Origin of the sequence: Marinobacter arenosus, assembly GCF_019264345.1 — a bacterium.
Lineage (GTDB): Bacteria > Pseudomonadota > Gammaproteobacteria > Pseudomonadales > Oleiphilaceae > Marinobacter > Marinobacter arenosus.
In genome coordinates this window covers 172131-229801 of the sequence record NZ_JAHVAO010000001.1, presented here as the reverse complement: position 1 = coordinate 229801, position 57671 = coordinate 172131, and the positions used below count along the sequence as shown (strand labels likewise).

The following is a 57671-nucleotide window of genomic DNA, read 5'->3' as shown; positions in this document are numbered from 1 at the left end:
CTTTTTCTTTCCCGATATCTTCTCGAGACGAATCGATTATACAGTATCCGGAAAATTGAATGCAGGCACTTACACGGGGTCTCCCTTTTTTGTCTAGGGGTCAACTTAAAAAACTCAAAAACTCCTCTCTCAAATCCTATTCAATTCTGCTCACACAAAACGCAATGAACCTTACCCATGCACCTACTGTAGCTCTCAGGTTGGTGGCGTTATATTGGCGATACCATTCAGAAATAAGGGCGTAAGATGACCAACGTTCCACGAACAGTCGCCCAAAACATAATCGAAAAATTATTGCGACGCCGCGTGGTAGAAAGCCTCGGATGCCAGAAGAAGTTTCTGAGCGGCTGGACAGCTTGGTTAGAGTTGTGACCCAGAAGGCACAAAGATCTCCAAGGAACAAGAGGGTAACGATCAAGGGATGATCAATCGAAGGGTGCTGGAAAAGGCTAACGTGAAGAGCCAGTTGGCTGACTTAGAAGAGAACGTGAAATTCTTGGCCAACGCTTACCAAATTGCTCTAAATGAGCGGGCACAACTGGGATCTATCGAAAACGATCAGGGCTTCCGTCGAATGATATGGCGAGCTGCATCGACTGCGAGCGTCGCGGTCGTTGTTCTGGCTGCCTGGTGGGCCGCTCATAAGTTTGGAATCCCCCTGCCCCTCATGCGAATACCGGTGAGCGGCTGGTGAGCATCACGGGAGAAATGCTCCAAGCAGTTGGGACACACTGACACCATCATTGTCGCAAAACACTATGGCCGGTGGATCCATACTGACACACCAAATATGGCAGATCAGATGTCTTAAATGCTCGGCTACAACACGGACAACGGCAGACAAAATCCTCGGATTCGGCCCTAAATTTGCCCAAAAATAAAAAGCCCCGACTTTCTATAATAAAGTCAGGGCTCTAGTATGGCGGAGAGGGAGGGATTCGAACCCTCGATACGCTATTAACGTATACACACTTTCCAGGCGTGCGCCTTCAGCCACTCGGCCACCTCTCCAATAAACTGTTTCAAATCAGCGATTTTGTCGCTCATTTGAGGGCGCAAACTCTAATGGTTTTTCTGGCGTTTGGCAACTCCCTTTCACAAAATCCCCGAAAATTTTCCAGGTACAGCACCGGATCGATGACTGGCTGATCAGTTTGAATGCCCTTGCCAAAAAGAATGATAATGGAGGGTAATTCAGCACCACCAAAACAAATACGCGATGGTGTTCCACACGTACAACGACGGGTAAGCCGGGCGTGTCCGGCAGGCCAAAGGAGCGACCGCATGCTGATGAAAGCTGATCAATGCACATTGGTGCTGATTGATGTGCAGGAAAAGCTGATGCCGGCCATCAGTCATGGCGAGGAGGTCGTGGAACAGTGTGTCACGCTCGCAACGATTGCCGGGTTGCTGGATGTTCCGGTTCTTGCCACCGAGCAGTTGCCGGACAAGCTTGGGCACAACGTGGAGGCTGTCCGGGAGCTTTGTAACCAGGTTATCCCAAAGCATCACTTCGACGCCTGCCCCGACGGGCTGATCGACAGCCTGCCGGAAGGTCGGCAACAGGTTGTTATTGGTGGCTGCGAAACCCACGTCTGCATGATCCAGACCGCCCTGAGTCTGTTGGATGCCGGGTTCAAGGTATGGGTGGTGGCGGACGCGACCGGCTCTCGCAATGAATTCGACCGCGATGTCGCCCTCGACCGGCTTTACCAGAGCGGGGCCAGAATCGTCACCGTGGAGATGGCGGCGTTCGAGTGGATGCGAGACTGTCAGCATCCGAAATTTCGAGACATCCAGAAGCTCATCAAGTAACGGTACGACGCGAGGTATTCCGTGCTGAACATGGACTTTTCCAAGCGAGTGGTCATCCGCTCCGACGACGAAGACTGGATTCCCAGCCCGGCCGGTGGCGTACTCAGAAAACCGCTGGCCCGAGAAGAGGCGGAGCGTGGCCACGCCACCAGTGTCGTCCGTTACGAGCCGGGCGCGTCTTTCAATCGCCACGAGCACCCGCTGGGAGAAGAAATTCTGGTGCTCAGCGGCGTGTTTTCTGACGAGACCGGGGACTACCCTGCCGGATCCTATCTTCGAAACCCACCGGGAAGCGGGCATGCGCCATTCAGCAAAGAAGGCTGCACACTGCTGGTAAAGTTACATCAATTCGATCCGAGGGATCTGGACACCGTGAGAGTTGATACAACGTCGACGCCCTGGCTACCGGGCATTGGCGGACTGGAGGTCATGCCCCTCCATGATTTTGAGCACGAACACGTTGCGCTGGTGAAATGGCCAGCCCAGGAACGGTTCCAGCCTCATCGTCACTTCGGTGGCGAAGAAATCTTCGTGCTATCCGGGGAATTCTGCGATGAACATGGCCGATACCCCCCTGGTACCTGGATACGGAGCCCGCACCTGAGCGAGCATCACCCCTTCGTTGAGCAGGAAACCATCATCTGGGTAAAAACCGGCCACCTTCCACTCTGACGCGCCCGCTTACGGGTCTGGCAAGGGACTCTGATCGACCACAATCAGGTCTCTGAGATCAAAACCCTCTTCCCGTGCGCGCTCACGGAATGCGCTCATTTCGGCCTCGGACACATTGGGGCTGCGCGAGAGAAACCAGAGGTAGTCACGGTTGTAGCCAGTGATGTAAGCGTGTTGATACCCGGCTTTATCCAGCTCAAACACGACGTAGGAACTGTAGAACGGGCCGAAGAACGACACCTTCAGGTGGCCGGTTTCCCGGTCATCAACGAAAACCGCCCTGCCTTCGGCAACGCTCCACTCCCCCTCCTCGTCGTCATAACCCCGGTTGACGACCTCAACACTGCCGTCGTCCATTAGCGAATACTCGGCGGTTACCCTGCTCAGACCCTCTTCAAAGGAGTGGTCGAGGCGCGCTACCTCGTACCAGGTACCTAGGTAGCGATCCACATCCAGGCCGGTAACTGGCCGAATGCCGTCGGGCACCCCGGTGCAGGACGCGATAAAGACACACCCAACGACAAGTAACGTGCGCATCATGATCAACTGCCGCCTCTCTGAACACTGACTACCAATGTACGCAGGCTCCAGGAAAAGAGGGCAAAAAAAAGGGCCCCGGCAGGGCCCATCAGATCGTCAGGATAATGCTGTTTGACGCCAGTCCGAGCCGGAGATGACACCGGCTCCGCTCATCCCGAGTTCGCGTTCTGCGGTCGGGAGTGCGAACACGTGGTAGGCTTCGGGGCCGAACGGATCGAGCGCTGTTCCGAGATATTCATAATTATCAGGAACCGGCTCACCCGAATACGCCACCCGGAATTGCCTCTCAAGAGTGCGGGCCCCAACACTCAGCGGCTGCTCAACCCACAGGTACACCGATTTATCGGGAACCAGGTACTCACAGCGAACCACCCGGAACCCTTCGCGAAGCAGGAGTGTCGTCGGCTCTTTACCCGCCTCCAGTCGAAATTTATGGATAGTCTTCATGGCTAGTGCTCCTCTGTCATCGTGCCCAACACAGTTTCATCATGGACAGATTCTGAGGTCGACTAAATAGGCTTTTCTAAGCGCATTAGTTCGATTTTTTCGAGGTTTTCTGGATCGGCTGAAAACTCACGTCGCCCTGACAGATCGCTCGCACGCCCTCGTGGGCCGGATTCTTTCCACGAGTGATCGCAAAGAGTTCATCTTTCACTTCCGCAATAGAAGCGATCTGTTCGACCTCATACTGCCGACAAACTTCTTTGCTGATGGCCGTTGGCGCAGCGAATACGCCAAGCCCCTGGCGGCCAAAAACCTTGATCAGCGCGCTGTCGTCAATTCTGGCCACGAGATTCATTCGAACCCCCTGGAGCGAAAACCAGTTCATGAGTTTTTCGAAATACGGAGCATCAGTGGCATTCGCCAACAGCGGCTCACCATTCAGGGAGGCTGGAAAGCCCTTTCGCAGTCGCCTTGCCAGGACCGGAGAAGCAAACAGGCTGATGGTGGAGCCGGCCAGCGCGTGCACGGCGAAACCTCCACGCTCATCCACACTCGGCATACGGTCAATCAGAACGACATCCAGTTCTTTGCGCTTCAACCTTAAGAGCAAATCTTCAGGGCCGCCGGTCTGGCAGTTCAATTGCACCGGTCTTGGCAGAACCATCGCCGGTTGCAGGAGGTAGTAGGCGATCAGCTTGTGAATGGAGGCCGAGACACCGGCGGACAGGGTCAGAGGGCGATCCGACGGGGCAAGGCGGAGGGTTTCATTGAGCTCCCCGGCGAGCGCAAAGATCTCCTCGGCATACCCGAGGACCGTGCGTCCGAGGTCTGTCAGGATCAGCTTGCGACGCTCCCGCTGAAACAAGAGTCCACCAACGGACGATTCGAACGTCGCCAATTGCCCGCTCAGGGTCTGGGGCGCCAGCTCCAGTACCTCGCTGGCCCGGGCAATGGAGCCTTCCCGGCTGATCATCCAGAAATAGTAAAGGTGCCTGAGATTGAGTTGATCCACAGAAGCCACCATCGCATTGTTGTCAGGAAGGACGCGGCACCTTGACGATATCACCGAAGGTCACGTATTCACTGCCGCCCAGGCGGCCGATCGGATCAATGGCGGCACCATCTATTCTGAGCCGATTCTGGTCATCGTAATCGACGGCCTGATCCGAAACATAGGCCCCCTTCACAAGCCCGAAGACCAGGCTCTGGGGCGCAGCGCCAATCTCCTTGATGTCATACAACTCACAGGCCAGCGCAACGTGACAATCCTTCAAACGGGGCAATCTCGACCCCTCGAACGGCACAAGCTCCAGCCCGAGCGTGGCCAGCTCAGACTCTCCATGCGGCAGGGTGCGCGAGGTTTCGGTCATTGCTGAGGCCAGCTCCCGGTGAGCAATGTGGACCACGAAATCCTTTCGCTGCTCAATGTTGACCCGGGTGTCCTTGAACGCGTTGTCGGTTGGTTTTCGCCCTACCGAGAACATCAGCAGCGGAGGATTGCTGGTGATCGGCGTGAAAAACGAAAACGGCGCAAGGTTGTAATCACCGTCCGGATTTTCACTGAGAACCCAGGCTACCGGTCTGGGGATTACGGTTTGGGTCAGCGTGTGGTAGATATCCGCGGCGTTCATTCCGTCAAAGTCGATAAACATCAGTCTCTCCTGTGAGCGTCCTGAACCTGTGAAGGGGTTCGGAACAACCAGACGGCCATCAGTATTCCGTGAAGCACCAGGAACGGTACCGCCACCAGTACCAGTCCGCCCCACCCCATCCAGCTCAGTACGGCGCCGGCCGTGAGAGCGGCAGTCGCCTGGGAACCAAACACCATCATATCGTTGAGGCCCTGCACCCGGAAACGCTCGGCATCGTGATAGCCCTCCGGAAGCAGAGACGTGCCACCAACGAAGAGGAAGTTCCAGCCGATCCCAAGCAAGAGCAGCGCGCCAAGGTAATGGTGAAAGGTGATGCCGCTGGCTGCGAGGACAACACACCCCAGATACGCAATCAGTCCCGTTGCCATCAGTAGCGGAATTCCGACCCGCCGGGTCAGCCAGCCACTGATCAGCGAAGGCAGGTACATGGCCATGATATGCAACTGGATTACCCGTTTGGCGTCATCAAGATCGTGGCCGGCAACTTCGGTCATACTCAACGGCGTCGCCGTCATGATGAAGCTCATGACCGCATAGCCCACCGCGGCGGCGCTGATCGCCGCCCATACCAGGGGATTGCGGAGAATCTCGGACAACGGCCGCCCGCCGCCGGCGGGCGTTTCCCGGACGAGTTCCCCTCCCGCCCGGTAACCGGCGCCGAGAATGAGGAAAGCGGAGCCCTGGACCACCCCGAGCGCCACCCAACTGGTCAGGAACGGATAGGCTTCCTCGGTCCCGCTACCAATGGCCGCGATTTCCGGGCCCAACCACGCTGCCACCAGACCGCCGAGCAAAACCCGGGCAGCGGCAGACCCGGCCATGCCGGCCGGCACCGACTCCATCGCAGCAAACCGGTACTGATGGACCACCGCAAGCCCGGTACCACCAACGACAGACGCGACGCAGAGGAGTGAAAAATTTGCCTGCCAGCTGGACACGGCGCCCAGAGCAGCGGCGAGGATGCCCATGAAAGCACCCAGCAGCATCACTTGCTTCCGCCCGACCTTTTCCATCAGCCAGGTCGCGGGCTTGATGGCAAGCACGGTTCCCACCACAACCAATCCAACCGGGAGGGTCGCGAATTCGGGAGCCGGCGCGAGCAGCCGCCCCTGAATGCTGCCGATGAATACAATAAACGGCGCCGTACACATGGCCAGCGCCTGGGCCGCAACCAGAACCCATACATTAAGGGGCATAGGGCTATTTTTTCCGGTAGATGATGCCCGGGTGGCACTGCACCATTTCGTACAGGTCGGGCAGACCATTAAGCGATTCGGACGCGCCGAGAATCAGATAGCCGCCGGGATTCAGGGCGGCGTGAATCCGGGTCAGGATGTCCTTCTTGAGGTCGGCCGAAAAGTAGATCAATACGTTCCGGCACAGGACAATGTCAAACTTGCCAAGCATGTAGCGCTCCAGAAGGTTTAACTCCTTGAACTCCACCATACTTCTCAGCTGGGGCTTGATCTGCCAGCCGCCATTCAATGACGGCGTGAAAAACTGGCGTTGGCGTTCCGGTGACAGTCCCCGGCCAATGGCGATCATCTCGTACTCACCGCGGCGCGCAACCTCCAGCACACTCTTGGAAATGTCGGTGGCCGTGATCTTCACATCGCGAAGCCGGCCGGGCCGCTGGCGCCGAAACTCCTCCACGACCATGCCCACCGAATAGGGTTCCTGGCCGGTGGAACAAGCCGCGGACCAGACACGCAGAGGCTGGGTGGTTTTTCGTTCGGCGAACTCCGGGAGCAGCTTTTCCTGAAGAATCCGGAAGGGGTGGTTATCCCGGAACCACAGAGTCTCGTTGGTTGTCATCGCGTCGATGACAGTCTCACGAAGGTTCGCCCTGCCCGGGCGCCTCAAACGCTCTAGGAGTTTACCCAGGGAATCGAGCTCGTTCTCTTCCAGAATTCGGCGAAGGCGGCTCTTCACCAGGTACTGTTTATTCTCACCCAGCAAAATACCACAGGCATCCTGCAGGAATGTCTTGAAGGCTTCGTATTCCTGTGGCGTTATTTCCGCTTTCATTGGATCTCTGTTCTGCGTGATTCGCTCTGCGGTGACATCAGGCCTGATCGATGACCTCCATGACCCGTTCAGCCAACTCATCCGGACTGAACTTGGCCAGGAAGTCGTCTGCACCAACCTTCTCAACCATCGCCCTGTTGAACACACCGCTCAACGATGTATGAAGCATAATGAACAGATCCCGGAGTGCGGGATCGCTCTTGCATCGGGACACCAGCGTGTACCCGTCCATTTCCGGCATTTCAACATCTGAAATCACCAGCGCCAGGTGATCCCGTCCGCTTGAGCCATCTTCCGTAACCTTCTTGAGATACTCAAGGGCCTGCTTGCCATCGTTTCGAGTGACAACGGTCATCCCGATTGCCGTCAGACAGCGTTCGATCTGGCGGCGCGCAACGGCCGAATCATCCACCACAAGGATCGGGAGAAGGCCGGGGGCGCGCTCCGAGCTCTTGCTGAGCACAGTCTCTGTGACATCTTCCCTCAGCGGAGAAACTTCTGCAAGAATCTTCTCTACATCAATGATTTCTACAAGTTTATCTTCAATTTTGGTCACTGCCGTCAGGTAAACGTCCTTACCCGCACCCTTGGGCGGCGGAAGGATGTCTTCCCAGTTCATGTTCATGATCCGGTCAACCCCGGTGACCAAAAAGCCCTGAGTTTTGCGGTTGTACTCGGTAATGATGACGAAACTCGTTGGCAGGCTTTCCTGGGGGATCCCCGGAAGACCAATCGCCATACTCAAATCGATGATCGGAATGGTTTCACCCCGGATGTGGGCAACGCCCCGAACAACCGTGCGACTGTTGGGAATGGAAGACAGCTTCGGGCACTGAAGCACTTCCTTCACTTTGAACACGTTGATACCGTAGACCTGCCGCCCCCGCAGACGGAACAGCAGCAGCTCAAGGCGGTTCTGCCCCACCAGCTGCGTGCGCTGGTTCACACTATCCAGTACCCCTGCCATCCTCTTTCTCCCGTCTCACCGGACGACTACCGGCATGTATTTTGCTGATCTACTTTTACACGAAGAAGACGACAAATTTCTGTCGTTACTTCCGTCATCAGTCTGTTTAACGGCTGCCCGCCCCGAATCCTTAGTCAAGGCCGGGCGTTATGGACGGTTCATGACAGCATAGGACAAAGTGACACATATGCGCATCACCATTTTCGCCCTCCTCCTGCTCCTGGCCGGCATGTGCGGGGCCAACGCCAAGACCACCGCAAACGACATCGAACAGGCCGCGAGCCGTTTCCTTGAGGAATTCTCCGAGCAGCAGGCAGAGGAAGGCTATGAGGTCACCTTCGAAGCCGGAACAGTGGACGACCGGCTGTCGTTGGCTCGTTGCGATACGCCCCTCAGCGTCAAGTTCACTGGCGACCCCTGGAAGAGTACGCACCCCTCCCTTCAGGTCGCCTGTGATGGCAACAAACCCTGGCGGATGTTTGTCACCGCCTCCGTCTCCATCCACGGGCCGGCCTTGATCGCAGCCCGCCCCCTCGCGCGAGGCGAACGATTGACAGCCGACATGGTCACGACACAGCAGGTGGTGGTTAATGCCAGTCGTCGCGGCGTGATGCGTAATGCCGATGACGTAACCGGCATGGAAGTGCGCCGTCCCGTCAACAGCGGATCGGTACTGACGCCCGATTTGCTTGACGCCCCGGATGCCGTCGAGCGCGGCGACCATGTTATGATTACCGCCAGAAGTGGTGGGTTCTCGGTGACGTCCCGGGGCAAAGCCCTCGCCAACGCCTCCATCGGCGAACAGGTGATGGTGGAGAACCTGAGAACCGCACGCACCATCCGGGCCAATGTTGTTGCCCCCGGGCGGGTCGAAATTCCGATGTAATGGCCTGAAACGGCAAAGATCTGCCAGGCGGCAAACGGCTGCCACCCGGCTTCCGACCGCCGCACGCAAAATGAACGAGACGTAATAAAATTCTGAAAAATTTCGTTAAAGATCTGTTCGGCGAGGCCGTTACATAGATACACACTCGAGTACGTCATGCTCCAGCGTGACACCACAAGGTAAGCAGGTAACGATATGTCAGTTGACTTTAATGGAATTGGCCCAGGCCAGGTCAACACCCAGAGGACCACGGCCGACAAGTCCACCGGCAGCCAGAACACACAGCCGGCCCCCAGTGATCCGGCAAAAGCTCAGGCCCAGGGGGCTCGTGGCGACAATGTCAGTCTCAGCAGCCAGGCCAAAGACCTGAAGCAGCTTGAGCAGAAGCTGGGTGATTATCCCGAGATGGATGATGACCGGATTGCAGAAATCCGTTCAGCGCTGGAAAACGGAACCTATAAGATCGATGCTGAGAAGCTGGCCCAGAAAATGCTTGAGATGGATGAAAGCATTTTCGGGTGAATGAATCATGGCCACAATCGATGATCTGAAAGACCTGCTGTCGCAGGATGTTGATCAACTGCGGGTATTGGCAGAACTTTTAAAGAAAGAGAAAGACTGTCTCTCTGCCTCAGATGTGCGGGCATTGCAGGGCCTGACATCAGAGAAAAACCAGCTTCTGGAACAGGTTCGGGGACGTGCCCGGCAGAAAATTCATTGCCTGGTCGCCATGGGCTACAAGCCAGACAGTGGAGAACCCTCCGGATTCATACGCAGCGCCGGACTCACGGAGCTGTACGACCTCTGGAAGCAGGCAGATACTCAAATGCGCGAGTGCCAGTCCCTGAATCAGCACAATGGGCGGGTCGTGGCCCACTTGCAGAAACGCCTTTCACGCCTGACCGATATCTTCCGGGGCGCGACCGGCCAGCAGAAGCTTTACGGCCAGAAAGGCGAGCATACAACGGTGTCAAGCCGAACCATCCTTGCCAGCGCCTGATAGGCGCCATGAAAAAAACGCCCGGATCTCCGGGCGTTTTTTTATCGGGTGTAGATCGTCATCTGCGAATCGGCGTGAAAGCGGATGTCGTGGATGCTGACGTTACCCATCGATGGCCCCCGGCTGCCACTGACCCGGATATTATCCATCCGTATCTCTTCGATTCGCTCCGGAAAGGCCATTGTCAGTGCCCCATCCGCCCGGACGACATAGCGCTGCTCTCCGTCCCGGTAATGGACGCCCGAGATGGTCAGGTCAGAATCCAGAAAGTTCAGCACGGGAACAAAGGTGTTGGCAGTGAGCTTCAATCCCTCAATAACATCGACAGAAATGCCACCGCCCTCCTCTGACGCGGCATCCGCCATCCTGGAAACTGTTTTGATCCGATCCAGCAACGTCGGATCCCCCTGACCCATGACAAGGTCCAGCTCCGAGTCTGGCATGGGCATCAGGGTACCGCGTTCGTATAGCTCTCCGGCCTCGTCAGCGCTCTGTGCGGCGCTGGCATTACCGCTTGCCGCGAAACTGACCAAAGGCTGAAGTGGCAGGGTGACCACGGTCACCAGGGCCGCTGCATTGCGGTAGCGTGACTGGTGCTTGAGAACCCGATGCAGCTCCCGCTCGGTGATCCAGCCAGACTGGATGAACACTTCCCCCAGTCTTTGACCGGTTTCCCGCTGCAAACGTAGCCCATCCTCAAGCTGGGCTTCGGACAAATACCCACGGTTGATCAGTAGCCGACCAAGCCGCGATTTCTCTTCAAATCCCTGACGGATTCTCACTCGATTCTCCTTTTCCATAGTGAAAACCGTACAACTCGGCCCGGTATGGATTGTTGTTATAACCGACACCCACTGAGCGTAGTCTATTTGCCATTGACCGCGCCCATGCAATCGCCGAAATAACGCTGCATTCTGCTAAGATCGTGCTCCAGAAAGCAGATACCTTGAATTATTGCAGGAAACATCTCTGCAGCTAACCACGAGAGCACCGTAACAATGCCAAATTCCGTAAAACCGTCCCGATCTGTGATCCCTGCCCTGATTCTGTCTGTCGTTGCGCTGTTTCCACTTCAGACCCTTGCCCAAAGCGCCACGCAGGACAACGTCGAACCGCTCCCCAAAGTGAAGATCGTCACCAACAAAGGTCCGCTCACTCTGCAATTGCGCCCGGACGTCGCGCCAGAAACGGTAGAGAACTTTCTGGAATATGCCCGAACCGGCTTCTACGACAACACGGTCTTTCATCGCGTCATTCCCGGCTTCATGATCCAGGGCGGGGGGTTTACCGCTGACCTTACCCGGAAACCCACTCGCGACCCCATTGCGAATGAGGCCAGCCCAACCCTCAAGAACCTCCGGGGTACCATTGCCATGGCCCGGACCAGCGCACCCGATAGCGCGACGTCCCAGTTTTTCATCAACCTGGTCGATAATGGCTTTTTGGACGCCGGGGTGCGGGGTGCCGGTTACGCCGTATTCGGCAAGGTAACCGAAGGCATGGGGGTCGTTGATGCAATCGGTGGCGTCGAAACCGGTTACTCAAAAGGCATGGCGGACGTACCGGCCGAGCCTGTGGTCATCGAAAGCATCTCAATCCTGGAGTAATCCCGGCAAGGTCATGACTTCCGATCTTCTCCCCCCGGCTATAGAGCCAGCAGAGCTGATTTGGCGGGACGGTGTCCCGGAATCGGCGACATTCGGTGATGTCTATTTCAGCCGCGATAACGGGCTGGAAGAAACCCGTTACGTTTTTCTGGCACACAATGGATTGCCGGACCGATTCAACACCGTGCCCGAGGGCGGATGCTTTGTCATTGCAGAATCCGGTTTCGGGACTGGCCTCAATTTTCTTGCGGCCTGGCACGCCTGGCGGGAGACAGAACCGGACCATCCCGCCACACTGCATTTCATTTCCGTGGAGCGCTTTCCGCTGACGCGGGACGATCTCTGCACAGCCCTTGAGTCTTGGCCGGAGCTCTCTCCCCTCGCCTCGCAACTTGTCGAACATTACCCTCCTCTGACCAGGGGCGTACACCGCTTGTTGTTCGACAGCGGACGGGTGCGACTGACGTTGTATTTTGGGGACATCCTTGATGCCTGGCAGGCGCTCGATTTTCGGGCGGACGCCTGGTTCCTCGATGGTTTTGCGCCCTCGACCAATCCGGAAATGTGGCTTGATCAGGCCATGACCGACATCCGGGCCCACAGCAAACCGGGAACGACGCTGGCAACGTTTACATCCGTTGGCAGGATTCGGAGGGCCTTGGCATCAACCGGATTTCAAATGGAAAAAGTCCGGGGATATGGCCGAAAACGAGACATGCTGGTGGGCAGACTACCGACCGGTGAGGACGCTGAAGAGCCCGCAACATTGGGCTCAGTTGCCATCATTGGTGCAGGCATCGCTGGCTGCTTGCTGGCGCGCAACCTGGCCGAGCGCGGTGTAAACGTGACGCTCGTGGACTCGTCCCCCGGGGCAGGTTCGGGCGCCTCCGGCAACCGGCAGGGAGCCACATACGTCAAGCTGGGTGTGGAATTCAACGACCAGACCGAACTGGCACTGTCAGCGCTGATGTTCAGCCAGCGGTGTTACGGGCCCTACCGGGAGTCTTGCTGGCATCCAACAGGCCTGCTTCAGCTTGCATGGAACGAACAGGAACAGGATCGCCAACAACGGTTTCTGGCACGGAACAAATACCCGACGGAGATTCTCTACCCCGTGGATCGGGAGCGCGCCAGCCAGTTGACGGGCGTACCGACGCAGACCGGGGGACTCTGGTTTCCCGGGAGCGGCTGGCTTGAGCCCTCAAAGCTGTGCACACAACTGATTCAGCATCCCGGCATCCAAACGGCGTTCAACGTCAATGTAACTAAACTGGACTTCTCCGCAGGGAAATGGCATCTCTCCTCATCCACCGGCACCGACATTGTCGCGGAGCGGGTTGTGGTGTGTGCGGGCCACCTGTCCCCGGACCTGCTTCCGTTTCCGGGCAGCTTTCGTTTCAAAAGCATCCGGGGTCAGGTCAGTCATCTGGAGGAAAGCAGCGTACAGGCCCCGAAGGCTGTCATCTGCGGCCCACGGTACCTGAATCCTGTCCATGAGGGGGTTGCCGTCACTGGCGCAACCTTTGATCTCAGGGACGATAATCCCGAACCCACACAGGCGAGCAACGAGCAGAACCTGTCAGAACTGCAGACCATGCTGCCGGACATCCTGACCCGCCAGCCCGGTGCCTCCGCTCCAACCGGGGCAACTCAGGGAAGGGTCGGATTCCGATGTACCACGCACGATTATCAGCCTGTCGCTGATCAGTTATGCGATGGTGAGGGCAACAGTGTGGCTGGGATGTACCTGTTTACCGGTCTGGGGAGCAAAGGTCTGAGCTATGCGCCATTGCTGGCCGAATACCTCGCAGACCGGCTTTCCGATCAACCCCAATGCCTCTCCGCGCAGCTCAAGCGCCGGCTGGAAAGCCGCCGCATTCACCGCGCCCAAGGGGGCGAATCAAGTTGACAGTTCATTGAAGAAATTCGGAAGCTGGCCGATAACACAGTAATACCTATCTTCATTGTGGGGAATCAAGCCATGTCAATCTTCGTCAGTGAACCCGGGCGCCCGGTGGGGACCCGATTACCGGAGGCGTTCAGGAGCCGCCGGGTGGGCGACGTCACTGAGCTGAAGGACAGCCCTCCTATCAGCCCGAGCCACAGCGAAGTAACGGATGCGGAGTTCCAACAGGCCGCCAATTCCGGCCGTCATCGAGCTCTGGAGGAATACGGCGCAGCCGCCGGTGAGCCGAAAGCGCAGAGAACCTACCTTCCGGTGTCCGCCATCTGCTCGCCCGCCCTGTACTCTTTGCCAGCGGCCTCAACCATATCAGATGCCCTGACCAGCATGGATGAACATGGCGTGCATCATCTGGTGATCACCGCTGAAGACAACATAGCGGGCCTGGTGGATTTGCGGTGGCTACTGGGCTGGCTGCACTCAAATCCGGCGGATGGATTGAACCAGAGTATGGTCTATGTGGAGTTACCGGCATTTCTGACGGCATCGCCCGAAACCGACGCTCACCAGCTGGCTCGGCTGATGCTTGCTCACCAGCTCAGCGCGGCGCTCGTCGTGGATGCCAGTGGCAAGCCCTGCGGGATTGTCACCAGCACCGATTACCTTCGACTCTACGCCAGTACCGGTCGCCACGAAGGCAGTGTCTAATTCAACTCGGACAGCAGCCGTCCTTCCGGACTGAATACCAGCAATAACTGATCGCCACCGCGCCTCGCCAAGGCAGCGATTTCGTCATCCCGGTAATTGCCCAGTGCCAGGATCTCCGAGTCTGCTTCCAGCAGTTGGTAATGCCACTCGTTACGGAACGGCGTGTCCTCAGCGCCATCTGACGCCTCAGTCAGTGAAACCCGTGCCAGGATGGCCTGGTCTCCGGTTACGGGCGTAACGCCTGCCTCGAACGCACCATTGGTGGCACCGCCCACAACAACGTCGCCGTCGAATAAGGAAATGGCCCCGAATCGCTCCTGAGACACGTCATCGTCATCGTTGACAGAAAACGCACGATTCAGCACCCCGCCAGACGAGTATGCAAACACGAACCCTGATCCACTGTTCAGGGCACTCCTGGCAAGCGTGTTAACCCCCTCCTCGTTCTCCTCCACCGAGTAATCCCCGGTTCCGGTTCCCACCAACCAGAGCAGGTTATTGTCGTAAAGACCGCCAGATACGGGCTCGTCGGCTTCTGTTCCAACCTGCTTTACGGCTATCGTACTTGCGGAACCGGAAGCGCTGTAGAAGAACGCATCGACACCACCAATGACCGATTCACCATTAACGGATCCAGCGGCGGAACCAAATAGCAGCGGGGCGATGGACACGGAGCTTCCACCGGCGACGGAGTCATCGGCGGAGGATCCGATCTGTCGCGTCCAGGCCAGCGCACCAACTTCGGTGTCGCCGTCAAGCTCGGTGTCAATTCGCTGAAGGAAACTGTCCACGGCTCCTGCCCGGTTCTGGTCAGGCCATGTGCCGTCGGTTTCACCGGCGACGGAGACATACCCGCTTTCGGCATTGATGCCAATTGAGCGAACGACATCATCGCCACTGGTGCCGGTTCTGATGGTCCAGTTGTTGACGTACGAGCCTCCGGCGGTGGCCGAATCAAACCAGTAGCGCGAAACCATCACGTCCAGCCCACCGTTGGCATCGGTACCCGTGGCATCCGTGCTATAGGCCACAGCGAATTCGAAACGATCCACTTTGGCTGCTCCTTCGGATACTTTTCGAACCACAGTACCGATCACGGGCTGGGGCGAATTATTCACCTCACCTACGTCCGACACGGCAATATCCTGCAACAGATTGCCCTTCTGGTCGAAGATTCTTACCCGTACCCGATCGTTGTCGGCGCTGTCGTACCCCGCGATGAAGATTCGGCCGGAATGGGCAATGTCGAAGTCCGTCGCGACAAAGCCGTCCGAGCCATTCAACACAAGCGCCGACGTCAGTTCGTTGAGACTGACCCTGAGTACGCTGCCATCCGCTGCTCGAGCATAATTTTCACGGCCTGCCTGATACGCCTCATCCAGGCCGAGGAGGATGAAACGGTCATTCAGCCCCGGATTGGAGTATGTGTCCGTCAAAACACGAATGCGAAAACGACGTTCATCTACGGCCTCCGGGAAGACCAGCTCATCGTTTTCAACCCAGACATTCTCTGACTGTTCCTGTTCAATCACGAACTCAGAACCCAGTCTGGCTGTCGCGTCCTCCGAATGTTTCAGGCGGGCGCGGAAGGTCCCGTCACGGTCACCGGAGAGGGTACCGACGTATTCGCGAACACCATTGATGTTAAGAGCGTCGCGGGTGCCGCCAGCTATTGTTTTCAGCGTCAGCACGGGTTCGTCATCATCGATTATCAGGTTTATTTCTGTGCCTTCGTTGTTCTCACCCAGGCCAGCAAGCCCGTTGCGAACTTCCGTAAGGGTCAGACGCGCCACTTCCGAGGGCTCAGGAAAGGTGTCATCGATCACTTCCAGCCGGATATAGCACTCTGTCACGCCAGGTTCCAATGTGACGAGCCCACCCAGACCGTCTTCCCGGTACGTCAGGTACTCAAGCCCCTCGAGTTTGGCCGCGCTATTGCTGCCCAGAGCGACAATATCCTGTCCAACATTGGCATCCCCGACGTTTGCCTCACTGTAATCACAACGCTGATGGGGGTCATCGAATCCAGAATCACAGCGGCTTGGGTCGTACTCGGAGCTCAGTTCAAAAGCGACACCAACGCGGGTTACCGACGGGCGTTTAAGAATGATCTTGGCCACCACGGGCCGGGTTGGGCGGGTTACCTCAGTGGTGCCGGTGACGTTTCCATCTTCATCGTACTGGTTGATGGTAAAGCGATGCTCGCCGGCAGGCTCCAGATCAGGCTGATCACAGCTTTCGCGGGCAGTCTCTGCGATTTCAGGGCTTTCGCCTTCGGTAAACGTCTCTACTTCCAGGGATAAGGGGTTGTACTTCACCTCAATATCAAAGGGCTGTACCCCCGACATCTGGCCATCCGTAGTGACCAGGTTGATGTCCTGCTCTTTGCCAAGATCCAGTTCGCCGCGATTACCACCGGTCAGTCCCGGGACCCCCCGCATGATGACGCCCTGACGGGCCTTGTTGCTGGTGTCTTCCAGAGCAAGCCAGGACGGTGCATTGGTCAGGGAGTAGTCGAGAATCGTCTCGCCGCCATAGGCGCCAAAATTGTAGTAGTACTCCACCCCGAGGTACGCGGTGGAGGGTGGAATGCCGAGAATCGTGGGCTGGTCAGCGGCTTTTTCGGTTTTACACGCGGCCAGCCCCAGGGCAAGCAGGATCAAACCGGTAAAGCGGATGGCGGAAACAATGCCTGAGATGAAATCGGCGCGCATGAAGAAATCCGTTCAAACGTTGTTGTTATGGCAGTGTCTGGGCTTTCATACAAAAGCCGGATTACACACCGTTACAGAACAACGCCATGGTAGCCAATTTGCGGTAACTGCGATCTGCGCGAGTTCTCAGATTCATCGGCCAACGGGGGTCCCCTTCCCGAGCGGCCCTTAAATAAACGTAAGCGGCCCCGTTCAGGAGCCGGTGCCGTGTTCCTTCAGAAGGGCCTGCAATCCCTGTTCATCCAGAACCGGAATCCCAAGCTGTTCGGCCTTTGCAAGCTTGGACCCCGCCGCCTCACCAGCAACGACGCAGGCGGTTTTTTTGGACACGCTGCCAGCCACCTTGGCACCGAGACGCTCCAGCTTTTCCCTGGCCTCGTCCCGGGTCATCTCTGACAGGGTTCCGGTCAGCACCCAGGTCTGCCCCTGGAGCGGTTTTTCCCCTTCCGTTATTGCTTCCTGCTGCCATTCCACCCCCGCGTCCTTCAGCGCGGCCAGCGTTTCCTGGTTATGAGGCTGATCGAAGAAGCTGCGAATGTGGCCAGCGACAATGGGCCCGACATCAGCCACTTGCTGCAGTGCACCTTCGTCCGCGTCGGCGATGGCCTCGAGACTGCCAAAATGGGAAGCCAGGGATTTTGCCGTCGCCTCACCGACCTCCCTTATGCCGAGCGCATAGAGAAAACGCCAGAGTACTGGCTTGCGGGCTCCATCAATGGCAGCAATCAGGTTACTCGCGGACTTGTCACCCATCCGCTCCAGACCAATCAGATCCTGCTTTTTTAATCGATACAGGTCCGCGACCGTCTCCACCAGCTCGTGACCCACCAGAATATCGATCCACTTGTCGCCGAGACCTTCGATGTCCAGCGCTTTCCTCGACGCATAATGCCGAATGGCCTCCTTTCGCTGCGCCGGGCAGTAGAGGCCGCCGGAGCACCGGGCGACCGCTTCACCGTCTATCTGGATCACATCGGAATGACAGACCGGACAATGTTTCGGTAACTCGACTTCGCGGGCATCTGCCGGTCTTTTCTCCACGACCACCTTGACCACCTGGGGGATGACATCCCCGGCACGACGGATGAACACGGTATCGCCGATTCGGGCATCCAGTCGGCGGATTTCATCCATATTGTGGAGCGTGGCGTTGCTCACGGTGACCCCACCCACGAAAACCGGCTTCAGGCGTGCCACCGGCGTGACCGCCCCGGTGCGACCGACCTGAAACTCCACATCCTCGATCACCGTCAGCTCTTCCTGGGCTGGAAACTTGTGGGCGATCGCCCAGCGGGGCGCCCGGGACACGAATCCCAGCCGATTCTGCTGCTCCAGACTGTTGACCTTGAAGACAATGCCGTCGATTTCGTAAGGCAGAGAGTCCCGCTTATCCATCAACTCCCGGTAGGCGGCCAGGCACTGCTCGACGCCAGTGGCCATGCGCATTTCCGGGTTGATGCGAAACCCCCAGTTCTTCACTTGTTGAAGGCCCGCCCAGTGATTGTCCGGAAGCAGTGTCTCATCGGTCACGGCCACACTGTAGGCACACATTTCCAGTGGACGCTTGGCCGTGATCGTGGATTTCTTCTGGCGCAGACTACCGGCAGCGGCATTTCGAGGATTCACAAAGGTTTTCTCGCCCCGTTCAGCCAGCCGCTTATTCAGCTGTTCAAAACCGGCCTTGGGCATGTAGACCTCACCGCGCACCTCCACCAGCTCGGGAATATCCTCCCCCCTGAGCTTGAGCGGTACGGAAGGAATGGTCCGGATATTCGAGGTAATGTCCTCCCCTGCATAGCCGTCACCGCGAGTAGCTGCCGTGCGCAGAGCGCCGTGCTCGTAATGCAGACTGACCGCCAGCCCGTCCAGTTTCGGTTCACAGACATAATCGACATCTTCGTCCGTAGACAGGCGTTCTCGAACTCGCCTGTCGAAGTCCCGCAACTCCTCTTCACTGAACGCGTTATCGAGGGACAGCATCGGAATGCGGTGAACCACCTCGTCGAAACTGGTTTCGGCACTGCTTCCGACCCGCCGGGTTGGCGAGTCGTCCGAGGCCAGTTCCGGGTAATCGGCTTCCAGGCTCTGAAGTTCCCGAAACAGCCGGTCGTATTCTGCGTCCGGTATTCGAGGATCATCCAGCACGTAATACTGGTAGTTGTGATCCTCAATCAAAGACCGGAGTTCTTCGACACGCTGAACAATCTCGGGCGTGGCTTTGCTCATGGGGTTGCGCTCTCACCTGTCAAAAAAATGCCCGGAACAATCCGGGCACCGTTCTTCAATACTTCGATCTGGCGTCAGACCCGTTGCGACCGCTGCTTGCGGTCAAATTCCCGGATGCGTTGACGGCAATGTTCAATCGTTTGCGGGGTCATCACACTGCGACGCTCATCTTTGAGTTCCCCACCAAGGTTTCTGACCACGCATTGGGCGGTCTCCAGCATGAACTCAAAGGCCTGCAACCCGTTCGTCGGGCCCGGCAGACTCATGAAAAAGCTGATGCCCGGGGTGGTTAAACGGGGCATGTCGGCCGGTTTGAATGTTCCCGGCTCAACCGCGTTGGCAACACTGAACTGGACAGGACTGGTGGTATCAGCCGCTTCATGCCGATGGTAGATGTCCATATCGCCATACTCGAGGCCACAGGCTTCAAAAAGCTTTTTCAGGGCGACACCGCTGAAATCCTCACCACTGCGGGCAAGCACATTGATCACCACCACTTCCCGGGCTTCCGGACGGTTGGCGCCGGCAAGCGGCTGCCCGGTCTTTCGGTCGACCGGATCCCGACGAGCGGTATCTTCCTCAACCTCTGTGGTGATGGTAGGCGGCACGGGTGCCTCGACCGGCTCGTCATGAACCTCGGGGACCGCAGCGGGTGCCGGATTCTTATGACGTGAAACGGTTCGAGGTTCTCCAACAATGCCGTCATCGGCATCCAGATCGGTTTCGGACGCGGTCCAGCCAGAGTCCGGCTCCGGATCCGGATACGAGTCATCGTGGGCGGAAAAGCCTGATTCCCAGGAAGGCTCCTCGGGCTGTGGTTCTTGCTCGACTGGTGTTTCCGGCTGCTTTGGAGCGCTGTTCGTTGCGGTGACCGGGCGTGTCGGCTTGGGTTTGGGAGTGCCGAAACGGTCTGACCTCTCACGCTTCACATAGCCACGCTCTTCCAGGGTGTCACGGGAGATGGTCCTGGCTCCGCCGTTGGGCAGCTCCGGGTTGTAATGGTCGTCTAGCGGCGAATCCTCAAGCTTATCCGCCCCCATTCCGGAAGAGATAGCCATCGATTCCTTGCGGGCACGACGCACACGGCGAATGCCGTCAATGACAATCCCAATGATAACGAGGGTACCGATGGCGATTAACCATTCCCTAAGTGACATAGTCCTGCTGTCCTGTTTGCGGATCGGGTAACACTGTTACTCTAAGAAAAGCCCGTAATGAATACAACGCGCAGCCGGGCCAGATGGCGTTATTGTCATCCTTGCTGCTTTTATGTCCAACACCGGCACTCAGGCTTCCGCCAGCGCTGCCGCCTCTTCCACATCCACCGACACCAGACGGGAACAACCCGGCTCGTGCATGGTCACCCCCATAAGCTGATCGGCCATTTCCATAGCAATCTTGTTGTGGGTGATGTAGATGAATTGAACCTGTTTCGACATTTCCTTGACCATGTTGGCGTAGCGCCCAACGTTGGCGTCATCCAGCGGAGCATCCACCTCGTCCAACATACAGAACGGTGCCGGATTCAACTGGAAGATTGAAAAGACCAGCGCAATGGCGGTCAACGCCTTCTCTCCACCGGAAAGCAGGTGGATTGTACTGTTCTTCTTACCAGGGGGGCGGGCCATGATGGCAACGCCCGTTTCCAGCAGGTCCTCCCCGGTCAGCTCCAGGTAGGCGTTACCCCCTCCAAATACTTTCGGGAAAAGGGCCTGTAGCCCCCCGTTAACCTGGTCGAAGGTTTCCTTGAAACGCTGACGGGTCTCCCGGTCGATCTTGCGGATCGCATTGTCCAGGGTCTCCAGCGCCTCCATAAGGTCGTCATTCTGGCTGTCCAGGTAGGTCTTCCGCTCACTTTGAACCTGGTACTCCTCGATCGCGGCAAGGTTGATTGCGCCGAGCCTTTGAATCCGGTTACCAATTTTCTCCAGTTCGTCGGCCCAGTCCTTCTCATTGGCGCCCTCTGGCAAATGCTCCAGGACTTCCTGAAGCTTCACATCCAGCTCCTGAAGCTGCTCAATGTGGTTGCCGGAGCGGATCTCCAGCGCCTGCGACTCCATTTTGAGTTTCTCAAGCTTCGAGCGCACGTCCTGAATCTGATGATCAATCCGGCTGCGACCCTGTTCCTTGTCCCGGACCTCCCGGTCGATCTCTTCGAGCCCGTCACGGGCCGCGCCCAGCTTTTCCTCTTCGGCCAGACGCCGGTCCAGCAAGCCTTCCAGTTGCATCTGGAGGTCCTCAATCGGTTCCTCCGCGCTTTCCCGGGACTCCCGCAGTATCTCCAGGCGTTCCTCAATCCGTTCTTTCTGCAACTGCATGCGCTCAATCGTCTGCTTGAGCCCGTCCCGTTGACTGTTCAGGGACTGCAATTGCAGCTGTAGCTGATGGGCGTGATCCCGGTCGTGCCGGGCGTCGTGCCGGAGCCGATCCAGGTTTTCCCGCAAACCATCACGCTGTTCCAAGAGGCGCTCTTTCTCTTCGTCGCTGTCTTCGGTGGAGGCCAGCGCCTGCTGCCACTCTTCCCGGGCTTCCCGCAAACTCTCCTCCTGGCTCTCCAGGTTGAGGGAAACGTCCGAAAGGTCTTCCCGGATTCTCTGCAGGCGCGCATCGATCTGCTCCGCCCGCGCCCGGAGCCCGCTGATTTTCGATGACAACCCGCTCAGTTCCCGATCGGCATCACTGAGTTTCGCTTGGGCTTCATCCCGTGCCGACTCAGCCCTTTCAACCCGTTCCTGAAGGCCGTCCAGCCGGTCACTGGCCTGCGCCAGCGATGCCTCGGCCTGGGCCAGCTGGGCCTCCAGCTCACTGACTTTCTTCTGGCGTTCAATGACACCCACCTGGCCCGCATCGGAATCCGGCATCAGAACCCAGTCACGAGATACCCACACGCCGTCGGGCGTTATAACGCTCTCGCGCTCCGCCAGGCCAGACCGCATACCAAGGGCATCGGACAACGTTTCGACGGTCCGGATGCCCGCCATTAACGCAGACACAGCCGGAACGCCCGACACCTTGTCAGCCAGGCCGTCAGGCTCAGAAGCACTCGCCTCGGCCGAACCGGCGCTGACCAGCGCCAAACCTTTCGGCGCCGAACTCATGGCCGCCGCCAGGTGATCGATTCCCGGCAACGAGAGACCGTGGGTGAACCGGCCAATTACCTGCTCGACGGCGAACTCCCAACCGTTATCAATTCGTAGCTGGCTGGCGACCCGTGGCGCATCCGTCAACCCATGCTCAGACAGCCAACCCTGCAGCGCGTCGTCCTGCCCTCCGAGCTGCTCATCAAGCAGGGCCTGCTGCGATTCCAGAGCCGCCCTCAGGCTCTGAACTCTCTGGCGCTCCTCACCTGCGGCCTGTTCCGCCTCGCGCTGGTCCTGCCTCGCTTCGTACAGGTCTTCCTGGATGCTCGCAATTCGCTCGGAAGCTTCCTCTCTCTGCAGCTCCAGCGTTTCCTTTTGTTCCTGCAACTCCTCGAGTTCAGCCCGGTCCATCTGACCATCCAGTAGGGCCTGCTCATCCTCCAGCTTCCGATAACGGCCTCGAAGCTGCTCAATGGCCTCTTCCAGCGACCGAATCCGGGACTGGGAGAGCTCAGCCTGCCGCCGCGCATCCGACGAGCGGCTACTGAAGTCTTCCCACTTCTGCTGCCATTCACTCATGGCGTCTTCCGCCATCTGCAGTTTCTCACCCGACTCCTCAGACCGAAGCGCCAGCGCTTCCTGCTCCGGCTCCATCATGTCGAGCTCTTCCTGGATTCCAGTAAGCTTGTCTTCGTCCTGCTCCAGTTCCCGGGCAAGTTCCCGCTGGTTGGCCATGGCCTGGTCGAGTTCGGCCGCCGTCTGACGACTGCGCTCGCGCTGGTGCTCCAGGCTTTGCTCGATCCGGGCAATGTCCGCACCCGCTTCGTAATAGCGGGCCTGGGCCTTGTTGAAATGCTCGGTCCGGTCTAGATGGTTCTCTCGCAGGGATTCCAGCGAGGTTTCCAGATTCACCCGTTCGGTCAGCAGCTTTTCCAACTCCAGTTCCGTGTCGCGGATTTTTGCCCGCCACGTCTGAAGATCGTTATCCAGTGACTGCCAGCGCAGCACCGTCAGCTCGGCTTTCTTCTGACGTTCTTCGTGCTTGTAGGCCTTGTATTTCTCCGCAGCGGCCGCCTGACGTTCAAGGTGTTGAAGCTGACGTCCCAGTTCGTCCCGCAGGTCGGTCAGACGTTCCAGATTTTCCTGGGTACGACGGATCCGGTTCTCGGTCTCCCGGCGACGCTCCTTGTACTTTGAAATACCCGCAGCTTCTTCAATGTAGATGCGAAGTTCCTCAGGCTTTGCCTCGATCAGCCTGGAGATCATGCCCTGCTCAATGATGGCGTAGCTGCGAGGTCCGAGACCGGTTCCAAGGAAAAGATCCGTGATATCCCGGCGACGGCACTTGGAACCGTTGAGGAAATACTCCGACTGCCCTTCCCGGGAAACCCTCCGACGCACCGAGATTTCGTTGAAACGGACAAATTCTCCCGGCGCCGACCCGTCGCTGTTGTCGAAGACCAGTTCAATCGACGCCTGGCCAACCGGCTTTCGGGCACTGGACCCGTTGAAAATGACGTCGGTCATGGACTCGCCCCGCAGGTATTTGGCGGAACTCTCGCCCATCACCCAGCGAACGGCATCGATAATATTGGATTTGCCACAACCGTTGGGGCCAACGACTGCGGTCATGTTGGATGGGAACGGCACCGTTGTTGGATCAACGAAGGACTTGAAACCGGACAGCTTGATGGACTTCAGGCGCATATCAGGCGTTTGCCTCCTCCCTGAGAATGGTCAGAACCTGTTGGCGCTGATGTTCCCCAAACGCCTGGATCACCGCTTGCAACCGAGTGGCATCGTCGCTGACCGCCGCCTCGGCAAGCTGCCTGAAGAACGTTGCGGTTTCTTCGATTTCATCGCGAAAATTCTCCAGCGCGACGAAGTAAGTTCGACTGATTGCCGGTCGGAAGTTTTCCAGTGTCTCTTCCAGAAACGGGTTTTCAACGAGTCCGTAGGCGTAACGCATCACCCCGAAACCGGCATCTATGACCTTCTCTGCGGCGTCGGCGCCAGTGGAATTGAGAGCATCGATAACCGCCTGGAGTTCTTTGACCTGCCCCATAACGCCGCCAAGCTCGGCGCCTGTCCAACGCTCGAGAACCTTTCTTCCCAGCATGCACAGCAGGTCAATGTAGATGTCATAGAGGCTATTGACACTGTCCGGCGTCAGCTTGGATACCACCGCCCCCCGCCGGGGGAAAATCTCGATCAGGTGGCGCCGTTCGAGAATGAGCAGGGCTTCACGCACAGACCCGCGGCTGACATTGAGCTCACCGGCCACCTTGAGTTCCTGGATTCGTTCACCTGGCGACAGATCCCGGGTGATGATCCGCTGGCCAAGGTGCTGGGCGATTTGTTCGGACAGACTTTCCGGGGCCTGAAACCTCATAGATCGGGTCGCTCACTTCTTCAGACGGCGTAGGTACAAGCGCAAGAGTTTACCACAGGCAATCGCCAGCCCAATCCCTTTCCTGACATTTGGCTGCAGCCTTCAATCCCGAGCGGCAAAGGTATGCCGGTAATTTGACAGAGCCGCCCGGCCCCGGGCCTTTCTTGCTTACAACCTTCGCAGCTTATGCCCCTGACTTATTGGTTTTTAAACAATTTTTCTCATGGGCACAGTTAGTGCTTAATCACTACCTCAATGGTCCGGCAACGCCGAAAACCCAACGACAGAGTAGATTTAGTGAAACACATCCCCTCCCTCGAACGACCAGTCTCACAGCCCAGGAAACTTGCCGCACTGCGGCAGGCTCGGCAAGACTGGAACAATCCGTCGGATGTTCTCACCAGACTTACCCGTCGCCTGTCCACGACACTCTCCCTTGAAACCCAGCTCGGCATCCTGGCTGAGGAACTGGGCGATATCGTGCCTTTCGATTCACTCCACTACCGCCATCGGATTGCCCGCGAGGACTTTGTCTTCGCCACGGGTCTGGGCGGGCAACATCGCTGCGAATATCGACTGAACCTTGAGGGCGTCGCGTACGGCGTGCTCACCCTCTATCGGCGCAGGAAGTTTTCCGACGAAGAACTCGAAGGCGTCGAAACCATTCTGGGCACAGCCATCTGCCCGCTCCGCAATGCCTGCCAGTACCTGACCATCGAAAAAGCCTCACTCACCGACGCTCTGACGGGAATCCCCAACAAACGGGCACTGGATGAAGCCCTGCTGCGCGCAAGCCAGCTTTCTGACCGACACGATGAGGAATACTCGCTGATCCTCTGCGATCTGGATCACTTCAAGTCCGTCAACGACAACCATGGCCACGTGGTTGGCGACCATTTGCTGCAGTTGGCGGCGGAATGCCTTGAGCGCTCCCTTCGGACGTCTGACAGCGTTTACCGCTTTGGCGGGGAAGAGTTTGCAATCCTGCTTCCCCACACGGGCGAAGCGGGTGCGAAAGATGTCGCAGAGCGGATTCGCGAAGCAATCACCGGGATCGTTGTTGATTGCGGCGATGAGACGCTCTCTGTCACCACAAGCTGCGGGGTGGCCATGCACCTGGGAGGAGAATCGCCCGGACAATGGCTTGCCCGGGCGGATGACGCACTGTATCAGGCCAAGCGCCAGGGCCGGAACTGTACGCGGGTGTTCGCGTCCATTCGTTAGGCGTTACTTCCCCGGGCTCCTGCGCCTACCCGTTGAAGGCTTTCCCGACGATTTCGGCGGGCGGGAATCGCTGACCTGCCACCGGCTGCCACTCCGCTTCTGGCTCCGACCCGGGCTTTTCCGGCGCTGCCGGTCCTGAGCGGCCTTTTCGCTGGGCGTTTTCTGGGGAATCTCAACCGGGGTCAGATCCACGGTACGGCTTAGGGTATCAACCGCTTTCTGGTCCAGCTCTTCCCATTTTCCCAGGGTCAGCCGGCTTGGCAGGAAAATCGGGCCGTAACGCACCCGCTTCAGGCGACTCACTCTCACCCCCTGGGATTCCCAGAGGCGGCGAACCTCCCGGTTGCGCCCTTCAAGAAGGGTCACATGAAACCAACGGTTTATACCGCTGCCACCGGCCGGACTGATATCCGTGAATTTTGCCATGCCGTCTTCCAGCAGGACACCCTGCATCAGACGCTCAATCATGGCGTCATCCACTTCGCCAAAGATCCGGACGGCGTATTCCCGATCAATCTGCCGCGAGGGGTGCATCAGTCGGTTGGCCAACTCTCCATCGGTCGTGAACAGAACCAGTCCGGTGGTGTTGATATCCAGGCGGCCGATAGAAATCCAACGGTGATCCTTGAGCCGAGGCAGCCGATCAAAAACCGTTGGCCGACCCTCGGGATCCTTTCGGGTCGTCACTTCGCCCTCAGGCTTGTTGTAAATCAGTACCCGACGAACAACTTCGGCAGCTCCCGCGACGTCCAGACGTTTTCCATCCAGTTCAAACCGGTCTGCAACCGTCGCCTTCTGGCCCGGGGAAACCGCATGGCCATTAACCGTGAGCCGCCCCGCTTCCATCCAGCCTTCAATCTCACGCCGGGAACCGGCTCCCGCTCGGGCGAGGAGCTTCTGAATGCGCTCCGGACCACCGTCGCTGGTCTGTTCTGCGGCCGGTTTGGCCGACTTTCTCGGGCGTTCTGAACCCATTAAAAAATCCTTAGTAACTGCCTGAAACCTTGATGGTTTCAGTGAAGTGTCTGCTCATCCGAGTCGCCGGAAGCCGGGGACTCGAATTCAATTTCAGCCTGCATATTCTTTTCGATCTCACGGCCAATTTCTTCCAGATCCCGCACTTCGGACAGCGGCGGCAACTGGTCGAGGCCTGTGAGGTTGAAGTAATCCAGGAACTGTTTGGTGGTCGCGTACATGGCCGGCCGACCCGGCACATCCCGATGCCCCACAACGCGCACCCACTCTCGCTCAAGAAGTGTCCGGATGATATTGCTGCTTACCGTGACACCCCGAATGTCCTCGATCTCGCCGCGCGTGATGGGTTGCCGGTACGCAATCAGCGCCAGGGTCTCCAGCAGGGCGCGGGAGTAGCGCTGCGGTTTTTCCTCGAACAGCCGGCCAACCCAGGGGGCGTATTCCTCCCTGACCTGGAGGCGATAGCCACTGGCCACTTTTTTCAGCTCGAAGCCTCTGCCCTCGCAGGCGGACTCCAGCAGCATCATCACATGTTCCATCACCTGCCGGGCCGGGCGCTCGTCCTCGGCAAACAGTTCGCGCAGCTGTTCGAGGGACAGCGGCTTCCCGGCAGTCAGCAGGGCCGCTTCGGTGATGGCCTGAATACGTAAAAGATGCTCTTCATTCATAACGGTTACCCGCTTCCCCCACTGCTGTCGTTACCGGCCGGATACCACAATCAACTGACCGCCCTGGCCCGAACATGAATCGGTCCCAGAACTTCCGCCTGCACCACCTCGATCAACTGCTCCTTGACCAACTCCAGGGTTGCCAGGAAGGTCACCACCACGCCCAGCTTGCCCTCTTCCGGCGTGAACAGACTTTCGAACGATACGAAATGATCGTCCTGAAGCACTGACAGGATGGCCGACATCCGCTCACGGGTCGACAGTCTCTCCCGCTCCACGTGGTGGCTCGTGAACAGGTCCGCGCGCTGCAGGACCCCCTGCAGCGCCAGCAGCATTTCCCGGAGATCCACATCCGGGTGTGGCTGACTGGAGGGCAGCTTGGGCAACGCCACGGAGGCCACAAAATTGTCCCGCTCCAGACGGGGAATCTCGTCGATATCTTCGGCAGCTTTCTTGAACCGTTCGTACTGCTGCAACCGGCGAATCAATTCAGCCCGCGGATCAACTTCTTCCTCGTCGTCACTCTCCTGGCGCGGCAACAGCATGCGCGACTTGATCTCCGCCAGGGTCGCCGCCATCACCAGGTATTCCGCAGCGAGTTCAAAGCGCATGGCCTCTACCGCCCCGATGTAGTCCATGTACTGCCGGGTAATTTCGCTGACATCAATATCCAGAATGTTCATATTCTGGCGGCGGATGAGGTAAAGCAGGAGATCCAGGGGCCCCTCGAAGGCTTCGAGGAACACCGCCAGCGCATCCGGCGGGATGTAAAGATCCTTCGGCAGATCAACAACCGGTTTCCCCGAAACACGGGCCAGTGCCGCCGAGTCTGCGGCTCCGTCCTCCTTACCTGGCACCACCGTGCCGGTTGACTCATCCGTCATGCGCTTCTCCTCGGAAACCGGTCGGGCTTCACACTCAAGTCCCTACTGGCGTCAGACTAGCGGTAATGCAGCCCCATCGCTGCGCGCACTTCCTCCAGGGTATCCCGGGCGGCGTCACGCGCATGCTCACGGCCTTCCTGCAGGATCGAGTGGACCAGATCGGGATTGCCCTCATATTCACGGGCACGCTCATGCAAGGGTCGCTGTTCCTCGACGATGGCGTCAATCAGGGGCTTCTTACAGTCGAGGCAGCCGATCCCGGCACTCCGACACCCGTGCTGCACCCAGTCCTGCGTCTCGGCGTCGGAGTAGATCTTGTGCATGTCCCAGACCGGACACTTGTCAGGATCACCGGGATCGGTCCGGCGCACCCGCTGGGGATCCGTCTGCATGGTCCGGATCTTCTGGGCAACGCTGTCCGGTTCCTCACGCAGGCCGATGTAGTTGTTGTAAGACTTGGACATTTTCTGGCCATCGAGGCCCGGCATCTTGGACTCGGGCGTGAGCAGCGGCTGGGGTTCCGGCAGAATCACCTTACCGCCACCCTCAATGTAGCCATACAGGCGCTCGCGGTCGCCCAGGGAGATGTTCTGCTGCTCTTTCAGCAGTGCCCGGGCCGTCTCGAGGGCCTCGAGATCGCCCTCTTCCTGGTACCGTTTCTTGAGGGTCCGATAGAGCTTCGCATTTTTCTTGCCCATCTTTACGATGGCGCCTTCGGCCTGCTCTTCAAAGCCCGGCTCCCGACCGTAGATGTGGTTGAACCGACGGGCTATTTCCCGGGTAATCTCCACGTGAGAGACCTGATCGGCGCCCACCGGGACCTTGCCGGCACGATAGACCAGGATATCGGCGCTTTGCAGCAACGGATAACCCAGAAAACCGTAGGTCGCGAGGTCCTTTTCGCGCAGCTTTTCCTGCTGGTCCTTGAAGGTCGGGACCCGCTCCAGCCAACCGAGCGGCGTAATCATCGACAACAACAGATGGAGTTCCGCATGTTCGGGCACCTGGGACTGGATAAACATGGTCGACGAGCCAGGATTGACGCCGGCCGCAAGCCAGTCAATCACCATGTCCCAGACGCTTTGCTCAATCCCGGCAGGGTTGTCGTATTCGGTTGTCAGTGCGTGCCAGTCGGCCACAAAGAAAAAGCACTCAAATTCGTGCTGGAGTTTCACCCAGTTTTTCAGCACACCATGGTAATGACCAAGGTGAAGCTTGCCGGTCGGACGCATGCCGGACAGAACCCTTTGCTGGGAATCTACAGAACTCAAAGCACGAACTCCTTATTTTGAATGGGAACCGCCATCATAGTTCAGGCGACCCGGCATTATAAATAAAAAACCCCCGCTCTGCAGGGCAGAAACGGGGGTTTCCTGAAAGAAGACCGACTTACCAGCCAGTTGCTTCCTTCAGCGCCTTGCCGATTTCGGCCAGGCTACGCACGGTTTTCACACCGGCATCGTTCAGGGCGGCAAACTTCTCGTCGGCCGTACCCTTACCACCAGAGATGATGGCGCCAGCGTGACCCATACGCTTGCCAGGAGGCGCAGTGACACCGGCGATGTAGGAAACCACCGGCTTAGTCACGTTCTCCTTGATGAACGCGGCCGCTTCCTCTTCCGCGGTACCGCCGATCTCACCGATCATGACAATCGCCTCGGTCTGCGGATCATCCTGCAGCATCTGGAGGATATCGATGAAGTTGGAGCCCGGGATCGGGTCGCCACCGATACCGATGCAGGTGGACTGACCATAACCGAAGTCTGTGGTCTGCTTGACCGCCTCGTAAGTCAGGGTACCAGAGCGGGACACGATGCCCACTTTGCCCGGCTTGTGAATGTGACCAGGCATGATGCCGATCTTGCACTCACCCGGCGTGATGACACCCGGACAGTTCGGACCGATCATACGGACGCCTTTACGATCCACGTACTCTTTGGCGTACAGCATGTCGATGGTCGGGATGCCCTCGGTGATGCAGACGATCAGCTGGATGCCAGCGTCAGCCGCTTCGATGATCGCATCCTTACAGAACGGAGCCGGTACGTAGATAACGGTTGCCTCGGCACCCGTTTTTTCCACCGCTTCACGAACGGTATTGAACACCGGCAGGCCAAGGTGCTCGGTGCCGCCCTTGCCCGGGCTAACGCCACCCACCATCTTGGTGCCATACTCGATGGCCTGCTCGGAGTGGAAGGTTCCCTGTGCGCCGGTAAAGCCCTGGCAGATAACCTTGGTGTCTTTGTTGATCAGGATGCTCATTATTTACCCCCTGCGGCTTTAACGACTTGCTCTGCGGCGTTAGCCAGACTGGTAGCCGCGATGATGTTCAGGCCACTTTCCTGGAGTACTTGCGTGCCCTTCTCGGCGTTGTTGCCTTCAAGGCGCACAACCACAGGGACTTTGACACCCACTTCCTTGACGGCACCGATGATGCCCTCTGCAATCATGTCGCAGCGAACGATACCGCCGAAGATGTTAACCAGAACGGCCTTGACGTTGTCGTCAGACAGGATGATCTTGAACGCTTCGGATACGCGCTCTTTGGTCGCGCCGCCACCAACGTCCAGGAAGTTGGCGGGCTGGCCGCCGGACAGCTTGATGATGTCCATGGTGCCCATGGCAAGGCCGGCACCGTTAACCATGCAACCGATGTTGCCTTCCAGTGCCACGTAGTTGAGTTCCCACTTGGCAGCTTCGGCTTCCCGGGAATCTTCCTGGGACGGATCGTGCATTTCATGGATTTTCTTCTGGCGATACAGCGCATTGCCGTCCACACCAATCTTGGCGTCCAGGCAGTGCAGATCGCCGGCCGGTGTGATAACCAGTGGGTTGATCTCCAGCAGCGCCAGATCGCGCTCTTCGAACAGTTTCGCCAGACCCAGGAAGATCTTGGTGAACTGACCAATCTGCTTGCCTTCAAGACCAAGCTTGAACGCCAACTCACGGCCCTGGTACGGCTGTGCGCCAACCAGCGGATCGATTTCGGCCTTGAGGATCTTTTCCGGGGTTTCTTCAGCAACCTGCTCGATCTCGACGCCACCTTCGGTGGACGCCATGAATACGATGCGACGGGTACCACGATCGACAACGGCGCCCAGATACAGCTCCTGGTCGATGTCAGTGAGGGATTCAACCAGAATCTTGCTGACCGGCTGGCCGTGCTCGTCCGTCTGGTAGGTCACCAGATTATTGCCCAGCCACTTCTCGGCAAACTCACGAATCTCATCTTTGCTCTTGACCAGCTTTACACCGCCAGCCTTGCCACGGCCACCCGCGTGAACCTGTGCCTTGACTACCCATGCGTCACCGCCGATTTCGGTAGCAGCCGCTACGGCCTCTTGAGGAGTATCACAGGCAATGCCCTCGGATACCGGCAGGCCATACTCAGCGAAAAGCTGTTTGCCCTGATATTCATGCAAATTCATAGTTAATGTCCCGCTTATTGATGGAGGATAACCACGTACGGAAATGAACCCGCGCAACACCCTGTCGGGCGCTGCTCTTGCGAATTCGGTTTGGCGGGCCGGGGATCACCTCAACCCACCCTGAGCGCAACCGGAAGCCAGCCGTTTTATGGCAGTGGGGCGCCGTCATTGGCGCCCCTGCTTCCTGGCTTGCGTTACTTCTTTTTGCGGCGGTTGGCGATGTGAATCGCACCACCGCCGACGGCCAAGGCCGCTTCGTGCACAGACTCCGACAGAGTCGGGTGCGCAAAGCAGGTCAGGGCCAGATCTTCAGCGCTGGAGCCAAACTCCATGGCAATCACACCCTGGGCGACAATTTCTGACGCCTGAGGACCGACCACATGGAAACCGAGAATACGGTCTGTTTTCGCGTCAGCGATGATCTTGACCAGTCCAGAGGCGGCGTTTGCAGCCATGGCACGGCCGTTCGCAGCAAACGGGAAGGTACCGACGTTGTAGTCTTCACCTTCCGCCTTGAGCTGTTCTTCAGTCATACCGACCCAGGCTACTTCCGGAGCCGTGTAGATGACGTTCGGAATGCAATCGTAATTCACCTGAGGTTTATGGCCGGCAATACGCTCTGCAACCATCACGCCCTCTTCAGAGGCCTTGTGCGCGAGCATCGGTCCACGAACCACGTCTCCGATTGCCCAGACGCCTGGCGCTTCAGTTTTGCAGTTGTCATCAACGAAGATGAAACCGCGCTCGTCCATCTGTACACCCGCATCCTCGGACAGCAGGTTGTCGGTGTAAGGACGACGGCCAACGGCGACGATCAGCTTGTCGAACTTGGCTTCGTGCTTGCCTTTGGAATCTTCGTAAGTCACGTTGACGAGCTTGCGCTTGACCTCAGCACCGGTCATTCGCGCACCCATTACGATGTCCAGGCCCTGCTTTTTGAACTGTTTCAGCGCGTCCTTGGCAACCTGCTGATCAACAGCCGGCAGGAACGTGTCCTGGGCTTCCAGAACGGTTACTTCAGAGCCCAGTCGAGCCCATACGCTACCCAGTTCCAGGCCGATAACACCCGCCCCGATTACGCCAAGGCGCTTGGGAACTTCGGTGAATTCCAGGGCACCCTCGGAGTCAACGATGTACTCGCCATCAAAAGGCGCAGGCGGAATCTGGATCGGCTTGGAGCCGGACGCCAGGATGACGTTCTCAGCCTCGTAGGTCGTGACCTTGCCGTCCTTGTCGGTGACCTCAACCTTGCGGTTGGCCAGCAATTTGCCGTGGCCATGAATGGAGGTAACACCATTGGACTTGAACAGGCCGGCGATACCGCCGGTGAGCTGCTTAACGATGCCGCCCTTGCGCTCCATCATCTTCGCGATGTCCATCTTGACGTCTTTCGCGATGATGCCCTGCATCTCATAGTCGTGGGTGGTTTCCTCGAACTTGTGAGAAATCTCCAGCAACGCCTTCGACGGAATACAACCCACGTTCAGACAGGTGCCACCAAGCACCTGGCTTTTGCCATCGGTTGATGTCCATGATTCAACACAGGCGGTCTTGAGGCCCAGTTGAGCGGCTTTGATCGCGGCAACATACCCACCGGGGCCCGCGCCAATGACAATTACGTCGTACTTATCAGACATATTCGATCCTGTTTTCTGATTCGTTAAGTGTCAGCTCAGACGTCCAGCAGAATACGCGCCGGGTCCTCAAGCATTTCCTTGATAGCCACAAGGAACTGCACCGCTTCCTTACCGTCGATCATCCGGTGGTCATAGGACAGCGCCAGATACATCATCGGCAGAATTTCCACCTTGCCATTGACCGCCATCGGGCGCTCCTGGATCTTGTGCATACCCAGAATCGCCGTCTGCGGCGGATTCAGGATCGGCGTTGAAATCAAGGAGCCAAAAATACCACCGTTGGTGATCGTGAAGGTCCCGCCGGTCATCTCCTCGATGCCCAGCTTGCCCTCTTTCGCCTTGGTGCCGTACTCAACAATCTTCTTCTCGATATCTGCGAGTCCCATGGCGTCGGAGTCGCGGAGAACCGGCACAACCAGTCCGCGGTCCGTCGATACTGCAACACCGATGTCCTGGTACCCGTGATAGACCATGTCGTTGCCGTCGATGGACGCGTTAACGGCCGGGAAACGCTTCAGAGCTTCAGTCGCTGCCTTGGTAAAGAACGACATAAAGCCGAGCTTGATGCCATGGCGTTTTTCGAAGCTTTCCTTGTACTGCTTGCGCAGCTCCATAATGGGCGCCATGTTCACCTCGTTAAAGGTGGTCAGCATGGCGGCGCTCTGCTGGGCATTCACCAGACGCTTGGCGATGCTGGCACGCAGACGCGTCATCGGGACGCGCTTCTCGGGACGCTCACCTGCAGCCACGTTTACTTCCGGCATTTGCGCAGCCGGTTGTGGCGCGGCAGCACCGCCCGAGGATTTGTTCTCAACGTGGTTCTGCACGTCTTCCTTGGTGACCCGACCATCTTTCCCAGTACCCTTGATGGCATTGGGATCGATGTTGTTTTCCTCGGCAAGCTTGCGTGCTGCCGGGCTCAGAATCGCATCACCAGAGGCCGCGGCTTCCGCCTTCGGGGCTTCGGCGGCTGGTGCTTCTTCCTTTTTGCTCTCGGCAGGCTTGGACTCACCTGCAGCCCCTTCCTTGAATTTGCCGATGACTTCACCGCTCTCGACTGTATCGCCTTCGCCCTTGACGATCTCCTCGATCACGCCGTCTGCCGGGGCAACAACTTCCAGTACAACCTTATCGGTTTCAATATCGACAATCAGTTCATCACGTGAACAGGCTTCGCCCGGCTGCTTGTGCCAGGTCGCAACGGTACCTTCTGCGACCGACTCCGGGAAAACGGGGGCTTTAATCTCAGTTGACATTACGGATCCTTAGTTCGGTAGCTCGTCAGATTTCAAACGCGTCGTTTACCAGCTTCTTCTGCTCTTCAATGTGAACAGACATGTGTCCACAAGCCGGAGCAGCCGAGGCATCGCGACCGGCATACTGGAGGTACAGTTTTGGATTCAGGCGCTGAAGCGCATTTCTCATGTGATGCTGGCTTGGATACCAGGCACCCTGGTTCATGGGCTCTTCCTGGCACCACACCACATTTTTGAGCTTGGTGTACTGGCCGATGAGTGCGTCCAGATCGTCCCCGGGGAACGGATACAGTTGCTCGATGCGTAGAATGGCCACATCCTCTCGCTCATCCGTTTTCTTCTTCTCCAGCAGGTCGAAGTACACCTTGCCACTGCACATGATCAGGCGCGTAACCTTCTTGGGATCGGAAGGCTCCTTCTCCGGCAGTACCGTCTGGAAGGTGCCCGATGTCAGGTCCTCAAGATCGGACGTCGCCTCTTTGTGACGCAGCAGACTCTTCGGAGTGATCGCCACCAGTGGCTTGCGCAGCGGGCGCTTTACCTGACGACGCAGCATATGGAACACCTGCGACGGCGTCGTGGGTACGCACACCTGGATGTTGTGCTCGGCGCACAACTGCAGGAAACGCTCCAGTCGGGCCGAACTGTGCTCCGGTCCCTGCCCTTCGTAGCCGTGCGGCAACAGCAGGGTCAAGCCGCAAAGGCGGCCCCACTTATGCTCGCCACTGGTCAGGAACTGATCGATCACAACCTGAGCGCCGTTGGCGAAATCGCCGAACTGGGCTTCCCAGACAATGAGTCCGCTCGGAGCCGTGGTGGCATAGCCATACTCAAAGGCCATGACCGCTTCTTCAGACAACAGCGAGTCGTAGATCTCGAACTTCGGCTGGTTCTCAGACAGTTCTTCCAGCGCAATGTGTGTCGAACCACCTTTCTGGTTGTGCAACACCGCATGACGATGCGAGAACGTGCCCCGGCCCACATCCTGACCGGTAATCCGGATCGGGTGCCCTTCGTCCAGCAGGGTGGCGTAGGCCATCACCTCGCCGTAGCCCCAGTTGATCGGCAATGCGCCAGCCGTCATCTTCTCGCGATCAGAGACGATCTTGGAGACCTGCCGCTGAATGCTGAACCCTTCCGGAACGGAGGTCAGCTTCTTGCCGAGCCTCTGGATCGTTTTCAGGGAAACGCTGGACTTGCACTTCGCCGTCCATTCGTGTCCCAGGTAAGGTGTCCAGTCAACATAGAGCTCCTTGTTCGGCTCCTTGACCAGCGATTTGACCACGTGCTCGCCGTCGTCCAGCGCGTCACGGTAATCGTTCTCCATCTGCTTGCCTTCTTCCTCGGTGATGACACCGGCGGCAATCAGTTGGTCAGCGTAGAGATTTCGGGTGGTTTTGAGCTTGCGAATCTTTTCGTACATGACCGGCTGGGTCGCTGCCGGCTCATCCGCCTCGTTGTGGCCGCGTCGGCGGTAGCACACGAGGTCAATCACCACATCGTTCTTGAATTCGTTGCGGTAGTCCATCGCCATCTGAGTGGCGAACATGACCGCTTCCGGATCGTCCGCGTTCACGTGCAGGATTGGCGCCTGGACCATCTTCGCGACGTCGGTACAGTACTCGGTGGAGCGCGCGTCTTCCTGCTTGCTGGTGGTAAAGCCAACCTGGTTATTGATAACGATATGGATCGTACCGCCAACACCGTAGCCCCGGGTCTGGGACATCTGGAAGGTTTCCATCACCACGCCCTGCCCGGCGAATGCGGCGTCACCGTGCATGATGATGGGCACCACCTGGGTACCATCGGTGTCATTACGCCGGGTCTGGCGGGCGCGAACCGACCCTTCGACCACGGGCGACACGATTTCGAGGTGTGACGGGTTGAAAGCCATTGCCAGGTGCACTTCGCCACCCGGAGTCATCACGTTGGAGGAGAAGCCCTGGTGATATTTCACGTCACCGGAGCCGGAATCGGCCAGCTTCTTGCCCTCGAATTCGTCAAACAGTTCCTTGGGGTTTTTGCCCAGGGTGTTTACCAGGACGTTGAGGCGACCACGGTGAGCCATGCCCAGGACGATTTCTTTAGCTCCATAGGAGCCCGCTCGCTGAATCAGCTCATCCAGGCAGGGAATCAGGCTCTCACCACCCTCGAGACCAAAGCGCTTGACGCCCGGATAACGGGACCCAAGATATTTCTCCAGTCCCTCTGCAGCGGTCAGACGCTCCAGAATGTGCTTGCGGGTTTTTGCCTCGTAGTCCGGACGGGACCGAACTGGCTCCATCCGTTGCTGAAACCACCGTTTAATCCGGGTGTCGACAACGTGCATGTACTCGGCACCAATGCTCTCGCAATAGGTGCGGCGCAGACCGTCGACAATGTCGCCGAGCTTCATCGTCTCGGAGCCGAAATTCAGGGACCCGGTCTGGAACTCAAGATCGTTGTCCGAATCGGAAAGTTCGTGAAAAGCGGGGTCCAGATCTTCTACCTGCGGACGCTGCCAGACACCCAGCGGGTCCAGCTTGGCTTCCTGGTGACCACGGAAACGGTATGCGTTGATCAGCTGAAGAACACGAATCTGCTTTTTGTCGGCATCAGTGGTCGCACTGGCGGGAACACCACCACTGGCCAGGAAACGCTGATTACGGGAGATATGTTCGAACTGTTCGCGGATGGAAGAGTGGGCAACGTCACGGCCGTGATAGCCGTCAACACTGGGGAGCTTGTCGAAATAGCTCCGCCACTCTTCGGGGACGGCATTGGGGTCTGTCAGGTAGGTTTCAAAAAGCTGTTCAACATAGGCCAGATTTCCACCTTGAAGGTGGGAAGTCTGCCATAACTGCTCCATGATGCTTTCGTGCATTTTGAATAGCTCACCTTGGGCTGGTGCGGGGAGCCCGATATGGTCGGCCAGGGGTAAATCTCAGTCAATACGGGTTTTTACGGGATCGACTTTGGCCACCACACCCGACGTGGATGTTTTCCATTCCCCGGTGGTGTTTATACTCAGCAAACCATGCGACAACCTTTTAAGCTCCCGTCACGGCATGCGTAGTGTGCACCCGGGTAAGACTTTTGAATATAAGCCTTTGGTTGAAGGCCCTGCGCCGTTGCAGGGCCTTCGGGGTGCCTAACCTGGTCAGAACAGTATAGCGTCTTCGCAGAAACCTGCTGTTTATGTAGCCCGTTGCAGCAGGAGATTGCGGATATGGCCGATTGCCCTTGTGGGGTTCAGGCCTTTCGGACAAACGCTAACGCAATTCATGATCCCCCTGCAGCGGAAGACGCTGAAAGGATCATCCAGATTTGCAAGACGCTCAGCCTGGGCGGTATCCCGGCTGTCAGCGAGGAAACGGTAGGCCTGCAGCAGGCCCGCAGGGCCGATGAACTTGTCTGGATTCCACCAGAATGACGGGCAGGACGTGGAGCAGCAGGCACAGAGAATGCACTCGTACAGGCCGTCCAGCTTCTCCCGATCTTCCGGTGATTGCAGGCGCTCGATCGCCGGCGCTGGCTTGTTGTTCACCAGGTAAGGCATGACTTTCTCATACTGCTGGTAGAACAGGCTCATATCCACCACCAGATCCCGGATAACCGGCAGACCTGGCAGCGGGCGCAGAACCAGCTTGTTTCCCTTGACCACCTGCGACACCGGAGTGATACAGGCCAGACCGTTCTTGCCGTTCATGTTCATGCCATCAGAGCCACAAACACCTTCTCGGCAGGAGCGACGATAGGCAACGGACGGATCCTTTTCCTTCATCAGGTTCAGAACGTCCAGAACCATCAGGTCCTTACCCGCCGGAAGCTCAACGTCCACGTCCTGCATGTAAGGGGCGTTATCCGTTTCCGGGTTATAACGATAAAGGCTTACCAACATTGTCTGCGTCCCCCTTAGTAAGTCCGGATCTTCGGCTGGAAGGTCTCGACGGTTTTGGGCGCGAAGTTCACATCACGCTTGCCAACACGTTTGTCCAGCGGGAAATAAAGAGAGTGCTTCAGCCAGTTTTCGTCATCACGCTCAGTGAAGTCGTTACGGGCGTGCGCACCTCGGCTTTCCTTGCGCTCGTATGCGGAAATGGCGGTCGCCAGGGCGACTTCATAGAGGTTGTCCAGTTCGAGGGCCTCGATGCGCGCTGTGTTGAACGCACTACTGGTGTCAGCCAGCCTGGTGTTGCGAACACGCTCACCAATGGCTTCCAGCTTTTTGAGGCCTTCTTCCATGCTATCACCGTCCCGGAATACACCGAAGTACAGCTGCATGCAGTTCTGAAGATCCTTACGGACCTCGGCCACGCTCTCGCCCTCGGAAGCGCTGTTCAGACGATCCAGACGCGCCATCGCACGCTTGATGTCCTCTTCACTTGCATCATCGACTTCAAATCCGCCTCGCAGCTGCTCTTCGATGTGCAGACCCGCCGCACGGCCGAATACCACCAGGTCGAGCAGTGAGTTACCACCAAGACGGTTGGCGCCATGCACAGACACACAGGCCGCCTCACCACAGGCAAACAGCCCCGGAATCGGCTTGTCATTTCCATTCTCGTCCTGGGTCAGCGCCTGGCCACCCACGTTGGTTGGAATACCGCCCATCATGTAGTGGCAGGTCGGAACCACCGGAATCGGCTCTTTCACCGGGTCCACGTGAGCGAAGGTGCGAGACAGCTCGCAGATACCCGGCAAACGCAGGTTCAGAGTCTCCTCGCCAAGGTGATCCAGCTTCAACAGGACGTGATCCTTGTCAGGACCGCAACCGCGACCTTCCAGGATCTCGATAACCATGGACCGGGCCACAACATCCCGACCGGCCAGATCCTTGGCGTTCGGAGCGTACCGCTCCATGAAGCGCTCGCCCTCGGAGTTGATCAGGTATCCACCCTCACCCCGGCAGCCCTCTGTTACCAGTGTACCGGCGCCATGGATACCAGTGGGATGGAACTGCCACATCTCCATGTCCTGCATCGGGAAACCGGCCCGAAGGGCCATTCCGATGCCGTCACCCGTATTGATCAGGGCATTGGTGGTGGAGGCATAAATACGGCCAGCACCGCCGGTTGCCAGCACGGTAGCCTTACACTTGATATAGGCAACCTCACCGGTTTCAATTTCAATCGCCACAACGCCAACGACTTCGTCCTTGCCGTTCTTGACCAGATCGACCGCATACCACTCGTTCAGGAAGGTTGTGCCGCCCTTGAGGTTTGCCTGATAGAGGGTATGGAGCAACGCGTGACCAGTCCGGTCGGCTGCAGCACAGGTCCGGGCTGCCTGGGTCGGATTATCCGGCCCCTTGGACTGCCCGCCGAAAGGCCGCTGATAGATGCGCCCCTGCTCCGTCCGGGAGAATGGCAGCCCCATGTGCTCGAGCTCGAAGACGGCCTGAGGGCCGACCGAACACATATACTCGATCGCATCCTGGTCGCCAATGTAATCAGACCCCTTGACGGTGTCGTACATGTGCCAGCGCCAGTCGTCGTTCGGATCCGCACTGGCGATCGCACAGGTGATACCACCCTGCGCAGACACGGTATGGGAACGAGTCGGAAAAACCTTTGTAATACAAGCAGTGTTGACGCCGGATTCGGTCAACTGCAGGGCGGCACGCATACCGGCACCGCCACCACCGATAACAATCGCGTCATAAGACATGGTCTTGATGTTAGCCATCGATTAAAGCCCCCAAAGAATCTGAATACCCCAGACGACATAGACGAACATGGTCAAACCGCATGCCGCCTGCACGATAAACCTGGGACCCATGGCCTTGATGTAGTCCGTTGTTACGGTCCAAAGGCCCACCCAGGCATGCGCACCAATAGACAGCAGCGCCATCAGGGTAAAGATACGGAACCAGGTCTGACCGAACAGAGCTGACCAGGACTCATAATTGACATCGGAAGTCACCATGAACCCGAGTAAAAAAATTGTATACAAAGCAAGTACGTAGGCGGTTACCCGCTGGATCAGCCAATCAAATACGCCGCTGCGACCCAGATTCGTGACGCTGTTTACCATACCCAGACTCCTGCCAGAACGATGAGAATGACGGAAACCACAATCGTGATCTTCGCGGCGAGGCGACCGCTTTCCAGCTCTTCACCGATGCCCATATCCATGAGCAGGTGCTTGATACCTGCAACCAGGTGGTACAGCAGAGCAGACAAGATGCCCCAGATAATCAGCTTGGCAAGGAAGCTGTCCAGCAGTTCATTGACACGACTGAAGCCGGCTTCCCCGGACAGGGAAAGCTGAAGTCCGTACAGCATGAACGCAACACCAACGAAAATGATGATGCCGCTGATGCGATGCAGGATGGACGTAATGGCTGGCAGCGGAAAATGAAACTTGCCGAGATCGAGATTTACTGGTCGTTTGCTATTCACAGCGCTCTCACACTCTCTCTTGATTCCACGATACCGGTCGACCGGCTGCGGATAGTTGGTATGTAAGGATCAGCGTGCTGATACGAGACCGGCACACGATTGGCTCAGGAGGACGGATCATACCCTTGAATGCCGGCAGCCAGTGGCGCTAGAGCAAGGCATAACCCCGATTCCGGGCTACGGATTATAAGGAGTACCCCCGGCAATTACAAACGCGCAACGTGGCTCGAACCACGGAATTCAGGGGCTTAACGCAGCTATATGGACTATTGACAAAAGCTATTCGCCCTTGGCTCGGCGGTTATTCGGGATATCACTGATTTACAGGCACTGCCAAAAACTGCCTTTTCCGGACTCTTCCATTGACAAAAAAAGCCAACGCCCTATATTTTGCCGCCAGTTTTGCGATAATACGCGCCTTCTAGCGCATCTATAAATGCAGATAAAGCTGACAAGCTGACATATAGGAGAGCACCATGACCGACAGGAAAGCCACGCTCTCGGTGGGTGATAAGTCCATTGAGTTACCTGTATATTCCGGCACCGTCGGCCCTGACGTTATCGACGTACGAGGCCTGGTCCAGGAAGGCGTTTTTACTTATGACCCAGGGTTCGTATCCACTGCAGCCTGCGAATCTGCCATTACTTACATCGATGGTGCAAACGGCGTTCTCCTGCACCGGGGCTACCCCATTGAACAGCTTGCAGAGCATTCGGACTACCTCGAAGTCTGCTACCTGCTGCTGAAGGGCGAACTGCCGACGGCGGAAGAAAACAAGCGGTTCCACGACACCATCAAGAACCACACCATGCTGCATGACCAGATGCGGAACTTCTTCCACGGTTTCCGTCGCGACGCCCATCCGATGGCGATCATGTGCGGCGTGGTCGGCGCCCTGTCTGCCTTCTATCACGATCAGATGGACGTCACCAGCGAGCACCAGCGGGACATCACTGCGCATCGCCTGATTGCGAAGATGCCGACCATCGCTGCGTGGTGTTACAAATACAGCATTGGCCAGCCGTTCATGTATCCGCGGAACGACCTGTCTTACTCTGAAAACTTCCTTCAGATGATGTTTGGCGTTCCCTGCGAGGAATATAAGCCTAACCCGGTCCTGGCCAAAGCCATGGACAAGATCTTTATCCTTCACGCTGACCACGAGCAGAACGCCTCGACGTCAACGGTCCGCCTGGCAGGCTCTACCGGCGCCAATCCGTACGCCTGCATTGCATCCGGCATTGCAGCACTCTGGGGCCCCGCGCACGGTGGCGCAAACGAAGCCGTTCTGGACATGCTCGCGGAGATCGGCGACGAATCAAACATCGAGAAGTTCATCGCCAAAGCCAAGGACAAGGACGACCCGTTCCGCCTGATGGGCTTCGGCCACAGGGTTTACAAGAATTTCGACCCGCGCGCGAAGGTCATGGCCGAAACTGCGCACGAGGTTCTGACTGAGCTTGGCCTGGAAAACGATCCGCTCCTGAAAATCGCCCAGCGCCTTGAAAAAATCGCCCTGGAAGACGAGTACTTCGTACAGCGCAAACTGTACCCGAACGTAGACTTCTATTCCGGCCTGATCCTCAAGGCGATCGGCATCCCGACGTCGATGTTCACCGTCATTTTTGCCCTGTCCCGCACCATTGGCTGGTTCTCCCACTGGAACGAGATGGTCAGCGGCAACTACCGTATCGGCCGTCCGCGCCAGCTCTACACTGGGTCCGACGCTCGGGACTACCCGAAGAAGTAAGCCCGGTACCTGCTCATTGGAGCAATCGGAAAAGGCCGCTGAAATCAGCGGCCTTTTTTTTGTGCCATCCCCTACACTAAAGTTCTACCAAAGCAGACAACGCGACTGTGATAACTTCTGATCACAAGAACCGAATCACGACTTCAGGAGCGGACTATGACTACGGCAACTTTTATTGGCCTCGGGGTTATGGGTTACCCGATGGCCGGACACCTGGCGAACGCCGGGATTAACGTCAGAGTATGGAATCGGACACACGCCAAGGCTGAGCAATGGGCCAAGGATTACCCTGGTGAGGCCTGCAAGTCGATTGCCGAGGCGGTGAAAGACGCAGACTTTGTCATGACCTGTGTCGGCGCAGACAAGGACCTGATCGAAGTCTTTGAAGGCGACGAGGGCATCATCAGCAACGCCCCGGAGGGCGCCATCCTAGTCGATCACACGACAGCATCGGCGGGTATTGCAGAACGACTGGCCGCTGGCGCAGCTGGCAGAAATCAGGGATTCATTGACGCGCCGGTGTCAGGGGGACAGCAGGGAGCGGAGAATGGCAAGCTGACCGTCATGTGCGGCGGCTCGGAATCCGACTTTGCCAAAGCCCGGCCACTGATGGATCATTACGCCCGCGCTGTTAATCTGCTCGGTCCTGCCGGCAGCGGCCAGAAAACCAAAATGGTCAATCAGATAGCCATTGCCGGCCTCGTTCAAGGCCTTTCGGAAGCCCTGCATTTTGCCGAGCAAGCCCAACTGGACGTTGCCAAAGTCGTGGATGTGATCTCGAAAGGCGCGGCCCAATCCTGGCAGATGGAAAACCGCTCGGGCACCATGATCAACGGTGAGTTCGACCATGGCTTCGCCGTTGACTGGATGCGCAAGGATCTCGGCATTTGCCTGGAGGAGGCCCGCAAGGTCAAGGCCTCCCTACCCGTGACGGCACTCGTGGATCAGTTCTACGGCGATGTCCAGGAAATGGGTGGGCGCCGCTGGGACACCTCCTCGCTGATTCAACGATTGCGCAAATTCCGATAAATGTAACGAAAAAGGGGGCAAAAGCCCCCTTTTTTTGTACAACCGGTCGATCTTATTTTTCTTTCGGCTGCCACTTGCCGTTAACGTACCACGCCGACCAGCCTGTCGCCTTGCCCTCTTTTTCCGACATGACGTACTGCTCCTTGGTTTTGCGGCTGTACCGTATGACCGTCGGATTACCCTCAGGATCTGCCTCGGGCGCCTCCATGAGGAAGTCGTATTTCGGATCGATTTCCTTGCGATGCGGCTTGATCTCTTTCACCAGCGGCGGACGAGTCTCCCGATTCTTCGGGAATTTGCTGGCCGCCAGGAACAAACCGGAGGCACCGTCGCGCAGCACATAGGTGTCATCCACCTTCTGGCATTGCAGCTCCGGCATCGGTACCGGGTCCATTTTGGGCGGTGCCGGCTCGCCATTCTTCAACAGCTTGCGGGTATTCTTGCACTCGGTGTTGGTACACCCGAAATACTTGCCGAAGCGGCCGGTCTTGAGTTGCATCTCGGAACCGCATTTGTCGCACTCAAGCGTAGGCCCGTCATAACCCTTGATCCGGAATGTGCCCTGCTCGACCTCATAGCCCGAGCAGTCCGGATTGTTACCACAGACATGCAGCTTCCGGGTTTCATCAATCAAATAGCTGTCCATCGCCGTGCCACATTTGGAACAACGACGTTTCTTGCGCAAGAGCCGGGTCTCGCCTTCACCTTCCACGTCGTCATCGGCACTGACAACTTCATCACCCGAAACCAGGTTGATCGTGGTCTTGCATCGCTCCTTGGGCGGCAGCGAATAGCCCGAGCAGCCCAGGAAGACACCGGTGCTGGCCACGCGTATCTGCATGTTCCGGCCACAGGTCGGACATGGAATATCGGTTTCCGTCGGCGTGTTGGCACGCATGCCGTCGCCTTCCGAGCCCTCGGCGGTCTCGAGTTGCTGACGGAACCGGCCGTAGAAATCGTTGAGGACTTTCTTCCATTCCACATCCCCCTCGGCGATCTCATCCAGCTCATCTTCCATCTTGGCGGTGAAATCAAAATCCATCAGGTTCGGGAACGACTCGGTCAGACGCTCGGTGACAATCTCACCCATTTTCTCAGCGTAGAAGCGACGATTCTGAAGCCTGACGTAGCCGCGATCCTGAATGGTGGAGATGATCGAGGCATAGGTGGACGGTCGCCCAATTCCCTGTTTTTCAAGCTCCTTCACCAGGCTTGCCTCCGTGTAGCGTGGAGCCGGCTTGGTGAAATGCTGGCTCGGATCCAGCTTCTTGAGATCGAGCACTTCGTCCACCTGAATATCAGGGAGCGCCACGTCTTCGTCTTTCTTCGCCGCCTGAGGAGCGGCTTTCAGGAAACCGTCGAACTTGATGATCCGGCCACGAGTTCTCAGTTCGTAATCGCCGTTGGCGACCACAATTGAGGTGCTCAGGAACTCGGCATCCGACATCTGGCAGGCGATGAACTGCCGCCAGATCAAGTCATAGAGCTTCTCAGCGTCTTTCTCAAGCCCGCTGATATCCGAAGGCCGGCGGCTAACTTCCGTCGGACGGATGGCCTCGTGAGCCTCCTGAGCGCCTTCCTTGCTGCCGTAAACCCGCGGCTTTTCCGGCAGGTAACGTTCGCCGAACTGCTTGTTGATGTAATCCCGGCAACCGGCAATGGCGTCCTGACTCAGATTCGTGGAGTCGGTACGCATGTAGGTGATGAAGCCAGCTTCGTACAGACGCTGCGCCAGCATCATGGTCTTCTTGACGCTGAACCCCATGCGGTTACTGGCCGCCTGTTGCAGCGTCGAGGTAATAAACGGAGCCGAAGGCCTGGACCTGGTGGGCTTGTCCTCGCGCTTGGCGACTCTGAAGCTGCCGCTTTTAAGGCGCTCCACGTGCTCGTTGCTCTGCTTTTCGTTGACCGGACGGTAGGGCTTGTCCGCATGACGGGTAACCTCGAACCGTACGGGCTGCTCCGCCTGCGCCGACGCCAGATTGGCATGCAGTTGCCAGAATTCCTCCGGTACAAACTTCCGGATCTCGCGTTCGCGCTCAACAATGAGCCGCACCGCAACAGACTGAACCCGGCCTGCAGACAGACCCCGGGCAATTTTGGCCCAGAGCAATGGAGAGACCATATAGCCAACGACGCGATCAAGGAATCGACGCGCCTGCTGCGCATTCACCCGGTTGTTGTCGAGCGCGCCGGGATCATTGAACGCTTCCTGAATAGCCCGCTTGGTGATCTCGTTGAACACCACTCGACGGTACTTCTCAGGCTCGCCGCCAATGGTTTGCTGGAGGTGCCAGGCAATGGCCTCCCCCTCGCGGTCCAAATCCGTTGCGAGATAGATATGATCCGCGGACTTCGCCAGCCGCTTGAGTTCGCTGACGACCTTTTCCTTGCCAGGAAGGATCTCGTACCGCGCGTCCCAGTTCTTGTCCGGATCAACCCCCATCCGCGCTACCAACTGCTCCCGGGCCTTGCGTTTCTTATGGGCGGCCTTCTCTTCCGGATTCATCTTGCGGGTAAGCGCCGCTTGCCTTGCGCGCTCTTTCGGATCGCTTTGGGACCCGCTGCCGCTGACGGGAAGATCACGGATGTGCCCTACGCTGGACTTCACAATGAAGTCAGAGCCGAGGTATTTGTTGATGGTCTTCGCTTTCGCTGGTGACTCGACAATTACGAGACTTTTACCCATATCGGAGATCTGTATCCTTGGCGATAAATCGGTCAATAAATCAGCAAACCGTAAACTCGCTGTAAAAACAGTCGGCTAGAAAACAAACACACGCCGCCATTCTGTATAGGCTCACTGTTTTACAGGGTCAAGAATAGCAAGACAACCCATTCTTTGGTTTCTGCCCTGCTTTTTTATATACCCGGAACGGCCGTTGGCCCACCGGAAACAGAAAGGCCCGGCGTGCAGCCGGGCCTTCTGGGAGAGCGCTACCAATTCTCATCCGAGAATCAGAGGCGCTCCCAAACGGTCGCAATGCCCTGGCCCAGACCGATACACATGGTGGAAACACCAAGCTTACCGCCTTTGGCCTGCATTACGTTCAGCAGGGTTGTGGAGATACGTGCACCGGAACAGCCCAGCGGGTGGCCGAGGGCGATCGCGCCGCCGTTCAGGTTCACTTTCTCTTCCATAACACCCAGCAGCTTCAGGTCCTTGAGGACCGGCAGCGATTGACCGGCGAAGGCTTCGTTGAGTTCCCAGAAGTCGATATCTTCGACTTTCAGGCCTGCGCGCTTGAGCGCCTTCTTGGTTGCTGGAACCGGGCCGTAACCCATGATTGCGGGATCACAACCGGCCACCGCCATGCTGCGAATCTTGGCAATCGGCTTCAGGCCGAGGGCCTCGGCACGCTCTGCAGACATCAGAACCATCGCGGCAGCGCCATCAGTCAGCTGCGAGGAAGTACCCGCCGTCACTGTGCCGTTCTTCGGATCGAAGGCGGGGCGCAGTTGGCTGAGCGACTCAGCGGTGGTTTCCGGACGAATGGTTTCGTCCTGCTCAATCAGCACCTTGAAGCCGTTCTCGTCGTGACCCTCAATGGGCACGATTTCGTTCTTGAAGCGGCCTTCAACGGTGGCTTCATGGGCCAGGCGATGGGAGCGAGCGCCGAACTCGTCCTGCTGCTCACGGGTAATGCCGTGCATCTTGGCAAGCATTTCTGCGGTCAGGCCCATCATGTTGGATGCCTTGGCAGAGTACTTGGAGGCCGCCGGGTTGTGGTCGAAGCCTTCGGTCATGGGTACGTGCCCCATGTGCTCAACACCACCCACCAGGAACATATCACCGTTGCCAGTCTGGATAGCCTGGGCAGCGGTATGGATCGCTGACATGGCCGATCCACACAGGCGGTTGACGGTCTGGGCTGCAGACTCGTGAGGGATACGGGTCAGCAGGGAAATCTGCCGGGCCACGTTAAAGCCCTGCTCCTTGGTCTGGTTTACACAGCCCCAGATCACATCTTCAACTTCTTTCGGGTCGAGCTTCGGGTTGCGCTCGAACAGTGCTTCGATCAGCGCAGCGGACAGAGTCTCTGCGCGCACGTTACGGAAGCAACCATTCTTGGCACGACCCATCGGAGTCCGCACGCAATCGACGACGACAACGTCTCTCGGATTAAGGCTCATAGATCTTTCTCCGTTCGGAAATCTCGTTCAGGGTTAGCCAAAGAACTTTTTGCCAGTCTTGGCCATTTCACGCAGCTTCTCGGTCGGGTGATAAAGAGGACCAAGATCTGCGTACTTGTCTGCCAGCTCGACGAACTTGTCTACACCCATGTCGTCGATATAGCGCAGGGCGCCACCACGGAACGGCGGGAAGCCGATACCGAAGATCAGACCCATATCCGCGTCGGCCGGATCCTCAACGATGCCGTCTTCCAGGCAACGAACGGTCTCGAGGCACAGCGGGATCATCATCCGGGCAATGATGTCTTCTTCATCAAAGTCCTTCTTACCCTGAACAACAGGCTCAATCAGCTTGTAGGTTTCTTCGTCTACAACCTTCTTGGGCTTGCCCTTCTTATCGGTTTCGTACTTGTAGAAACCCTTGTCGTTCTTCTGGCCGTAGCGCTTGTTCTCGAACATCACATCAATGGCGGACTTGTTCTCGTCCTTCATGCGATCCGGGAAACCTTCGGCCATCACTTCGTTGGCGTGTTTGGCGGTGTCCATGCCGACCACGTCCAGCAGGTACGCGGGGCCCATCGGCCAACCAAACTTTTCCATTACCTTGTCGACTTTCTGGAAGTCAGCACCGTCGCGAACCAGGCCGGCAAAGCCGCCGAAGTACGGGAACAGAACGCGGTTGACCAGGAAGCCCGGGCAGTCGTTGACGACGATCGGCGTCTTGCCCATGGCCTTGGCGTAAGCAACCGTGGTCGCGATAGCGCGATCACTGGTCTTCTTGCCACGGATAACCTCAACCAGGGGCATCATGTGTACCGGGTTGAAGAAATGCATGCCACAGAAGTTTTCCGGGCGCTTCAGGTTCTTGGCCAACAGATCAATGGAAATCGTGGACGTGTTGGAGGTCAGGATGGCGTCTTCACGAACCGCATCTTCGGTCTCGCGCAGAACCGCGTCCTTCACCTTCGGGTTCTCAACAACCGCCTCTACTACCAGGTCAACGTTCTTGAAGTCGCCGTAGTTCAGCGTGGGCGTAATGCTGTTCAGCACGTCCGCCATCTTGCTGGCGTCCATCTTGCCCTTGGACACACGCTTGGCGAGGAGCTTCTTGGCCTCATCCAGGCCCAGCTTGATGCCGTCCTGGTTGATGTCTTTCATGATGATCGGCGTGCCCTTGAGAGCCGACTGGAAGGCGACACCGCCACCCATGATGCCAGCGCCCAGTACCGCGGCCAGATTGACCTCGTTGGCTTCTTTTTCCCAGGCCTTGGCTTTCTTCTTGAGCTCCTGGTCATTCAGGAACAGACCAACCAGACAGGCAGCAACGTTGGTCTTCGCCATCTTGGCAAAGCCCTTGGCTTCAACTTCAATCGCCTTGTCGCGGGTCATGCCAGCATGCTTCTGCATGACCTTGATGGCCTCAACCGGAGCCGGGTAGTTCTTGCCAGCCTTGCCGGCAACGAACGCCTTGGAGATCTCGAACGCCATCATGCTTTCCATGGCATTGAGCTTGATCTTGCCTTTCTTTTCTTCCCGACGGGCCTGGTTGTCCAGCTTGCCGTCGTTGCACTGATTGATGATGCCAACGGCAGCCTCTACCAGCTTGTCGGATTCGACAACCGCGTCGACAGCACCGACTTTCAGTGCCGCGTCAGCCCGGTTCTCGGTGCCACCGCTGATCCACTCAACGGCGTTATCCACACCCACCAGACGAGACAGACGTACAGTACCGCCGAAGCCGGGGAAGATACCCAGCTTGACTTCCGGCAGCCCGACCTTCGCTTTCTTGTCCATGACGCGGTAATCGGTGGCCAGGCACATTTCAAAACCACCACCCAGCGCCATGCCATTAATGGCGGTCACGGTCGGGAACGGAAGGTCCTCAACCGCATTGAACACTTCGTTGGCCTTGAGGTTGTTGGCTACCAGATCCTCTTCCGAGCCGGCAAACAGCTCGGTGAATTCGGTAATGTCGGCGCCAACAATAAAGCTGTCCTTGGAACTGGTAACTACCAGACCCTTGAGGTTCTTCTGCGCTTTGATTGCGTCAGTAGCGGCACCCAGCTCTTCGATAGTGAGACGGTTGAACTTGTTCACTGACTCGCCCTGCAAGTCAAAGTTCAACTGAGCGATCCCGCCTTCGATCTCTTTAACCGTGATGGCTTTACCTTCGTAAATCATCAACTGATCTCCAGTCTGTGTTTGGAACTGCTTCCAGCCACCCGACCATCCCTCAACCCGGTGATCGCAATGGCTGTTTGTGCAGCGAGATTTCGGTCACTGCCCGATCATTCGATCCAAAATTCATACAGTCGTTTGAATCGTGAGGGCACACGATGAAAAAAAAACGGACGTTTGTCAATTTGTTTCTTGTTGGGGAGGCAGAAAAGTCACTGCGCCTCGGGCAACGCCGGGAATGAATTCACTACTTTTCTGCTTTTTCACAGGCGTACGAAAGACCGCTGAGACGATTGACGAATCCAATCTCTTAAATTTCATACTTGTTTACAGTTGTCGCCCGCTAGGCGGCCAAAACCGCTTGATTGGCCGTCGAACTTACTTTAACTTCGAGCTACGACTTTGGTCCACAATAATAAAACAGCATTACGGAGATCCATCCGATGAAAGACACTCGCCTGCGGGTTCGCTCCCTGGTAGCTGCCCTGGTACTGCTCGCCTTCACGTCGCTGGGTGTCAAAGCCCAGGAAACTGCCGGCGGATTTCTCTCGGACTTGCACGAATTCCGCGTCAACAACTACATGGCGCTCGACGCTTACTACCGATTCAGCGCCAGCGGCGACACCGAGACACTGAACGAGATTGTGCTCGGCATTAATTCCGCCAATGACGCCATGAACACGATCATCGGAAGCACCACGGGCGTATTGTCGGCCGAACAGATCGAAGGATTGAACCAGGAGTTTGACAAGTTCAAGAGCCTGATGCGCAGCAACATCAACGACGTTCGCAAGACCGGCTACCCGGATCTCCGCCTTGTGTCCGACATGGCCAACCAGGCACTGACCATGAACAACATGGCGACCGATCTCTACCAGGTTGCCCAGGAAAGTGGTCAGACGGAAACCAGCCCCCGAATCGAAGCCGCCCGATCAGCCGCGGTCAAAATGGCCCAGATGATGGCCAAATACTCGGTTCGTACCAATTCATCCGTCTCACAGACCTTCCAGGGCTCCGCCACTGAAAAGCCGCTCGACGAGCAGGCTCGGGAGTTCGACCAACTGCTTGCGACCGTCATGCGGGGCGAATCGGGCGCGGAACTGAAAGATGTGATGGAAGACGTATCGTCGAAATGGGAGTTTATCCGCGGCTCTTACATCAACTACAACGAGAAAAACGTCGGTTTCGTTATTGATCGATACTCCAAGGGAATTCTCAAGGGTCTTTCAACGACCATTGAGTTGTTGCAGAGCAACGTCTGACCTGCCCCTCCCCGATGATCTCTGACGGGTGTAATTGCCCGTCAGAATTCAATTTTCTCCCCGTTTAATTGATGCGCATCAGTTACCAGCTAAACTTTTCGGAATAGATTCCAAGTACTACTCTAAACATATTTCCGCGTACGAAGGAGTGATGCGATGTCCGCCTACAAGAAAATGCTTGTTGCCATTGATCTCACTGAAGAAGCTCCGCAGGTGTTGAACAAAGCCAAGGCCGTATGCGAAGCACACGGTGCTGAATTAATGCTGATTCACGTGGTAGAGCCGGTTGGATACGCGTATGGCGGCGACATTCCCATGGACCTGACCGAACTTCAGGACCAGTTGGACAAGGCTGCCCATGAGCAGCTTGCAAGCTATGGCGACCAGTACGGCATCCCCAAGAGTCACCAGATTGTCACCGTTGGCCGTCCGGAATCAGAAATTCATCGGCTTGCGAAGGAACAGGAAGTGGATCTAGTTATTGTCGGGAGCCACGGCCGGAAGGGCTTTCAGCTATTGCTGGGATCCACCGCGAATGGCGTTTTGCATGGCACGGAGTGCGACGTACTCGCGGTAAGAATCAACTGACCGAAGTGAGAGCCCGGGAATGCGTCCCGGGCTTATTCCGGCATTCGATTGTTCGTAAACCGTTACTGCACTTCCCCGCCCATCTTGGCTTCCAGTTTTCGTAGCTGGCTTTCCAAAGAAAAGCTGACACTCGAGGCCATTGAAAAGAAATTCAGCAGCGCCTTCAGATTGCTGTCGCCTTTGCAGACGGAGTGGATTCTCTGCCACAGCGCCTGATTGACCAACTGAAGCCGCTGGTTCCGCTCTACAAGCCCCTTCAACTCCCAATCCGGTTCCTGATGATTCCGCTTGGCAAAATACTGTTGAAGCAAGTAGTGCGAGACGCTGCGCATAATAAATTCATCACTGTTGGCAAACGGCAGATGATGAACCGCCATCGGTTTCAACTCGGTCAGCACCGGGCAGCCACTGGTCGCCATCTTCAGTCCCAGCAGCGACCGGAGCGCCTCCTCCAGCGCCGTGTGCTTTACGTAGCTCCGGCGCTCATCGGTGACGGTGACCTCAACTTTCTGATAGGCGTCCTCGGCCTGAAAGGCTTCCACAACCGGCAGGATTTCTGTCGCTGCCGGGCAATTCGCCGCTTCACTGGCCTTCAATGGGCAATTCGAACACTGGCAGTGCTCCAGTTTGACCCAGGAGGGCTGCTTTTCCGACACCTTTGTCGGCTCGTCGGTCACCTTGAACTCAACCGCTCGCCCGTCCTGAAACCTGAAACTGTAATTAACATTCATTGACTTGCCTGTTCCTCCAGCTCCATCCACCGCTCAATCACCTGCTCCAGCCGGGCTTCCCTGTCCGCCAACTCTTCGAGAGTCGCTGATACTTCGTTCGGTGGACCTGAATAAAAATCTGCGTCTGCGATTGTACTCTGCAGTGTGGCAATTTCCTGTTCCAATGCCTCAATTTTTCCAGGTAATTCATCCAACTCAAGTTTTAGCTTGTAACTGAGTTTTGCGGGCTTTGATTTTGTCGACTGGCCCACAGGTTTGGCAGCCTGCTTTGCGGACTTACCGTTCTGGCCAGTCCCGGTGTGCTTATCCTGTTTGTCCGGACGATTCCCGCCGGCTTCTGACGGAAATCTACCACCCTGGCGGCGCCAATCGCTGTAACCGCCAACGTATTCACGCACGTGGCCCGTTCCATCCAGGAAAACCGTCTCGGTCACCACATTATCCAGGAATTCACGGTCGTGACTGATAACAATGACCGTCCCCTTGAACTCCGCAAGCTGCTCTTCCAACAGCTCAAGCGTTTCCACGTCCAGATCATTGGTCGGCTCATCCAGAACGAGGATATTGGCGGGCTTGCTGAACAGTTTTGCCAACAGGAGCCGTGCCCGCTCCCCACCGGAGAATACCCTCACCGGAGACCTGGCCCGCTCCGGGGTGAACAGGAACTCCTGCAGATACCCGAGCACGTGTTTGTTCTGGCCATTGATCTCAATGAACTCGCGGCCCTCCGAGAGGTTGTCCAGCGCATTCCTGGTCAGATCCAGTTCTCCGCGCAGCTGATCGAAGTACGCGACCTGGAGATTGGTACCCAGCCGAACCGCCCCTTCCGTCGGTTTAAGATCCCCGAGCAGCAGGCGGACCAGGGTGGTCTTTCCGGTTCCGTTCTCTCCAACAAGCCCGATCTTGTCTCCGCGAAGCACCGTCAGGTTCATTTCCCGAATGATGTCTGCACCCTGTCCGTAGCCAAAACCGGCATCCCGGGTCTCAACCACCAGCTTGCCTGAGCGAGCGGCATCTTCCACCGCGAAACTGGCTGTGCCGCCGCGAACCCGGCGTTGGCGATGCTCTTCCCGCATCGCTTTCAAGGCCCGCACACGCCCCATATTCCGGGTCCTCCGGGCTTTGATACCCTGGCGGATCCAGGCCTCCTCCTGTTTCAGGCGCTTATCGAAGAGGGCATTCTGTCGTTCCTCCTCCTCGAGCGCCTTTTCTTTCAACTCAAGATACTTGTCGTAAGTGGCCGCAAAACTGACCAGGTGGCCACGATCCAGCTCCACAATCCGAGTCGCCATACGGCGGATGAACGCCCGATCGTGGCTGACAAACAGCATCGCGCCCCGGAACTGTCCCAGCGCTTCCTCGAGCCACGCGATGGCGGGAACATCGAGGTGGTTGGTGGGCTCATCCAGCAGCAGGATATCGGGCTCCCCGACCAGCGCTCTGGCCAACAGGACGCGACGTTGCCAGCCACCGGAAAGCGTATCCAGCCGCCGCTCCGGATCGATTCCGTACTGGGCGAGAATGGTGGTCACTTTCTGGTCCAGGCGCCACCCATCCAGCGCCTCCAGTCGCTCCTGAACCTTCATCAACCGATCGAGACTGGCTTCATCAGCCTGTTGCGACAGGTGGTGAAATTCAGCCAGCAACCCTCCGGTTTCCGGAAAGGCTCCGGAGACAACTTCGTAGGCGGTTCGCGCATCCTCGGTTGGCAGATTCTGCGGCAGGACCGCCAGCACCGCCCCATCCTCAAGGCGCACCAGGCCGCCATCGGGAACCACCTCGCCACTGACGATCTTCAGCAGGGTCGATTTACCCTCCCCGTTTCGCCCAAGCAGACACACTCGCTCACCGGCCTCAACAACCAGCGAGGCCTGATCGAGTAAGGGCTGCATTCCATAAGCCAGGGACACTGAATCCAACGTTAACAATGGCACGTCCGGTATTACTCCGTTTTGGTGATTTTGACTGGATCGCCCACACGAACCCATCCTTCCGACTCATGAATCGCGTTCATGCCAAACATGACACCATCGTCGGTGCGCCGATACTTGGACAGGGTTCGAAGTGGCTGAACGGCGGCGTCTTTGACACCGGAATCCGGGTCGACGGTGGTCATGACGCAACGGGAGCAGGGTTTGACCAGATCGAATTCACACTCTCCCACACGCAGTCCCCGCCAATGATCCTCTGCCCATGGCGTAGCCCCCTCGACGACGATGTTCGGACGGAAGCGGCGCATCTCTACCGGCTTGTCCAGGCGACCGTTCAGCTCCTCGAGGGACGCGAGATTGGTGATTAACAGCGGAAACCCATCGGCAAAACTGACCCGACGCAAGTCCCGGACACGGGCGGCATCAACCCTTCGAAAGGAGTCGTCCGGCATGTAAACGAATCGGAGAGCTTTACCACAGAATTGACTGAGAGCTTCGCTAGCCTCAGCCTGCCCAACAATCGCCTGTGTCCAGTCGCGCCAGACCAGCGCCCGGAGGGATTCGCCTGACGGGCACAGCGTGTACCGGCCCTGCCCCGGAATTGCGACTTCAACGTCGTCGCCCCTGCGGAAGACGCCGATCCGCGCGAGCTCAGGATGGTTTCGCTGGGTGACGAATTGCCGGTCGGCGTCAATGATCATCCATCTCCGGTCTCCGACAGGACCAAAGTCGTCCAGCGCAAACTCATCCACCGGAATGCCTGCGAGAGATTTCACGGGATAAACCCAGAGCGAGTGGACTTTCATAGGGGTGCGCCTCCGGAGCCGTCGTCATGCAGCGATCAAGGCTGCCGATTATACCTGACCGGGCTTGGCAACGCCGAGTTTGAGGGTAGCAGAAACGAAAAAACCCGGTTTCTCGCGAAACCGGGTTTTGTAATCTGGAGCGGGAAACGAGATTCGAACTCGCGACCCCAACCTTGGCAAGGTTGTGCTCTACCAACTGAGCTATTCCCGCAGTGCTGAACGGTTGATACCGACAACGGAGGCGTATTCTACGGATCAGGCGGCGGTCGTCAACCTCTTTTTCCGAACTTTTTATGGATCTTTTCGAACCGCCGATTAACTGTTTACGGGGTAACCAATTTCGGCTTTGTCAGCGATCCCGCCTGCCCCGCTTTCAGTGCCGTCAACCTCGCCTGCCACAGTGCCATCGGTGCAATTCAGGTATTCCGAGCCGCGAAGCCATTCCTGGTCGGGGTAATACTTGAACACAAACTGGCCATCCTTGAGGTTATCCACCACTCGCTCAATGACCCGGCTATCAACAGCCGGACACCCATGGCTTCGGCCAATCCTGCCATAACGGTTTATCCAGGTCTCATTCACGTATCCAGCGCCATGGATGACAATGGCCCGTTCACGAGCCCGATCGTTGAACCCCGGTTCAAGTCCATCCAGACGAAGCGAATACCCGTGTTTGCCATAGTAGGATTCGCTGCCTCGAAACAGGCCAATACTGGATTGGTGGCTACCCTCGACGTTCGAAAACTCTGTTGAAAGAACGTTCCCGGAGTTTTTTCCGTGCGCCACCAGGTCACTCAGGACCAATTTTCCAAGGTTCAGATCAAAGATCCAGAGCCGCTTTTTCGCCGAAGGTAACGAGAAGTCGATAACAGCAAGCCGTTCCGGCACCGCGAGCCCAGCAGACACCGCGCAACGGGAGGCGTTGAACGCGGCTTCGAGTACGAAGCCATCAAGCAGTGGCGCAGCGGCCGTCAAACGATCCAGAAGTTCATCGTTCAAAGAACCAGATCCAGCCTGGGCAGAGACAGGAAAGAAGGAGCAAATGAATACAGCGAGCGCTGGGCGCAGACATCGTCCCAAACAGACCATCAAGTTTCCCCAATAAAACGCGGGGGTGCCGCAACGGAAACCCCACCTCAAGAGATGATGCGCATTCTATCAGGCCAGCTTGATACATCCCTCAAGATGTACAATTTCTATACGAATTGACATCAAAGGCACGACTGAAGCTGCTAGACACCCACACCGAGGGCGAGATCAACGATCCTGTCGACGGCTTTGTGGAGTGAATCCTCCTCGCCCTCGGGCAGGCCCAGGAGCATGTCGTACCCCATGCCAAGCGCCACGTTGACGATCAGTGCGGCATCCCTTTGCGGGAGTGGCGAATCCAGTCGAGCAAGCAGTTTTTCCAGGCCGGCCATCCATGCCTGCCGGTAGCTACGCGCCAATTTTGCCAGTCGCTCATCGCGCAGCGCCTCCATCAGAAAGACCTGCTCCGCAAGGATTCGCTCGCGTCCTTCCGTAAACTGACTCTCCAGGTAGGCCGACGCTATGGCGGAAAGGCGGCGGGCAAGATTCCAGCGTTCCGGACTGGTTCGCGACAGTTGCTCTGGCGGCTGGCTATCGAGGACAAGGTTGATCGTCTCGTAAAAGGCCTCGAGGTCGCCGCTCGCCTTTTCGGCAAACAGCAGAAACGCATCGCTGATCAACTCACCGATATCCCGGAAATAGTAGGTAGTGGCCGCCAAAGGAACCTCAGCCTCGCGCGCCACAGAGCGATGCTTGATGCCCCGGATACCGTCCCGGGCGGCAATTCTCAACGTCGCCTCAAGGATCTCGCGTCTGCGTACCTCACTCTTGGCACGGGCTACGCGGCGCCCTCGGTAACCCGGTGACTGTTCCCTGTCGTAATGACCTGAACCGGTACCGCAAACCTCTTCAAACCCAGCCTGATCCTCTGCCATGCGTCGTTCCGTCAATACCTGTTGCTGTTTTCACCGCCAGTATGACGTAACGCCCCGCCCCAAACATTGATAGGTTCTGCAATTTTCACCTACCCGCAGCGAGGATCACTGGCCGAATCGGGACCCGCCGGCAAGATACTCTTGTTCTTCGGCCGTAGACGCACGTCCGAGGGCCTTGTTCCGATGGGGAAATCGGGCAAACCGACGG

Annotated in this window: 48 protein-coding genes and 2 tRNA genes (1 of these 50 only partly in view); 13 read left to right on the top strand and 37 right to left on the bottom strand. The window is 57.4% G+C overall.

The features are described from left to right. Nucleotides 1-920: 920 nt before the first annotated feature. Nucleotides 921-1011 (bottom strand) — tRNA-Ser (locus KXD86_RS01065). Nucleotides 1012-1284: 273 nt separating this feature from the next. On the opposite strand from KXD86_RS01065, the gene KXD86_RS01060 reads away from it, so the two are divergent. After that, complete coding sequence (locus KXD86_RS01060) at nt 1285-1815, top strand: isochorismatase family protein (RefSeq protein ID WP_218634246.1); 531 nt, start codon at nt 1285-1287, stop codon at nt 1813-1815. Between the two features lie 21 nt (nt 1816-1836). Further along, on the top strand, nt 1837-2487 hold the full coding sequence (locus tag KXD86_RS01055) for a cupin domain-containing protein (protein ID WP_218634245.1): 651 nt from the start codon (nt 1837-1839) through the stop codon (nt 2485-2487). Between the two features lie 9 nt (nt 2488-2496). On the opposite strand, the gene KXD86_RS01050 is transcribed toward KXD86_RS01055, so the two are convergent. From KXD86_RS01050 to KXD86_RS01020, 7 genes are all read right to left on the bottom strand, one after another. After that, nucleotides 2497-3027 carry a lipocalin family protein gene (locus KXD86_RS01050; RefSeq protein ID WP_218634244.1) on the bottom strand — a complete coding sequence of 177 codons (531 nt, stop codon included), beginning with the start codon at nt 3025-3027 and terminating at the stop codon, nt 2497-2499. A gap of 96 nt (nt 3028-3123) precedes the next feature. Continuing rightward, nucleotides 3124-3474: a DUF7352 domain-containing protein gene (locus tag KXD86_RS01045; RefSeq protein WP_218634243.1), complete on the bottom strand. Its 351-nt coding sequence runs from the start codon at nt 3472-3474 to the stop codon at nt 3124-3126. A gap of 85 nt (nt 3475-3559) precedes the next feature. Further along, a complete protein-coding gene (locus tag KXD86_RS01040) occupies nt 3560-4483 on the bottom strand; it encodes a LysR family transcriptional regulator (RefSeq protein ID WP_218634242.1) in 924 nt (307 codons plus the stop codon). A 22-nt stretch (nt 4484-4505) separates the two neighbouring features. Beyond that, nucleotides 4506-5123, bottom strand: coding sequence for a flavin reductase family protein (locus KXD86_RS01035; RefSeq protein WP_218634241.1), 618 nt, complete (start codon nt 5121-5123; stop codon nt 4506-4508). Continuing rightward, complete coding sequence (locus tag KXD86_RS01030) at nt 5123-6319, bottom strand: MFS transporter (protein WP_218634240.1); 1197 nt, start codon at nt 6317-6319, stop codon at nt 5123-5125. The genes KXD86_RS01035 and KXD86_RS01030 overlap by 1 nt, the downstream gene beginning before the upstream one ends. Before the next feature lie 4 nt (nt 6320-6323). Next, nucleotides 6324-7151 carry a CheR family methyltransferase gene (locus KXD86_RS01025; protein WP_218634239.1) on the bottom strand — a complete coding sequence of 276 codons (828 nt, stop codon included), beginning with the start codon at nt 7149-7151 and terminating at the stop codon, nt 6324-6326. 37 nt (nt 7152-7188) lie between these two features. Further along, on the bottom strand, nt 7189-8118 hold the full coding sequence (locus KXD86_RS01020; RefSeq protein ID WP_218634238.1) for a chemotaxis protein CheV: 930 nt from the start codon (nt 8116-8118) through the stop codon (nt 7189-7191). A gap of 187 nt (nt 8119-8305) precedes the next feature. On the opposite strand from KXD86_RS01020, the gene flgA reads away from it, so the two are divergent. The 3 genes from flgA (at nt 8306) to KXD86_RS01005 (ending at nt 10004) form a co-directional block, all read left to right on the top strand. Then, nucleotides 8306-9004 (top strand): flagellar basal body P-ring formation chaperone FlgA, encoded by a 699-nt coding sequence (flgA, locus tag KXD86_RS01015; protein ID WP_218634237.1) that lies wholly within the window; start codon nt 8306-8308, stop codon nt 9002-9004. Between the two features lie 195 nt (nt 9005-9199). Then, on the top strand, nt 9200-9526 hold the full coding sequence (gene flgM, locus KXD86_RS01010; RefSeq protein ID WP_218634236.1) for a flagellar biosynthesis anti-sigma factor FlgM: 327 nt from the start codon (nt 9200-9202) through the stop codon (nt 9524-9526). Nucleotides 9527-9533: 7 nt separating this feature from the next. Continuing rightward, entirely contained in the window at nt 9534-10004 is a 471-nt protein-coding gene (locus KXD86_RS01005; protein WP_218634235.1) for a flagellar protein FlgN, read from the top strand. Nucleotides 10005-10045: 41 nt separating this feature from the next. Here KXD86_RS01005 and KXD86_RS01000 read toward each other — a convergent pair whose 3' ends face one another. Next, nucleotides 10046-10786 (bottom strand): cyclic di-GMP-binding domain-containing protein, MshE-related, encoded by a 741-nt coding sequence (locus KXD86_RS01000; protein WP_218634234.1) that lies wholly within the window; start codon nt 10784-10786, stop codon nt 10046-10048. Between the two features lie 216 nt (nt 10787-11002). Between KXD86_RS01000 and KXD86_RS00995 the strand changes: the two genes are divergently transcribed. From KXD86_RS00995 to KXD86_RS00985, 3 genes are all read left to right on the top strand, one after another. After that, entirely contained in the window at nt 11003-11611 is a 609-nt protein-coding gene (locus tag KXD86_RS00995; protein WP_228739287.1) for a peptidylprolyl isomerase, read from the top strand. A gap of 13 nt (nt 11612-11624) precedes the next feature. Continuing rightward, nucleotides 11625-13520: a bifunctional tRNA (5-methylaminomethyl-2-thiouridine)(34)-methyltransferase MnmC2/FAD-dependent 5-carboxymethylaminomethyl-2-thiouridine(34) oxidoreductase MnmC1 gene (mnmC, locus tag KXD86_RS00990; RefSeq protein ID WP_218634233.1), complete on the top strand. Its 1896-nt coding sequence runs from the start codon at nt 11625-11627 to the stop codon at nt 13518-13520. A 72-nt stretch (nt 13521-13592) separates the two neighbouring features. Continuing rightward, nucleotides 13593-14222, top strand: coding sequence for a CBS domain-containing protein (locus KXD86_RS00985; protein ID WP_218634232.1), 630 nt, complete (start codon nt 13593-13595; stop codon nt 14220-14222). Here KXD86_RS00985 and KXD86_RS00980 read toward each other — a convergent pair. From KXD86_RS00980 to KXD86_RS00960, 5 genes are all read right to left on the bottom strand, one after another. After that, nucleotides 14219-16936 carry a hypothetical protein gene (locus tag KXD86_RS00980; protein ID WP_218634231.1) on the bottom strand — a complete coding sequence of 906 codons (2718 nt, stop codon included), beginning with the start codon at nt 16934-16936 and terminating at the stop codon, nt 14219-14221. The genes KXD86_RS00985 and KXD86_RS00980 overlap by 4 nt on opposite strands. Before the next feature lie 192 nt (nt 16937-17128). Continuing rightward, complete coding sequence (ligA, locus tag KXD86_RS00975) at nt 17129-19162, bottom strand: NAD-dependent DNA ligase LigA (RefSeq protein WP_218634230.1); 2034 nt, start codon at nt 19160-19162, stop codon at nt 17129-17131. Nucleotides 19163-19236: 74 nt separating this feature from the next. Continuing rightward, nucleotides 19237-20319, bottom strand: a complete 1083-nt coding sequence (zipA, locus tag KXD86_RS00970) for a cell division protein ZipA (RefSeq protein ID WP_218634229.1) — start codon at nt 20317-20319, stop codon at nt 19237-19239. Nucleotides 20320-20448: 129 nt separating this feature from the next. After that, entirely contained in the window at nt 20449-23949 is a 3501-nt protein-coding gene (smc, locus tag KXD86_RS00965) for a chromosome segregation protein SMC (RefSeq protein WP_218634228.1), read from the bottom strand. Between the two features lies 1 nt (nt 23950). Then, the gene (locus KXD86_RS00960; RefSeq protein WP_218634227.1) at nt 23951-24634 is read right to left on the bottom strand and encodes a GntR family transcriptional regulator; all 684 of its coding nucleotides are present in this window, start codon (nt 24632-24634) and stop codon (nt 23951-23953) included. A 297-nt stretch (nt 24635-24931) separates the two neighbouring features. On the opposite strand from KXD86_RS00960, the gene KXD86_RS00955 reads away from it, so the two are divergent. Beyond that, nucleotides 24932-25858, top strand: a complete 927-nt coding sequence (locus KXD86_RS00955) for a GGDEF domain-containing protein (protein WP_218634226.1) — start codon at nt 24932-24934, stop codon at nt 25856-25858. A gap of 3 nt (nt 25859-25861) precedes the next feature. Here the strand turns inward: KXD86_RS00955 and rluB are convergent, their stop codons facing one another. The 13 genes from rluB to sdhC all read right to left on the bottom strand — a co-directional run bounded on the left by rluB (nt 25862) and on the right by sdhC (nt 41089). Then, nucleotides 25862-26833 carry a 23S rRNA pseudouridine(2605) synthase RluB gene (gene rluB / locus KXD86_RS00950; protein WP_218634225.1) on the bottom strand — a complete coding sequence of 324 codons (972 nt, stop codon included), beginning with the start codon at nt 26831-26833 and terminating at the stop codon, nt 25862-25864. A gap of 38 nt (nt 26834-26871) precedes the next feature. Next, nucleotides 26872-27501 (bottom strand): SMC-Scp complex subunit ScpB, encoded by a 630-nt coding sequence (gene scpB, locus KXD86_RS00945; protein ID WP_218634224.1) that lies wholly within the window; start codon nt 27499-27501, stop codon nt 26872-26874. 50 nt (nt 27502-27551) lie between these two features. Further along, a complete protein-coding gene (locus tag KXD86_RS00940) occupies nt 27552-28385 on the bottom strand; it encodes a segregation and condensation protein A (protein WP_218634223.1) in 834 nt (277 codons plus the stop codon). Between the two features lie 56 nt (nt 28386-28441). Beyond that, nucleotides 28442-29656, bottom strand: a complete 1215-nt coding sequence (locus KXD86_RS00935) for a tryptophan--tRNA ligase (RefSeq protein ID WP_218634222.1) — start codon at nt 29654-29656, stop codon at nt 28442-28444. A 118-nt stretch (nt 29657-29774) separates the two neighbouring features. Beyond that, complete coding sequence (gene sucD / locus KXD86_RS00930; RefSeq protein WP_218634221.1) at nt 29775-30647, bottom strand: succinate--CoA ligase subunit alpha; 873 nt, start codon at nt 30645-30647, stop codon at nt 29775-29777. Next, the gene (gene sucC, locus KXD86_RS00925; protein WP_218634220.1) at nt 30647-31813 is read right to left on the bottom strand and encodes an ADP-forming succinate--CoA ligase subunit beta; all 1167 of its coding nucleotides are present in this window, start codon (nt 31811-31813) and stop codon (nt 30647-30649) included. The genes sucD and sucC overlap by 1 nt, the downstream gene beginning before the upstream one ends. A gap of 194 nt (nt 31814-32007) precedes the next feature. Beyond that, complete coding sequence (gene lpdA / locus KXD86_RS00920) at nt 32008-33450, bottom strand: dihydrolipoyl dehydrogenase (protein ID WP_218634219.1); 1443 nt, start codon at nt 33448-33450, stop codon at nt 32008-32010. 35 nt (nt 33451-33485) lie between these two features. Continuing rightward, nucleotides 33486-34706 carry a 2-oxoglutarate dehydrogenase complex dihydrolipoyllysine-residue succinyltransferase gene (odhB, locus tag KXD86_RS00915; RefSeq protein ID WP_218634218.1) on the bottom strand — a complete coding sequence of 407 codons (1221 nt, stop codon included), beginning with the start codon at nt 34704-34706 and terminating at the stop codon, nt 33486-33488. A gap of 25 nt (nt 34707-34731) precedes the next feature. Beyond that, complete coding sequence (locus KXD86_RS00910) at nt 34732-37569, bottom strand: 2-oxoglutarate dehydrogenase E1 component (protein WP_218634217.1); 2838 nt, start codon at nt 37567-37569, stop codon at nt 34732-34734. 312 nt (nt 37570-37881) lie between these two features. Further along, on the bottom strand, nt 37882-38586 hold the full coding sequence (locus KXD86_RS00905) for a succinate dehydrogenase iron-sulfur subunit (protein WP_218634216.1): 705 nt from the start codon (nt 38584-38586) through the stop codon (nt 37882-37884). Between the two features lie 14 nt (nt 38587-38600). Further along, a complete protein-coding gene (sdhA, locus tag KXD86_RS00900; RefSeq protein WP_218634215.1) occupies nt 38601-40373 on the bottom strand; it encodes a succinate dehydrogenase flavoprotein subunit in 1773 nt (590 codons plus the stop codon). Between the two features lie 3 nt (nt 40374-40376). Beyond that, nucleotides 40377-40721: a succinate dehydrogenase, hydrophobic membrane anchor protein gene (gene sdhD, locus KXD86_RS00895; RefSeq protein WP_218634214.1), complete on the bottom strand. Its 345-nt coding sequence runs from the start codon at nt 40719-40721 to the stop codon at nt 40377-40379. Beyond that, nucleotides 40715-41089: a succinate dehydrogenase, cytochrome b556 subunit gene (sdhC, locus tag KXD86_RS00890; protein ID WP_218634213.1), complete on the bottom strand. Its 375-nt coding sequence runs from the start codon at nt 41087-41089 to the stop codon at nt 40715-40717. The genes sdhD and sdhC overlap by 7 nt, the downstream gene beginning before the upstream one ends. Before the next feature lie 476 nt (nt 41090-41565). On the opposite strand from sdhC, the gene gltA reads away from it, so the two are divergent. Together gltA and KXD86_RS00880 are read left to right on the top strand one after the other, a co-directional pair. Beyond that, the gene (gltA, locus tag KXD86_RS00885; protein ID WP_218634212.1) at nt 41566-42840 is read left to right on the top strand and encodes a citrate synthase; all 1275 of its coding nucleotides are present in this window, start codon (nt 41566-41568) and stop codon (nt 42838-42840) included. Between the two features lie 120 nt (nt 42841-42960). Beyond that, nucleotides 42961-43869 (top strand): NAD(P)-dependent oxidoreductase, encoded by a 909-nt coding sequence (locus KXD86_RS00880; RefSeq protein ID WP_312846296.1) that lies wholly within the window; start codon nt 42961-42963, stop codon nt 43867-43869. A gap of 52 nt (nt 43870-43921) precedes the next feature. On the opposite strand, the gene topA is transcribed toward KXD86_RS00880, so the two are convergent. The 3 genes from topA to fadB form a co-directional block, all read right to left on the bottom strand. After that, the gene (topA, locus tag KXD86_RS00875; protein ID WP_218634210.1) at nt 43922-46558 is read right to left on the bottom strand and encodes a type I DNA topoisomerase; all 2637 of its coding nucleotides are present in this window, start codon (nt 46556-46558) and stop codon (nt 43922-43924) included. Between the two features lie 269 nt (nt 46559-46827). Then, nucleotides 46828-48003 (bottom strand): acetyl-CoA C-acyltransferase FadA, encoded by a 1176-nt coding sequence (gene fadA / locus KXD86_RS00870; protein ID WP_218634209.1) that lies wholly within the window; start codon nt 48001-48003, stop codon nt 46828-46830. Nucleotides 48004-48036: 33 nt separating this feature from the next. Beyond that, a complete protein-coding gene (fadB, locus tag KXD86_RS00865; protein ID WP_218634208.1) occupies nt 48037-50184 on the bottom strand; it encodes a fatty acid oxidation complex subunit alpha FadB in 2148 nt (715 codons plus the stop codon). A 440-nt stretch (nt 50185-50624) separates the two neighbouring features. Between fadB and KXD86_RS00860 the strand changes: the two genes are divergently transcribed. Then, a complete protein-coding gene (locus KXD86_RS00860; RefSeq protein WP_218634207.1) occupies nt 50625-51443 on the top strand; it encodes a hypothetical protein in 819 nt (272 codons plus the stop codon). 156 nt (nt 51444-51599) lie between these two features. Next, nucleotides 51600-52031, top strand: a complete 432-nt coding sequence (locus KXD86_RS00855; RefSeq protein WP_218634206.1) for a universal stress protein — start codon at nt 51600-51602, stop codon at nt 52029-52031. A gap of 62 nt (nt 52032-52093) precedes the next feature. On the opposite strand, the gene KXD86_RS00850 is transcribed toward KXD86_RS00855, so the two are convergent. The 7 genes from KXD86_RS00850 to KXD86_RS00820 all read right to left on the bottom strand — a co-directional run. Beyond that, nucleotides 52094-52762, bottom strand: coding sequence for a DUF6901 family protein (locus KXD86_RS00850; protein ID WP_218634205.1), 669 nt, complete (start codon nt 52760-52762; stop codon nt 52094-52096). Beyond that, nucleotides 52759-54696 carry an ATP-binding cassette domain-containing protein gene (locus tag KXD86_RS00845; protein ID WP_218634204.1) on the bottom strand — a complete coding sequence of 646 codons (1938 nt, stop codon included), beginning with the start codon at nt 54694-54696 and terminating at the stop codon, nt 52759-52761. The genes KXD86_RS00850 and KXD86_RS00845 overlap by 4 nt, the downstream gene beginning before the upstream one ends. Nucleotides 54697-54704: 8 nt before the next feature. Further along, nucleotides 54705-55499, bottom strand: coding sequence for an MOSC domain-containing protein (locus KXD86_RS00840; protein WP_218634203.1), 795 nt, complete (start codon nt 55497-55499; stop codon nt 54705-54707). A gap of 135 nt (nt 55500-55634) precedes the next feature. Beyond that, nucleotides 55635-55710: transfer RNA gene (locus KXD86_RS00835), tRNA-Gly, on the bottom strand. A 104-nt stretch (nt 55711-55814) separates the two neighbouring features. Further along, nucleotides 55815-56588 carry a murein L,D-transpeptidase catalytic domain family protein gene (locus tag KXD86_RS00830; protein ID WP_218634202.1) on the bottom strand — a complete coding sequence of 258 codons (774 nt, stop codon included), beginning with the start codon at nt 56586-56588 and terminating at the stop codon, nt 55815-55817. A 143-nt stretch (nt 56589-56731) separates the two neighbouring features. Beyond that, a complete protein-coding gene (locus KXD86_RS00825) occupies nt 56732-57463 on the bottom strand; it encodes a TetR/AcrR family transcriptional regulator (RefSeq protein WP_218634201.1) in 732 nt (243 codons plus the stop codon). A 105-nt stretch (nt 57464-57568) separates the two neighbouring features. Beyond that, nucleotides 57569-57671 carry the end of a DUF924 family protein gene (locus KXD86_RS00820; RefSeq protein WP_218634200.1) on the bottom strand. The gene runs 500 nt beyond the window's last position, so 103 of the gene's 603 nt are visible here — the last part of the coding sequence; the start codon falls outside the window, past its right edge; the stop codon is at nt 57569-57571.

Excerpts from the sequence above, each read along its gene's own strand:
- KXD86_RS01060 (WP_218634246.1), top strand. The coding sequence starts at position 1,285 with ATGCTGATGAAAGCTGATCAATGCACATTGGTGCTGATTGATGTGCAG.
- KXD86_RS01050 (WP_218634244.1), bottom strand. The coding sequence starts at position 3,027 with ATGATGCGCACGTTACTTGTCGTTGGGTGTGTCTTTATCGCGTCCTGC.
- KXD86_RS01045 (WP_218634243.1), bottom strand. The coding sequence starts at position 3,474 with ATGAAGACTATCCATAAATTTCGACTGGAGGCGGGTAAAGAGCCGACG.
- KXD86_RS01035 (WP_218634241.1), bottom strand. The coding sequence starts at position 5,123 with ATGTTTATCGACTTTGACGGAATGAACGCCGCGGATATCTACCACACG.
- KXD86_RS01030 (WP_218634240.1), bottom strand. The coding sequence starts at position 6,319 with ATGCCCCTTAATGTATGGGTTCTGGTTGCGGCCCAGGCGCTGGCCATG.
- KXD86_RS01025 (WP_218634239.1), bottom strand. The coding sequence starts at position 7,151 with ATGAAAGCGGAAATAACGCCACAGGAATACGAAGCCTTCAAGACATTC.
- KXD86_RS01020 (WP_218634238.1), bottom strand. The coding sequence starts at position 8,118 with ATGGCAGGGGTACTGGATAGTGTGAACCAGCGCACGCAGCTGGTGGGG.
- flgA (WP_218634237.1), top strand. The coding sequence starts at position 8,306 with ATGCGCATCACCATTTTCGCCCTCCTCCTGCTCCTGGCCGGCATGTGC.
- flgM (WP_218634236.1), top strand. The coding sequence starts at position 9,200 with ATGTCAGTTGACTTTAATGGAATTGGCCCAGGCCAGGTCAACACCCAG.
- KXD86_RS01005 (WP_218634235.1), top strand. The coding sequence starts at position 9,534 with ATGGCCACAATCGATGATCTGAAAGACCTGCTGTCGCAGGATGTTGAT.
- KXD86_RS00995 (WP_228739287.1), top strand. The coding sequence starts at position 11,003 with ATGCCAAATTCCGTAAAACCGTCCCGATCTGTGATCCCTGCCCTGATT.
- mnmC (WP_218634233.1), top strand. The coding sequence starts at position 11,625 with ATGACTTCCGATCTTCTCCCCCCGGCTATAGAGCCAGCAGAGCTGATT.
- KXD86_RS00985 (WP_218634232.1), top strand. The coding sequence starts at position 13,593 with ATGTCAATCTTCGTCAGTGAACCCGGGCGCCCGGTGGGGACCCGATTA.
- KXD86_RS00980 (WP_218634231.1), bottom strand. The coding sequence starts at position 16,936 with ATGCGCGCCGATTTCATCTCAGGCATTGTTTCCGCCATCCGCTTTACC.
- ligA (WP_218634230.1), bottom strand. The coding sequence starts at position 19,162 with ATGAGCAAAGCCACGCCCGAGATTGTTCAGCGTGTCGAAGAACTCCGG.
- zipA (WP_218634229.1), bottom strand. The coding sequence starts at position 20,319 with ATGTCACTTAGGGAATGGTTAATCGCCATCGGTACCCTCGTTATCATT.
- smc (WP_218634228.1), bottom strand. The coding sequence starts at position 23,949 with ATGCGCCTGAAGTCCATCAAGCTGTCCGGTTTCAAGTCCTTCGTTGAT.
- KXD86_RS00960 (WP_218634227.1), bottom strand. The coding sequence starts at position 24,634 with ATGAGGTTTCAGGCCCCGGAAAGTCTGTCCGAACAAATCGCCCAGCAC.
- rluB (WP_218634225.1), bottom strand. The coding sequence starts at position 26,833 with ATGGGTTCAGAACGCCCGAGAAAGTCGGCCAAACCGGCCGCAGAACAG.
- scpB (WP_218634224.1), bottom strand. The coding sequence starts at position 27,501 with ATGAATGAAGAGCATCTTTTACGTATTCAGGCCATCACCGAAGCGGCC.
- KXD86_RS00940 (WP_218634223.1), bottom strand. The coding sequence starts at position 28,385 with ATGACGGATGAGTCAACCGGCACGGTGGTGCCAGGTAAGGAGGACGGA.
- sucD (WP_218634221.1), bottom strand. The coding sequence starts at position 30,647 with ATGAGCATCCTGATCAACAAAGACACCAAGGTTATCTGCCAGGGCTTT.
- sucC (WP_218634220.1), bottom strand. The coding sequence starts at position 31,813 with ATGAATTTGCATGAATATCAGGGCAAACAGCTTTTCGCTGAGTATGGC.
- lpdA (WP_218634219.1), bottom strand. The coding sequence starts at position 33,450 with ATGTCTGATAAGTACGACGTAATTGTCATTGGCGCGGGCCCCGGTGGG.
- odhB (WP_218634218.1), bottom strand. The coding sequence starts at position 34,706 with ATGTCAACTGAGATTAAAGCCCCCGTTTTCCCGGAGTCGGTCGCAGAA.
- KXD86_RS00910 (WP_218634217.1), bottom strand. The coding sequence starts at position 37,569 with ATGCACGAAAGCATCATGGAGCAGTTATGGCAGACTTCCCACCTTCAA.
- KXD86_RS00905 (WP_218634216.1), bottom strand. The coding sequence starts at position 38,586 with ATGTTGGTAAGCCTTTATCGTTATAACCCGGAAACGGATAACGCCCCT.
- sdhA (WP_218634215.1), bottom strand. The coding sequence starts at position 40,373 with ATGGCTAACATCAAGACCATGTCTTATGACGCGATTGTTATCGGTGGT.
- sdhD (WP_218634214.1), bottom strand. The coding sequence starts at position 40,721 with ATGGTAAACAGCGTCACGAATCTGGGTCGCAGCGGCGTATTTGATTGG.
- gltA (WP_218634212.1), top strand. The coding sequence starts at position 41,566 with ATGACCGACAGGAAAGCCACGCTCTCGGTGGGTGATAAGTCCATTGAG.
- topA (WP_218634210.1), bottom strand. The coding sequence starts at position 46,558 with ATGGGTAAAAGTCTCGTAATTGTCGAGTCACCAGCGAAAGCGAAGACC.
- fadA (WP_218634209.1), bottom strand. The coding sequence starts at position 48,003 with ATGAGCCTTAATCCGAGAGACGTTGTCGTCGTCGATTGCGTGCGGACT.
- fadB (WP_218634208.1), bottom strand. The coding sequence starts at position 50,184 with ATGATTTACGAAGGTAAAGCCATCACGGTTAAAGAGATCGAAGGCGGG.
- KXD86_RS00860 (WP_218634207.1), top strand. The coding sequence starts at position 50,625 with ATGAAAGACACTCGCCTGCGGGTTCGCTCCCTGGTAGCTGCCCTGGTA.
- KXD86_RS00855 (WP_218634206.1), top strand. The coding sequence starts at position 51,600 with ATGTCCGCCTACAAGAAAATGCTTGTTGCCATTGATCTCACTGAAGAA.
- KXD86_RS00850 (WP_218634205.1), bottom strand. The coding sequence starts at position 52,762 with ATGAATGTTAATTACAGTTTCAGGTTTCAGGACGGGCGAGCGGTTGAG.
- KXD86_RS00840 (WP_218634203.1), bottom strand. The coding sequence starts at position 55,499 with ATGAAAGTCCACTCGCTCTGGGTTTATCCCGTGAAATCTCTCGCAGGC.
- KXD86_RS00830 (WP_218634202.1), bottom strand. The coding sequence starts at position 56,588 with ATGGTCTGTTTGGGACGATGTCTGCGCCCAGCGCTCGCTGTATTCATT.
- KXD86_RS00825 (WP_218634201.1), bottom strand. The coding sequence starts at position 57,463 with ATGGCAGAGGATCAGGCTGGGTTTGAAGAGGTTTGCGGTACCGGTTCA.